The sequence below is a fragment of the Brevibacillus sp. AF8 genome (assembly GCF_021270385.1).
Lineage (GTDB): Bacteria > Bacillota > Bacilli > Brevibacillales > Brevibacillaceae > Brevibacillus.
Genome location: NZ_JAGQDN010000021.1, coordinates 1 through 57,671 on the forward strand (window position 1 = coordinate 1; position 57,671 = coordinate 57,671).

Genomic DNA, 57,671 nt, shown 5'->3' on the forward strand with positions numbered 1-57,671 from the left:
CGATCGCCGCGTAACTATGGGTTTTTAGGCAGTCTACTTGACAGGGTTATGACCACATATCAAGGGTTTTTCATATTTTATAAGCTCATTATAAAGTCGAAGATACCGCCACGACCACATATTGACCACATAAGTCTCGTATCAAACCTCTTTAGCAAATATCAATAGTCATTACCCAGTGATAAACTGAATAGTGAGTGGTCAATTTATTTGATCTTAGTCTAATAGGTTAGATAATGGTATATTTTCGAAGGAAAAAACCCCAGTTCTTTAAGAGGTGGGGTTTTAAAAAACGTGTAAAAATCCAATCAAAGATAGTTATTTGGCTGTCGATTTTTAGATATCTTTGTTATTTTCTGTAATCAACAGCGATGTTCTGCTAGAATAAAAGTGAATAATTAGGAGATATTTCCTACTTGGGGAGTGAGAACGAATGAACGTTGGTAAATTCCACTATGTAATTTACACCGTTGAGACAGAAATAAGAAAGAATAATCTCTTAGCGCTACTCGACCAATTCAGATCATCATTTTCAACATATCTATCACAACGTAGTACCGAATCAAATGAAGAATTCAAGAGTTCGCTAGAAAATTTTAAGACAGCTACAGATTCATGCCCTAGTAATAATTTTACTGTTTCTGAACAGAACATATTGCAGCAATTAAAACTGAATGAGATGCATGGTTCAGAACTTACTGGTAAGGGGCTGTACAACAAAGTTCTGAATGCACTAACGATTAATAATGTGACACTAGCCGATGCTCTGCAACAGATAAATGAAGTGTACAACAATCTTTCAACATTCTACTCAACAATTAAGCGTATTGATGATTCTTTTACAGAACTCCAGATCGAGTTTGACGATATGGAAAGAAATGAATGTGAGATCGGATATTTAATACCGAGAGACATAACAGATAATACCATGAAAGGTCTTATTCATGAGTTTAAAAGTATCGACGATTTTTTAACCACAATAAAAGAGATTGTTTCGGAAGAAGCTAGCAGTACCAAAATTCGAACCATAAGCAATAGTGAATTTCAAGTCTTCTTAGAATCAACTCCAGCCGTTATTGGGGCAGTTATGCTTTCAGTAGAGAGAGTTGTAGCATTAATTCGAAACATCATTGAAACGAAAAAACTTTACGAAGAAATGAAAAGTAAATCAATCCCAGCCGAAATTACAGACCCATTGAAAGCATATATTGATGCCTCAGTATCTGAAGGAATAAACAAGTTGGCTGATCAACTTGTAACTGAAAATTATAAGAAGGGAGATGCAGGTAGGGCAAATGAACTGCAAGTTTTGCTGAAAAGACATTTACTTTATCTTGCTGATCGCATAGACAAAGGAGCGACTGTTGAAGTTAGAACACATGTAGAGACTGAGGGAGAGCAATCAGAAGAGCAACAACAACTTACGTTGCAAGTGGAAAATTTCAGGAAATTGATTTCTGAAAGCTCTACCTCACCAAAGAATAGTCTTTTGTTAGTTGCATCAGAAGATGAAAAAAATTGAGCGATAGTCATTATAACCCCCACGAACCTAGCGTGGGGGTTTGTTTCGCAGAATTAAAATTCCACGCCACTATAGTGTAATCACTACAACTTTTTACACTAAATCACTATTTTTGAATCCAGTGAAGGGTTACATACTTATAGATTTTTAGTACCTATCCCTTGTGGTGGATCAAACTCCGTATCAAAGATCGTGACAGGACGGATTCGGGCTATTTCCTCATGTCCTAGGAATGTTAACTTACCGATTCTTGTACGGCGAATCCAGATACCATCAAATGCTTGCTTGGCCAACGACATAGGTAATCCATAGCGCTCCTTATAAAAATGAGCATTGGGTTCTGTTTCAACTCCGATTAGTCTATAGCCTTGAACTGTTTCATATACTTTTTCTTGCATTCCTTAATCCCCTTTCAACTTAGTAGTTCTATTCGAAATCGCACGCCCTATCTTTTTTAAAGTTCTTCCTGGTCAATTAGCCCTTCTTTTTCTGCCTCTAACATTACTTGCGAATTTATTGAATACTGAATAAATTTTTGGACAACCTCGATGTTTCTTTTTTCATCGAATGGTTCATTCAAAGCTATTACGCTTCCGATCGTATCCAGTATTGATAGCATATATTTATCGAATAGTTCGTAATCTCCATCTGCATCATGTTTTAAATCTATTGAACTTATCAAATGTTTTATAGCTGCTAACCTAAGATCCGATCTCCAATAGTTCTCTCTTTCCCCCTGTATAATCAACGAAAGCGTCAAACCATTCTCATTACCCGATCCAGTTATATCAAAAGGTTTGTTAATGTCAAAGCCCATTTCAGTTATCATAGAAACAAAGTTTGATTTATTCTTCATTGTCTACCCTCCTATAATTATGGAACACATATAATTTATCAGTCACAGCCCACGGCGTCGCTTAACGCCGCCATGGGCTTGGCCCTGTATTCCCCGAGAGCAAATACAAGGTACCCTTAATCTGTCCTGCTCAAATATCAGAACTCCAAGCATTAGAATACTCCCTACAGCAGCATTAACCTACTAGACACTATTACCTCATCATTCGTAATCTCTATACTCCCATTCTGCATCATCTAAATCGAGTTGTTCCAAAATCTTATTCCTTTCATCAAAAAAATTAACGTCCTTATACCAATAGTCCTGATATTTCATAATAACTGCCTTAGCTCTACGATGTACTTCAACATCACTAACAGAAGTTAAATCCGTTCCTGACATAAGTTCGAGATATGCAAAGATAAGAAACTCCGTGTAACCTTCAAAACCCACATCATCCATAGTTTCTAAAAAGATTGCTTGCTCTCTAGTCATCATTTGATCTTCCCTCCAATTTCAATGCTGTTTCAAACTTCCTTGCTGCCTCTTTTTGCATATCACTTGTCACATGACTATACACATTCATCGTCATGGCTGCGTTTGAATGTCCCAAACGTTCTGAAACAATCTTTACATGCTCCCCGAGCTTCAAGAGAATTGTTGCGTGAGTATGCCTGGTATCATGGAAACGGATTTTTGGTACACTCGCCTTCTGTATCATTCTCCTGAAATGTCCTGTCAAACTTCTCGGATTAATTGGTTGACCAATTTCATTTGCAGCTATCAAGTCGTAATTTTCGTATACACTTCCCATTTCTCTTTTGTGTAGCTCCTGTTCTAAACGATAAGACTTTAATACCTCGACCACACTGTCAGGTATCGACACCAATCGGTTTGAACGGCTCGTTTTAGGCTCTAAGAAATGAAATTGCTGGTTAGAGTAATACAACGTGTGACAGACGCTAATTTTCCCCTGATTAAGATCGCAATCCTTCCAACGTAGTGATAATATCTCTCCCCTTCTAAGCCCTGTATACAAAGCTAATAGATACACAATGTAGTAGGTCTGGTTTTCCTCTTTAGCAACTTCTAAAAAACGGACTGCTTCGTTAATTGACCACGTCCTTTGTTCTTTACGTCCGATCCTAGGTGGAACAGCAAGTGCGACTACATTTTTTGTAATGTTCTGTAATCTGACTTGATACGTAAAAAAACTCTTTAATATGGAATGGAGATACCGAATATATTCAGGAGACAGTCCTTCTTTTACCAACGTCAAATAGAAAGATTGAATTTGATCTACTTGAACGTCTTTTAGTTTCAAATTACCCAAAGCAGGGATTATTCGTTTCAGTATTGCCTTAGAGTAATTCTCATAGGTTGAGATACGCAAGGTTGACTGTAAAATAGTCTGTAGCCAAGCTTCCATAGCTTCCTGTATCGTCTTTTTACTCGGTTCCAGATAATCTCCCTTGGTTAGTTGCGTGATCAATTCAGCACACGCTTGTTCAGCCTCTCTCTTGGTTTTGAAACCGCCTTTCGTCTTCTGATTTCTTGAACCGTCCCCCTTTCTTCCAATGTCCACTGTAAAAGACCAAAGACTGCCGCGCTTACGAAAGTATCCCTTCATGTTTAACTCCCTCTAGATGTACTGCTCGTTTAACCACTTGAACAACGCTTCTCTAGTTACACGTTTGCACCGCCCAATGCGAATCAGTGGAAAATTCGAAAGCTCCATTATGTTGTATGCCACTCTTTTGGAAACACCGATGATTTCAGCGATGTGACTCGCTGTTAATACCAAGGGATAATCCTCTATTCTAGTGACCTTAATAGTCATTGATTTTTCCTCCAAATCTGTATATGCTAATCATTGAATAAGAATTTTTTTCTTCTACGCTCTTTCTCTTCTTGGAAAGACGTATTTTTTTTGTCTAAACCAATCTCAGTCCATGTTTGAAATAATCGAGTAGTCTCCTCAATAGAATCGTGATTCCCTATCGCTGCTATAGAGAGTAGTATCCCTCTCCCTTGATCTAATAACTGTTTCAAACTGCCTTGTTTCACAAGCTCTCTAGTTAAAGGTGAAGCTTCGTAGTCCATACCAGCTTTTTGAATTACATTCCATTTCCTCTTAATTTTCCAACGGGAAACGTTGTCTCGTGATGGTTGCCTTATTGTAAACCATTCATGTGTGAGATAGGCCCACAAGCCCTCCTCCTTTTCCAGCAAATCTTCTATAGTGTTGATTGAAAACTCTTTTAACACTTCACGGCGCAATTGAAACTCTACTCTCCAGACATCTTTATCTTCATTCCATCCATGTTCTCTCCAGATTTGTTTGAACCAGTCTTTCCCTGATTTTTGAATCTCCATCGTTTTATTGTAGATCCTCGCTAGTAACGGACCACCAATACCAACTCGGAAGCCGCTAAACCTTCTTCCATTCGTGTGCTCCCCACTAACAAAGCAATCTTCCTTTTTTCTCGCTCTAGTTATCACACCTTTGGTATCAATTTGTTTAAACACTACCGAATCACTATCGGCGCATATATCTACACGTGAGACTTGATTACGATAGTAGGAGTCTGTCAATGTTTCAAACCATCCTACAAAGTTTTTATAAGCACCAGCCAAACCGAATGACCATATGTAGCCTGATAAAAAATGAACAAAAACAGGAGAATTCGTTTTCAATTCCTTATCGGCGAAAAAAATGATAAAGTCATCACATGACAATCTGTAGGGATAGAATCGTTTACCAGTACGATGAACAGTCAATGCAACGTTGTTCAACAATATTGTCTTTTCTACCCCTGTCTCTTGTGCTTCATCCTTAAACTTTTTAAAAATGTCTAAATGCGGTCTGAGACTAGATTCGTAGTTTTCAACATTTAAACCAAATTCAAGAGTATCAAAACCTTTTAATATCAAGCTTTCTACCACCTTTTCATTGTAATTTGAGAGGCGCATGTTATAGGGGTTGCGCCCTATGCGAGTGGCTAACGCCTCAGTCTTGACATGGAGCCTCTACGAGTGTGCAGGACAAGGCTTAGCGGTCAAGCCAAGTGCGGGCTTGTCCGCTAAACCAGCCTGGCACATCTCGCATCTCCACCTCAAGACCGAAGCCACCATTCCGCTTCGCTCCATGATGGTATCGGCTGCGCTACCTCGTTTCTTGCCGGGCTTGCGCAATCTTTGCAAGAATCTTTTTTTCAAACTGAATTTGAATGGCTCTTGATTTCGCTAACATTTGTAGATAGTTCTCAATCTCACTGTAGAAAGTATCTGGATAAGAATTAGACTTGTTCTGTATACCAACCACCCCGTTTTTATAATATAAATTCAAGTGATGAGTTTTTATTACAACAAAAAGGTATAACAAACCAAGGTTACTGTCAATACTTTTATGTAATTACCATTCATGATGTGAGTTTTTATAACAAAATATCTAAATTAGAAGGTGTTCTTTATGAGTTATAGTGAAATGCTTAGTAAAATGATCGAGGAAAGTGGCTTAACGTTGAAAGTGATTGCGGAAAAATGCAATGAATTCGGTGTGAAAATTGACCAGTCATATATTAGTAAACTAAAAACCGGAAAATTACCTCCAGCTTCGGATGAAGTTAATGAAGCAATTGCAAAGGTTTGTGATTTTACAATGGTTGAGGAGCTTTTATACGAGGCTTATTTGGAGAAAGCACCAGATTATATTCGTACTTTTATCAAAAACCTGGTAAAAACAACTAAGGAAATAATAGTTACCAGCTATAGAAATAAGGTTAGCGAAAAAGAGTATGCAATGTTAGAAGTGTATTATAATCGGTTATCGGACTTAAAGTTTTCAAAGCACCTTAGTCAACACACCTATAATTCAGGTTTGAACATAGGGTTACCAAACGAAGTTGGGCTTAGTGAAGAACATGAAGATGATAGCTTTGCTCCTAACGAATATATCCTAGAAATGGAAGATGATTCGATGGAGCCAACGATTCCTAAGGGTTCTATTATTCGGTGTGACAAAAGTACTCATATCAAACCAGGAGATATTGTCGTTGCCGTGTCTAGATATGACAAATCGGAGGGCTTTATTAAAAGGTATTATCCAATGGACTACGAGCCTGGGTTTGACCCTGGGATTGATCAGGAAATAATTTTTACTAGTGATAATCCTAATTACAAACCCATTATAGAAAACATTACTGACATTGAAATTGTTAGTAAAGTTATTTCAATCACCTCTACCACAAATCTATAGTTATAGAGGGAACATTCATCTGTTCCGAAAGTACATTTGTAGATGTATTGTGTAGTATGTAGTATTATACAATTACAACATACTACAGGATTCAAGACGTTAAGAGGCGCGGGGCAAAGCCCTCGCGCCATCTTGTGCGTTACTCCATTTCAATACGTAAGGCATCCCTAAAATTGCCTGTTCCGATTAACTATCATCTCAAATCCACTCTAATATTAGATGTTTCAACAGGATGACATTGACCACATTTTTGACCACACACTTGCATTATTCAACGTGATCATTGATAAGCTGAGATAAGTTGCTGATGCAATTAGCTGCACTATAGAGCACCATAATAAAACATGTTCATCTAAAGTTACACCCATCCCGAAACGGCGCATGTGGAGTCAGTGACGCTCTTGACGTTGAAATAGGTGTTAAAGAAAAGGCTAAATTCCCTTGATGCAATGGGAGTTTAGCCTTTCTCATTTGAAATAGTAGGTTTCTTTTTTGTCGCTTTTCGGAGGTCTTGGAAATAATTTGGCGAAATAAGGTATTTTGAACTACTTAGCTACAAAATAGTTTCGTTTTCGCGAAATTAAAAAAGATAAAAAGGCTGAAATATTATTACGTAGCTATTAAACACTTCAAATAAACAATAGAAATTTAATAAAGTGTTATGGGAATTGAAAAAGAAAACTATGTCGGATAAAACAACTATACTAGCGCTAAGACTTTATGATAATGCCATTGACTTTATAAATAAGAGTATGGAGGTGTAATGCTCTCCGTTGTCAAGACACGATTTTTTGAGGAATAAGTTATGTCCTCCTTTTCGTAGTCCTAGTGTTTAAGATGCGATTTTTCGATAGTATGGGCGTAAAATTGATCGGGTTTTGCTTCATTTAGAGATTGATGAGGGCGCTCCTGGTTATAAAATTAGACATAACGAACTATCTCTCTGAACTCTTAACGAACTTTATCATCAATACACCATCTTGCAGTTCGGCAGAATAACAATTTTCGTTTAAATTTTCAGTCGAATATTGATATTCGAGAATTGCATCTGCCATTTCTTGAGTGAATCTCCCCTTAAAATACGGTATATTTAGCTTCGTTCCAACTTGAAAATCTTCATCACAACAATTAGTATCAATGTGTTCTATTATCGTTTTAACTGGATCGCTTAAATCAGCCCATTTTAAATTACATTGATTATTCACCATTTTCTTCCTCCTTAAAATTATCTTTTCATTACATCAGAAGTTAAGTCATAGGAGATGAACCCCCTACTTTGAGACAGTCTACAGAAGAACAAGGCAAGGACAATTACAGGAATCGTTTGCCCCTGCATGTCAAAATTCTCCTTTCTATCAAGCTTTATAAACAGGGTTTTTTATATAAAAAAGAAGTGGGGCTACACCACTAAAAAAAGATGGTGATAGCCCACGTACTTGCATAAAAAACTATCCAAATTATTTACCACGATGCTTAGCTTTAGCTTTTTGAAGTCTTAATTCTCTTTTTCGTTCCTTCATTTCGTCTCTTTGCTGACGAGTGTATACTTTTTTCTCTATTTTTCTCTTCTCATACTCCAATTTCAAAGCCTCTTGAGCATAAGAAGAGATTCCTTTCATGCTTAGCTCGCGAGCCACTTGTCTGGCTAAACGCTTTGGATTAACCCTTCGGTCACAAGAGGTATTAATATCCACCTCTTGTGATAATTTGTTTGTGACTTCATGAATATTTTTCTGGATGAACTCCAGAATTTCATTATCCTTTGGTTCAGAACCAAATAAATATCTGCCTGCTTTTAACTTACCGAAATCATTTTCCTCTACAACACCTACCCAAAATTGACCATCATAGTAGACAGTCAGCTTCATAAATATTCCCCCTCTAAAAATATTACGGGTAACGATGGACATCCCGAGGGGGGAAGGTTACTGACATGGACAAAATTATGACCATGCGTTCGGACTACCAACCGAACCGTGTTTTTTCGTTCCCGTTGCAATATTACTGGCTCATATTGTATCATTCATTCCCTGAAACTTCCACGAAAACGCCGCCCTAATACACGACTTAATATCGCCTTCATTCGTTAAACCCTTTCCTTTATTTTGGCAGGAAGGTATTTTTCTATCATCCACCATTTCTTAGATGTTTTGGAAACTGAAGATCATATATTACATTTCAGAATCCTACTTCACCTATTCTTCCTTTAAGTTAGTATGGAAAGGTATCTTCTATTATTGTTTTGGTATTGTTCTCCCAGTCTTCTCGTATCATTGCATACCCAACAGAATCGAATAATTGTCCGCCTTGTCTCCATGATCTACGGTTATAAGATTCTTTTACAAATCCGCTATGAAAGAACGTTTTTCTCATCGCAAAATTATCATATCTGGTATGACCTTCGATTCTAATAATATGAGTGTACTTATTGAATACATATGTACTTAACCAATTAAGGACATCCTTTGCTATTCCTTTGCCTCTAAACTTTTCTTTCAATCGCAAATCGAATAAACATATGGGATCTTCTAAATCAAACACTCTTATTAAACCAATTTTTGTATGATTATCCATGATCCAAAATGTTTGGTTCCCGTTTTCGTTATAATTTCCGTTGGCTACCTTTTCTCTTATAGACTCCTCGGTAGGATTCTCCTGTCCATGAAAACTCCATGTTTCTGATGTTAAAAATTCTACTAATTCATCAACCATTTTGTTTTCAAACTCTAAATATATGTACATCGTTCTCCCCCTTTGAAACATGATTCAAATAGTCCAAGTCCGATTTATAAAGACATCCAAGCATATAATCCTTACACAAATAAAGATAATTTATCAAGTTATGATATGATAGCAAAGTATTTTCATTTCAAAAAGCTTGTCGATACAATTAGAGCTGATAGCATAGACACATAGAAAGACAACATAAACTTTCAAGTGAGCAACGAGGTTTGTGGTGGTATGTTACTTTGTGCTACATACGGAACAATCTATGCCAATAATAAGCTAGAAGTTACGCATAATTGTTAATAAAAGAGTAACTGCCGCAAATACCGGTAGAAGACCTTGAGAACATAGGAGGATACATGTCCTGGAGCAAAGTGAAGAAACAACTGGAGAGCTTTCTCTGTCCTGCGCTAAATGGAAGGGTCGAATACCGTGCAACCGGTTACCGTTATTTACCTGATAAATCCGGAATTTGTTATATTTCCGTAGATAAAAAGAACGTACTTACTATGAGTGATATAACTGGCTCAATCCGATGGTATCAGACGGAGCAGGAAATTAAGAATGATTCAGATATCCAAATTCCTATCACCAATGAAGAAATGGAAGCAGTCAGAAATGAAACCAAGGGGAACGTTCCGGAGGATCGTCTAAAAGTCATTGCAAGAAATAGAAAAATATCCGAATATGCAAAGGAGCTTTTGTCAGCACAGGCAACATTAAGTAAATCAAATTTTATCGTTGTGGCTAATCAGTTTTTATCTATTTCTATAGAGGAAAGCATAGAGAGCAATGATATCCTATTGAATATTCTAGCCTTGGTGGACAGAAGAGTTGGGAAAAAGAGGATTTTGAATATGGCCGAGAAGATGAAGTTAAAGCATCCAATTGTGCAGTATTTCTATGAATTACGGCTTAGTACATTATGAAAAATAAATATGTCAGGAAATTCGTTGTCATTATTAAACCGAAGACCCTTTTCGATTCAGGTCTTCGGCTTTTCATTTGATGGGGGCATATCGTGTCTACCAAACCGCTAGGAGGGAAAGTAGCCCTTTTTAAATATTTCGTACCATTGATTCAATTCCTCGCCTTCCAAAACACCCAATCTCTCCAAAATATGCCTTGAAAACTCCAATGCACCGCTTCCATTCGCAGTGATGAGATTCTCGTCCCGGATTGACTGACCCTCTACATAATGTTGATCTCCTCTGTAGTTGGGAGCTCCTTCCTTCAAATAAGGTAACGTATTGCCTGTATGTTTATGATTGTCCAAAAATCCGTGATTCCCCAAAAAAGTCGTAGCATCACAGATGGCTGCGACAGGAATATTCTTGCTCACACAATAATCAACCACTACTTTTGCTATCTGATTCTTTTCTTCTCTCCATCCCGTTCCGCCAGGTATGATTAACATGGCGATGTCCTCAATCTGGTTAAATGCGTTTACGCTATAATCTGGAAGGACCGTTAAACCACCCATCGAAACTTTAGGTTCCTGATCAATGGCGATGGTCTTTACACGATATCCTGTTCCTGGCTTGTTCAACTCTGAACTGACGTAACTTGCCTCCCAATCAGCAAAACCATCCGTAATAAAAATGAGCACTTCCTTCAAAGTGATTCCCTCCCTGTAACTTCATGTACAAATGAATTGTAAAACAACTTCACTGACAGTTATGGTCAGGAAAGAAAACGGAAATCACATGAACATTTTGAAGCGATCAAGCTGGAAACAAAAAACGTAAAACCATCACGGCAATAATGCCTGCGAGTACAGTTACCAATAAGCTACGTGTTTTTATCGCAATGAAAAAGGTTGGTATGGCTGCTAGAAGTTCGACATTGTTTGTAGAAAAAGAAATATTTTCACCATGTTTAAATACCTCTTGCGCTACTAGAGCAGCCATAACAGATATGGGGACATAGCTTAACCACCGTGTTGCCCAATCTGGCAATTGAAAACGACTCAATACCATAAGAGGAAGGACTCTTGGGATGAATGTAACAATTGCTGTTCCTACAATCATCAAAAAAACATCCAATCTTACTTCCATTTTTCCATCACCATCCCTATCGTTGAAGCAAAAATTGTAGCAACAATAACTCCCATACTGCTAGACAATACCGAACTGGCTCCCACAGCAATAACAACTGCGATTATCGCGACAACCACATCACGTCTGATTTTCTTTCGACTTAACATCGAAAGTACCAGAAGTCCAATAAACATCGCTGTCAAAGCAAAATCCAAACCTAATGTTTCGGGATTTGAAATCCATTGTCCCAAGAATGCTCCCGCTATATTGGCTACGCACCAGTTTAGATAAGCAGTTACATTTAGACCGTGCATCCATTTTTCACTAATGTAATTCTTTTTTGCAGCTTCGTTGATCGCAACTCCAAACGACTCGTCGGTAAGTAGAGACCCTACTAGCATGTTTCTAAGCGGAGAAAGATGCCGAAAATATGGTGCCAGGGCTGCACTAAGTAAAAGATGCCGAAGATTAACAAAGAAAATGGTAATAATAATGGTGGTAATCGAACTGCTTGCTGCCATCATTCCGGCAGCGATAAATTGGGCTGAGCCAGCATAAAGAATTAAACACATCAGGGCTATTTCAGTTATACTCAGACCCGCTGTCCTTTCGATCACACCAGCAGCGAATCCAATACTTAAATAACCGAGTAGCGTAGGGACACAATCCTTTACACCTTGGCGAAAAGTATCGTTATCTCTTGAATCTGCCACCGTTTCGATTTGGTCATTTGCCAGTCCCATTTTATCCCTCCTTAGTCTTATTTACATTCAGGGAGTTATTGTGATAACTACTATGAAAAAGTGAAAGAAAATACGGTTCAAATTACTTGAACCGTTTTCCTGTAACCACGTGGAACAGGTCAGGATGGTTAATCCAGACAGCTTCGGCTTTCTCGGGTCCAACTTCCTTAACTAATTGCGCAAACATAATGTCGTGCCTGATGTACTCCACTGCTACTAATACAAGTGCTGGGTCTTGTGTTTTTATAGCCCAAGCAGCGGTATTTGGAGCGAAATTTGCTATTAATACTTCTTCATTGTCCCTGGAGACAATGGTTAAACGACCACTCATACGTTCCTCTGCTACTTTCGGAGACATGTAATCATGATGAGTGGTTGCCCCTAACTCGGTATCGGGTGCTCCAAACAACATAGAAAATACAGGAACACCTTCTTTTACCCGCTTATCTACGTCCTGTTTAATAAAAGAAATCTGTGGTTGCCAAATCGATAACCATAGTTCTTCTCGGGCTTTGTTTATCATATCGACCATTTCTGTGATAACCAGTTCATCAGTACTAATGCGTCGAACCACGTCTACTTGCTGTTCACTTTCTAAGGCAGATAGATTTTTTTCAAGATAATCAAATGATTGCTCGAAGGAATTGCGCAATCGCGTGATTAATTCTTTAGCGGGCAAAGGAGAGTAGGTCAGAGGTTCAGATGGTACCGTATAAACTGCTCCTTTATCTAACAATTTGCCCAATACTTCATAAATCATGGAACGCGGTACACCCGATCTTTTACTAATCTCATATCCAGTTATAGGAGACTGCTTCAAGAGTCCGATATAAGCTTTGCATTCATATTGTGAAAATCCCAATTTCTGAAGTTCTTTATAGATTTCATCCAAAGAAAACCAGCACCTTTTTAGTGATTATTGTTATAACCTCTAAGTTCTATGGTGGTTATTATAATAATCACTAATCATATCGTCAATCATTTTAATGATACTTTGCGTTTGATGGCCGAGAAAACAACGAAAGAAGGGATATACGATGGATTTAGAGATGGTCATGCAAGAGCTTGAAGCTCTCGGCAAGGAACGAACCAAGAAAATTTATCTATCCAATGGCGCTCACGAACCACTTTTTGGCGTGGCTACAGGCGCTATGAAGCCCATGGCGAGAAAAATCAAGATCAATCAGCCCTTGGCGGAGCAGCTTTACGCTACCGGGAACTACGACGCCATGTACTTTGCCGGTGTGATCGCAGATCCAAAAGCAATGACCAAGGCGGATTTTGATCGATGGATGGATTCCGCTTATTTTTATATGCTGTCCGATTATGTGGTGGCAGTCACCTTATCTGAAGCAGATATTGCCCAAGAAGTTGCCGATCAATGGATCACAAGCGGCGAAGAGCTCAGAATGTCTGCTGGCTGGAGTTGTTACTGCTGGCTTTTGGGGAATCGCCCCGATCGTGAATTTTCCGAAAGCAAAATTGCCAGTATGCTTGAAACTGTAAAAAATGCGATTCACGATTCTCCCGAACGAACGAAATACGCTATGAATCAATTTATTTACACCGTGGCAACCTCCTATTTGCCACTCCACGATAAGGCGGTCGAAATTGCAAAGGAAGTAGGACCTGTAGAAGTCCAAAAAGACAAAGCAAAAAGCAAGTTCCTAAACGCTCTCGATAATATTCAAAAGGCAGTAAGTAAAGGGCAGCTTGGCTTCAAACGGAAACATGTGAGGTGTTAACCCCGTCATGTTCAAACGGAGTATCCTTTTAGAGGTTGCTCCGTTTTTTTGCGAGCAAGTCGAATTCCTCCTATTGGTAATAGTAGACGAATTTACAGGCGATACTGGACGTGTAGCGATTTTTCTGACAAGCGCGAACAAACTCCTTCTGAAGACCGAGGTCAAAATACATCGACTGCGGGATGTAACTACTCTCTGTTGGTATATTATGGTACCTAAGCTTTCGAAAATAAGATACGAGGAGATGTAGTATGTGAAGACGTTAATTGAATTCAAAAAAGTAACGAAAGAATACAAAATCGGAGAAGTGCCAATCAAAGCGCTTAATGGTGTTGATTTTTCCATAGCAGAGGGAGAATTCGTCGTTATTTTGGGGGCGAGTGGGGCTGGTAAAAGTACGATTTTGAATGTGCTAGGCGGTATGGATACGGCTACCTCAGGTCAAGTATTTGTTGGTGATCAAGAAATCACCCGATTCAACGAAAAAAAATTAACACAATACCGCGGTGAGAAAGTCGGTTTTGTCTTTCAATTCTATAACTTAATTCCGAATTTAAACGCCCTGGAAAATGTTGAATTCGCCACGGAAGTATGCAAAAACCATCTGGATGCGAAAGAGATTTTACATAAAGTTGGATTACAAAATCGCATGAAAAACTTCCCTTCTCAGCTCTCTGGCGGCGAACAACAAAGAGTTGCCATCGCAAGAGCTGTTGCCAAAAATCCTTTGCTTTTACTTTGTGATGAACCAACCGGAGCTTTGGATTATGTGACAGGTAAATCCGTCTTAAAGCTTCTCCAGGACTTGAACAAAGAGACAAAAAAGTGCGTCGTATTGGTCACACATAATTCCGCCATTGCTCCTATGGCTGACAAAATCATTAAGGTGAAAAGCGGAATGATTGAAAGCGTTACCATTAATCGTGAAAAGCAAAGTGTGGAAGGGATTGAGTGGTGATGATGAAATTATTTTTAAAAGTAGTAAGGGATATCAAACAATCGATCGGGCAATTCATCGCCTTTGTTTTGGTTATCGCAGTAGGAGCCTTTTTCTATGGGGGGCTCGTAACTTATAGCAATAATCTTAGTGCTTATACAGAAGGCTATTTTCAAGAACATAACCTAAGCGACCTGTATGTATATTACGATCAAATTTCCCAAAATGATGTCGCTGTTTTAAGTAAAATAGAAGGCATTAAAAAAATAGAAGGACGCTATACTTTTGATGCCACACAAACCTTTGAAGGTGATAAAGCTTCTTTGAAAATTCATTCCATCCCTATCAAAAACGAAATTAACACGATTGCTATGATTGAGGGCAAAATCCCGACCAAAAAGAATGAGATATTATTGGATTCTCGTTATGCGAAAGAACATCTTTTTCAAGTCGGTGATGAAATCAGTATTCGTGCGAATGAAAAAAATTTTACATTTACCATTTGCGGCTTGGGTGAGAATGTCGAACATGCCAAAAAGAACGAAATACAAGACCATAAAACCTTCGGAGTCGCTTATATTGCCGAAGAGACCATTTCTGAAATCTTCGGTGACCTTTCCTATAATGAAATCATGATCGATGCTACAGAAGGCTACGATATTGACAAATTAGGTCAATCCATTGAAGCACAATCCAAACACCTTCCTTATGTAAATCAAGTAAGCAAAGAACGGACTTTCAGCTATTCGAAAATAAATGAAACGATCCAGAATAATAAATTGATGAGTATGGTCATCCCTTTCGTTCTCTTTTTGATTGTCGCTATTATCCTGTTTCTTACCATGTCGAGAATGATTGATTCTCAAAGAACTCAAGTAGGGATTATGAAGGCTTTAGGTATCAAAAACAGTTACATCATGCTTCATTACATGGGATACCCTGTGCTGGCAGGCCTCATAGGCTCCATCATCGGTTGTGCAATTGCCGCTCTTGTATTTGTCCCATTCGTAACGGCATCGAGTGCAAGAGCCTACTCTCTGCCTGGCATTACTTACTCCCTTTCTTTCTATTCTTTTATTCCTCCCATTATTTTCTCGAGTGCATTTGGAATCCTAGCGTGTTACGTAAGTGGTAGAACCATATTAAAAGAACGTGCGGCTCAGGCTATGCGTCCTAAACCGCCAAAGAAGATGAAAACGCTACTGATAGAAAGATTTCCGGGTATTTGGAGTCATATCTCCTATAGCTACAAACTCATTTTGAGAAATATTTTCCTCAATAAACAAAAAGCTTTAGCGAGCTCCACTGGTGTCGTTGTAAGCACGGTCCTATTGATCACCGCTTTTGGCACTCAATCCGCGTTGCAAAAAGTAGCTAGCCAAATTGAAGATGTCTATACGTATGATTTACGAGTCGATTATACACTGGGAACATCTATGGATATGATAAAACTCCCCTCTGGCATGAAAAATCATTATTATTTATCCACCTTTCCTGTTGAATTCATAAAAGGTGATGAAAAAAATAATGCCACTCTCGTTGTTACCGAAAAAGAAAACACGCTCATTCATTACTTTGACGAAAATGATAATCGGATCACTTTGGAAAACAACGGTGTGCTCGTACCAAAATCCTACGCAGACAAATATCACATTGCTGCAGGAGATACCATCCAAATAACGTTCGATACACCCGAGCATAAAAATAAAACTGTAGACATGAAGGTTTTCCATATCTCTACGCAGTATTCGAACCCTTCGTTTTATATCACACCAGACTATTTAAAGAGCTTTGGCATTGACTACAGTCCAACCTCACTTTTCGTTGAAGCAAATAGCTCTGCAGATCTTATAAGTGTTCGTAACTTCTTTGAGCAAGATTCTCATGTTGAAACCATTTCAGATAGCGATGATCTAAAGAAAACCGCTGAATATATTTTGAAACAAAACAATTTTGTATTTATCATGTTTATTGTTTGTGCCGTCATCCTCTCTTTTGGCGCGATATACTCGATCTCTTCCATCAACATTTATGAAAGGAGTCGCGAGCTTGCAACCCTTAAGGTATTAGGCTATCAAAAACATAAAATAAACCGACTCATCTTTTTTGAAAACCTGATACTCACTACATTTGCGATTCTTGTTGCTTTACCGATAAGTGGTTATGTTTATTCCATGATCGTCAAGGTGCTGTCCAGTACCCATCAACAAATCCCGGATCAATTAACGATTCCTAGCCTGTTGGTTTCTGTTGTTCTTGCCTACTTGCTTACGATTCTGTCCAACTTGCTACTTCAAAGAAAAGTATCCAACATCAATATGATTGAATCATTAAAGGGAGTGGACTAAAGCTATTGACCAACTGCTTTACACGCCTGTCTTATGTCTGATCTATGTTAAAGGATAAGCTGTGTGATTTATTCGAAAATATGGATTCATCTGTTTTAATTCCCTTTTATTTCTATTATATTATACGTATGTCCAATATTTTACATTTACTATCAAAGGAGGATTTCTATGATTAACAAAAAAGCCATGAGCGCAATGTTCCTAGCTACAATGGTAGCAACAGGAGTCGTAAGTTATACAGTACCTACAGCAGCAGCAAAGATAAGTGAATCTACAAGTCATTTAAATCTTTATCCACCAGGAGTATTTTCTTACACACCGACACCAGAGGAAGAAGCGCAATGGGGTTACCGCTGGGCCTTTTTGGATAAAGAACAGACTCTTAGAAAGTACGTTTATAAAGAACATGCATTGATGCAATACAATCAATATGGACCGGAATCTGATTGGAAAGGCTCAAACAAAGGAGTGTTTGCATACAAACCAACGCCAGAGGAAGATGCACAATGGGGCTATCGTTGGGCATTTATCGATAAAGAAGGCAAGGTTCGAAAGTTTGTAAAGAAAGAGAATGCTGATTTGATTTATAAGCAGATTTTTGGTTGAGCTATAAAATCTTATACTTTGGGTAATAGGCCGTCATCCGTTTCCATCCTGGACCTGTCTTCATACGATAAACAAAAACAGGGAGGAAATGAGGAATGCCCAAAAAAGTCTCGCTTTGTGAGCAGTTCTCCAGAATTATTAGGGGGCAATCCGGTTTTGCCGGCGGAAAATGTGTCTCAACCATCAATCGCAATCAAATAAAAGCGACTATTTTGGGGAAAAGATTTCGCGTAACTTCTTCTTTTTCATTTGAATCCTTGAATCCAAAAACGGGCAAAGCGCTTTGCTTAGGGAGAGCTGCCTTCTTGCAGAAAGAAGTCAATCCGTTCATTACAACCATTCGGAAGCAAGGCATAAAAGTCTCGTCTATCCATAATGAATGGTTATTCGATCGTCCCCGCTTGATTTATGTAAATATAGAAGCAGTCGATAGACCTCTGGCTTTCGCAAGAAAAGTAAGGCGAGCATTGGATGCCATTCCTTCATGAGAATAGAAAGAAACGAGTCCTCTCTGTCACCGCAGGGAGGATTTTTCGTCTATAGAACCTAACAGCTCCATCAGCTATAATGAAAAACAACCAAAAATAGGGATTTTAGTGAAAAATCAGTACTCACTCAAACCTCCTACTAGGAAGGATGGATTCTCTTGGATACACAGATCATCGATATAGGCGTAAACCTGATGCACCGCTCCTTTCACCAAGACCGCGATGAGGTCGTTGCGAGAGCAGAGAAACAAGGAATATACCCGTTAATTTTGACAGGGACAAGCTTGAGAAACAGTATAGATGCCTCACGATATGCGAGTCGCTCCAAAGGAAAGCTGTACACTACGGCAGGTATTCATCCTCACGATGCAAAAAGCTGTGATGAATCCACGATCAAAAAATTAAGAGAACTGGCAACTCTTCCCCATGTGGTAGCCATTGGAGAGTGCGGGCTGGATTATAACCGCGACTTCTCCCCGCGTGATATCCAAAGAAAGTGGTTCATCGAACAAATCTCCCTGGCCACAGAACTTCAACTGCCGGTGTTTTTACATGAACGCGATGCTCACCTTGATTTTGTCTCGATCCTCAAAGAGCATCGTCAAAATATCAATCGTGGGGTTGTACACTGCTTTACCGGAACCTCCAAGGAATTGGAAACCTATTTAGAGATGGACTTCCATATCGGGATTACGGGATGGATTTGTGATGAACGACGCGGGAAGCATCTTCGAGAGCTTGTCAGAAAAATTCCCTTGAATCGTTTGATGATTGAAACAGACGCGCCATTTTTAACCCCTCGTGATTTGAAAGAAAAGCCTGTGGATGGTCGGAATGAGCCAATGTATTTGAGACATATATTGCACGCGGTGGCACAATGCATGGGATTGAGCCCTGAAGAAGTGGCCAGCGCTACTACCAAGACTGCGAAAGAATTTTTTAACGTATAGGTAGTTTTCTAAAGAGGGCTAATGCCCTCTTTTTCATTTTGTGACAAGGCAGTGAATAGAGAGCATTTCACAAAAACGCCGCTTTACGATTGTTAAAAATAGATTTAAATTACAAATAATGGATATCAGAAAAGAGAGGTGGTTTGTTTATGCTTAAAAAAAGTATGGTTTCAAGTCTCGGTCTTTTATTCGTTGTGATGTCTTTCACACTTCCTACTCAGGCTGCAGAACCAACGCTTTTGAAATCGTCCGAACAAAATATTTCATCCCATGCATCACTAAAGCAATCCTTATCAGCGAGCTCTTCTTATGGAGCGAAAATGTGGATCAAGAACAATCAACTAGTCCCACAAGGCTGGGTAATTACCGACAGTACTAGTACCCAATTCGAAATTACATGCGTGATTGGGGCTACGTACCGAGCGACACTCTGGATCAAGTACAACCAACGGATTCCTGATGGATGGGCTGTAATAGATAGCAGTGGTACTTCTCTTCAAATGATTTATACACAAGGCGCAGGTTACGGTGATAAACTGTGGATGCGGAACAATCAAATCGTGCCGCAAGGATGGGTCATTACAGATAGTACGACGGATAAATTTGAAATTACGAGCATTCAAAGAGCGCCAAAGGGAGCGAAGCTATGGATCAGGTATAATCAACAGATTCCAGCAGGCTGGGTCGTTACCGATCGGTTTAACATGCGAATAGAAATCACATTTATGGGCTAGGACCACTATTGTAGTGGGACGCGAATTATCTGCGTTCCACTTTTTTATTTTGAAAGTGAAAGATTGTCAGCAGCTTTTCCGTCTATACAGTGACAAGGAGGTGGAACACCAGTGGAGGATCATACTGGCGCACGAATTGAGCAATGGTTTCACTCATACAGCCAAGATGTTTATCGTTTCCTGGTCTATTATACAGGACGAACAGACATCGACGATCTGGTGCAGGAGACCTTTATTCGTGCCCTCAAAGCTATGCAGGCAACAGAGGTTGAGAATCCCAAAACGTGGCTGTTTGCCATAGCACGAAACGTAGCCATTGATGAAAGACGCAAAACAAAGCTACTCAGGTGGTTGCCGGAAATCTTCTTGCAGCATCTCGTTTCGCACGACAAAACTCCGGAAGAGTCGCTGATGTTAAGTGAAAATAAGCGTTTGCTCTATGAAATGATCAATCAATTAAAGTCTTCTTATCGGGATGTGTTGATACTAAGAGGGATCAAAGGACTATCGAGCAAGGAGACTGCAGAGGTGTTGGGCTGGAGCGAATCCAAGGTCAATCTCACGATGCATAGAGCGATAAAGTCGATTCAAAACAAACGAAATGTTTCGATTGCGGAGGTGATGAACGATGCGATCATGTGAGGAGCAGATCATTCTGGAAGAATTGAATCAATTCCCGGAGCAAATCCTTTCCCGAGAACGAAGCCAAGCAATATTAGAAGGTGTGCGAGAAGAAGGAGGTAAACTTCAAAAAGTGAACAAACGAAAAATGTATTATGGATGGATGGCAAAAGGGCTGATCACCTGCGGCCTGTTACTCGGTTTTTTCTGGATGAAACCATTTTCTGCACCAGCAGAATCAACGAGCAGTGCAGCCTTGAATCCTGAAGAACAAACGTATTTTGCAGCTGCTCAAAAAGCCGTACAAGATGCGAGTGGCATTCAAAAGACCTTCTCATTTGGAGAGATTGAGAAAGACGCAGACTCCTATAGGGTACAGGCAAAGAATCAAGAAACCCGAGAAGCCATCGTCACTTTTAAGCCTGGTACCACAGAGGTTCTTACCGTCTTTGCGAGGTTTGCGATCAACGAATTACCGAAGTCCTATCATACATATGTAGAGACTGCACAAGAAGCATTTAAGGATACGAAGCAACAGGTTACCTTCCAAAATACCGGTTTTTTCAAAAGTGAGAAGGAAGCATATTTTTCCTTTTGGACAGATGACAAACAATATGTCACAGTCGATCTCCCAACAAATAAAGTGTCTGATTTCATATTATATTACAACCTAGAAGACGTCGATCAAAAGATCATCTCCATGGCGCAAACAGCTTTGACCCGTTTATCCAATGAAAAAAATCTTTCCTTTACCCAGGCCCAAAAACGTTCAGATGAACGTGAAGAGAAATGGTTGCTCATGAATAAACAAAAGAAATATGAAGTAATGATCGGGGCAAAAACAGGTCAAGTGTATGAAGTAAGCCATGGAGCAGAAAACTATAAAATCAAAGCACTAAATGAAGTCATCCCTGTAACCAAGCCACTTATTCAGGACATTTTTGGCGTAGATATTTCTGGATATACGGCTTACGGCGGTCGGGACTGGGGCGGCTATATTTTGAGAAGTCCGGGGAAACCAAGTTTCTCCATACAGCTTGGAAATTTGGATGTTGGTGATATTAATCGAATTGAAATCGAATAGGCGACTTGGCTCGGTCATAGCAGAGGAAAACGGGTTCTATATTACGTATATGGAACCCGTTTTCCTTTTCCATCGTACTTTTGTTAGTCGATGGACAGCTTCATTTTCAGCCCCTCATGCGTCGCTTTAAATCCTAAGCGTTCATAAAAGCGCAACGCATCTTCTCGTTGTTTATCTGTCGTTAGTTGACACAGATGGCAGCCCCTCTCTTTCGCCCGTTCAATCGCCCATTCAATTAACTCGCTCCCAACTCCTTGACCCCTTTCCGTAGATGCTATCCGAACCCCCTCAATCGTCGCTCTCCAGCTACCTTGAAGTGTCAGATAAGGAGTAAACGTAATCTGAAGGACACCAATAATTTCCTCATCCCGGCACGCCACAATCAATTCGTTATTGGGATCTGCGTCAATGGATTCAAACGCTTTTATGTAACTTTCTGGTAGCGGAGTTTCGTAACGCTCTCTCGTCTTGCCTAATTCATCATCCGCAAGCATTTGAACAATTCTATTCAGGTCTTTTGCTGTTGCGACTCGAAAATGAATCATCGTTTGCCTCCAACTGATTTTTGTGTGATTATTGTAACATCTTACAAAAAACCCCTTTAGTAAAAAGGGGTCGGGAATTCGTATATTTTTACTTGCACGTATTTCTTCTATTCGGATTCAAAATCAGCGCATCATCTTCCAGCTCAAACAATTTATCCAAAAGCGCATCCATGCCATGCTCCAATTTATATTCCATCTCTTCTTTATACAAAGGAATCAAGAAATAGGTATGAATCTTGTTCCCGTCCTTGGTGGGAATGACACTGATTTCCTCTGATAGCTGAAACAGAACGACTCCATTTAAACCCGTGCCATCCGCATACGGTTCATATTCCTGATAATTCGGTATCGTATGCCCGTATCCCAACCATGTATTGTACTGGTGAGGAAACCGTGCCAGCATTTTCATCAGTCTAATTGGCCAGTAGTTATTTTCATCCTCTAGCGACTCTTGTGTCAGTTCCCAGGAAGCCGGCAAAAATATCATCAGTTCTGCTCGCTCAATATTCTCTTCCATCTGCTCCTGTATTTCATCCGGGATCGTCATCGGCAGATCACTCATCCCATTCGTATACAGAACCCAAAATGGCTCTTCTTCTGTAGGGCTCATCACATTCACATCAATATGGATCGTATCGGAAATAATTTCGTGAAAAACATTGCTTTCTCTTCCGGCAAATACCTTTTCAAAGTGGGCAACGATTTCTTCTACATATTCCATGGGAGCCGGGGGTTCATAATCAGCTTGTTCGTTATATGTGTAAATCGTAGTGCCGTCTTTTGACTTTTCTCCGTTGTTTGTACCGCCGAATAGCTTCTTGAAAAAGTTCATCGCAGATCCTCACCTTCTTATCATTCAGACGCTTGGTCCTCTCTATTGTATCGGCTTAAGATACACCCATGTTTTACCTTATCTATGTATTTCTTGCAAGAGAATTCCGAATCAACTTGCATAAAAAAGAGGGAAGCCTCGCTAGCGCTCCCTCTTTTTCGTCTTTCTTATTTCCATTCTGTATAATACCTGATCTCTTCTTTATCTACTTTGAATCCAACCGATTTGTATAGAGACAAGGCTGATATATTCGTCGTTTCAACCATGAGATACGCGGATTTCAGCTCATGCGATTTTAGATACTCCAATGCTTGTGCCAGTAAAAACTTCGCAAATCCACGCTTCCGCCAAGGTTCTTGTACGAAAACATCCTCGATTACTCCATCTTCTTCCTCTCGCCATGCCATCAAGCCCGCAGCTATCGTATTGTTATAACGAATCACCATTGATGTCCAGAGCGCTTTACTCTTGTATTCAGACAATCGTTCATGTCCTAACGGAGCATCCGGCCAGATCGTGGCTTCCACATTCAAGTAATCTTTTTCTTCCTCTGAGCTCTCCATTTTCCAATATGAAAAATCAAAGTCTTCGTCCAGCGTTAACACAGGAATAGGCTCTAGTAAATCGCGTTTCATCTGATACAAGCTATTCAAATGCTTGTAGCCCATTTGAGTGAAAAATCGGTTGTTCTTTGTTTCAGATGAATCGTTTCCGACACATAGCATCGTTTGGTACGTAGCTGGCAACGTTTCTTTTAATTGCAGAGCTCTTTGCAGAAGATGTTGGTACACCTTTTCTAGCAATTCGGCGTCATCGTCTCGTTCCGGGAGCGTTTTTAGATTCACGTAGATTGAATGCTTGTTTTCTTCTGAACGTCCGGGAGGGATCGTATTTATGATACTGACTTGCCCCTTCGCGATCATTTTTCCATTTTCAAATGCACAATAGACATTACACCAATTTGCTTCTTCACCGACCCACCAAAACGTCGCGTTTTCTTTTGCAGTAACAGCTTGATATAGTTCGCCAAGTAACGGAAAGTCTTCCTTTTGAAAATTCCGAATAATAACGTCAGTTGAAAATTGCCTCACCTTTATACCCCTTTCAAAATTTTTCCCTTTGTTAGCATTTGCTCCATCACAATAAACGCCTCCTTTAACAGTTGTTGTCATATGGATTATACTGGGGTATGAAAACGATGGAAATACCTAGCGAGTTCAGCTAATCTTGATCTTCAAAAAGGAGCTTGCTTATGGACACGAGAATCCCGGAAAGCATTAGACCTTTCATACACGACTATACGCAACGACTTATGGCTGAACTGCCTACTGTCATCTACGGTGTGTATTTGTATGGCTCTATTGCTCTATCTGGTTTTGAGGAAGATAACAGCGATATTGATTTTGTAACACTTTTGCATAGAGGATTAACGAATGCTGAAATAGAAACGCTCAAGAACATTCATCAGGCTCTGCAAAACACCAATCCATTCGCTAAAAGAATGGACGGCATGTATATCCAGCTGGATGACGTCGGAAAAGCCAATCCATCCTTGGAGCCTTATCCTTACGTTGACAATGGGACATTCAAATCATCCGGCCACTATGATGTCAATCATGTGACGTGGTGGATCCTCAAGCAACAGGGCATTACCGTTATGGGGAAAAGCGTTGAAGCATTACACATCCCTACCCAATGGTTGGATGTCGGGGAAACGATGAAATACAATGTCCATGATTATTGGGCGCCGAAAGGAAAAAGCATGGTGAAATTCATGCTCGATGAGTGGGTAGAATTCGCCGTTTTCACCTTATGCCGAATCTATTACGCGCTCATCCATGAGAGCATTATTCCGAAAAAAAAAGCTGTAGAACAGGCTCTGCATGAGCTTCCCAGTGAATGGCATCCCTTGCTGAAAGAATCCTTGCGAATACGCTACCACCCAAATGAACCATCTTTATTTTCGAACAGATTCAAGCGGGCAAAGGAAACCCAGAGATTTATTCGCTATATCTGTGAATTGTCGCCTAGTCATACGGAATAAAGAAGGAGATTGGCTTATGAAGATCATGGAGCATTTGCAGCTTGAGCATTTTAAACAAATGGAACAACTCGAGCTTCAATACTACGATGCTGAATTTATTACACCGTACCAAGAGAGCTACAATTGGTATTTGTTTCGTCCCGATTCGGTCGTTGCGATCGAAGAGAATGGGCGCATCATTGCTTTTATGAACCTGCTTCCCGTCAAGCCGCATATTTACCTGCAAATTGCACAAGGGACATTTAAAGACAGCCTGATGACGACCGCGGATATCGAGGATTTAACGACTTCTCCCGAGCAAGTTTATTATTTTCTGTCCTGTGTCATTGTCGATCATTCTTATCGGAAAAGCCCTGCCTTGCGCATGATGCTACATCATTATCTCGATGTACTGGCTCATGTCGAGCAGAGTGGCTGCCGTATCCAATCGATCATCATGGATAATATCACAGAAGCAGGCAATCGGTTCGCTCAGCGCCTTTGCATGAAGCATGTATGTATAAGCGACCACGACTCTCATATACATGCCTCGGATTATGAAAGCTTCAAACAACATGTGCACGCGAGTTATCCCCTGCTGTCCCGCTAAAGGCTTCGCATCGACCGTTCTCGAACCAGTAAAGCAACTTACCTCCATGAAGCATCTTTTCTGGAGATAAGTTGCTTGCTTTTTAGTTGATGACCTTACCTGTCGAGGCTTCTATTGCCCATGGCTGTTCTGAATCCCGGCGGATTTGGTAAGCAAGTACTGGCTCTGCCCCTTTTTCCGCGGGCAAGTACACGAGTTCCAATGGAGCATGTTGCACAAATTGATCAAGTGCCTCTTCCTTGGAGAGCGTTTTTGCTGTCTGATCGGTTTGTACCCATGATAAATCCGAAAAATTGCCCGTAAGCTCGGTAACAAGCCCGCTAGCCAGCTCGACAGCCACTTTATAAGGATGATCCATGACGGGAATCCCGTTGACCTTCGGTGCAAAGGTAAACTGAATGGTGCTAGGTGACTCTTGCGACGCTTCCAATGACAGCTCACGAACATTGGCGGGGAGGAATTTCTCCAGGTGGGCTATCGCCATTGCTTGTGCCTGTTCGTAGGTCGTTTCTCGTTGGTACTTACGTTCATCTGTAGTCATCCGTGAATACCCGAGAAATGCTCCGTCATCTGTCGTCTCAACAGAAACGCCGTTGCCCTGCCCATCGTTCCAGGAATATGAAATACCGTGCGGATTTACACCGATGAATGCTTTTTGTTCCACCTTTATGCCCAACTTGCGCTCAAGCAGCTTTGCCACCTCACCAGAAGTTTTCAGCACGAGTGGTTTTCCTTGTCCTGAAACAGCAACGGACTTTTTCTCTGCTCCCGCTTGGCTGATCAGCTTGCCTGTTTTCGCTTGCACAAAAACATCTGATGCTACTACATATTGAAGCTCTGGTTGTTTCTTTCCTGCATAAACGAGGCGAAGCGTACTCCCCAGCTGTTGGGCAGCCTTCTTCTTGTCGATTGTCCCTTCACGATTGGCAGGCTGTGATGCTACGCCACTATCTTCGAGATCAGGGTAAAGAAGCAAGGTCATTTCCCCCGTTTTTGGGGAGATACGAACTGTCGCACTATTCTCCTGAAGAGGAATGCCATTGATGATTTTGCGAAAAGCCACTTCTCCCTGGGCCAAATTCGAGTGAACATAATCCACTTCAAACTGTTTGCTCTGTGCTCCCAGCTTCTTTTGCAAATAGGCCACTGCCTGATCTTCCAATGGTGATTTCTCACGTGTTGATGTGGGTTGACTCCTATCTGTTGGGTTCCTTGCAGGCTCCTCGGCTACGGACTGCGGCTGTAGAGTATCACGTGTAGCCGTTTGGTTTTGAACGATTTTGTTGCCTGCTTTTGGGATAGCTTCCTGCTCCTGCTGTGGCTTAGCCTTGCTTTCCACTGGAGGAGAAGGCGTAGCAAGCGGTGGCGTAGCTGTTATGACGGCTGGAGGTGAGATGGTTGTTTGCGTATCAACAGATGGCTTCTGCGCTGAATCATAGCTCAGCCAAACACCCATGAATACGGCTGCTGCAAGGGAACCAGCTCCCGCGACAACTCGCTTGATCTTCGCTGCTTGCTCCATTCGATACGCCTCACGAATGAGTCTCTCCTTGCCCATCTGCTTCCACACTTGACGAGGTGGGTTGCTCTCCTGCCTGACGTGATTCAGTAATTCAACTATGTGGTTTTCATCTGGCAAACTCATTAGCAATCCTCTCCTCGCAAACGTTGCCGAGTATTTTCTGCAACGCTTTTAGTCCCCTGTGACAGTCCACTCTCACTTTTGTCTCTGGAATCGCCAAAATCTCGGCTGTTTCCTTGACACTGTACTCCTTTATATAGCGAAAAATTACTATGATGCGCTGATCGGGCTTCAACTGTTGCAATGCCCGTTGAATACTATGCATCTCTTCTTTTGTCGCAAGCTCCTCTTCTGGAAGGCCCTCCGTAGACTTCATGAGGGCCAACCAGTTGTCTGAGAACAAACGCTGCCACTTTTGTTTGCGGTAATGATCAATCGCGACATGCTTGGCGATGGAAAATAGCCATGTCTTCATGGCGACCCGACCATCGTACCTCGGCAAAATTTTTAACAGTCGTGAAAATACTTCCTGCACCATGTCTTCTGCATCTTCTTGTCTGCCCGTAAAGTAGAGCAAAAAATAGTAGATGTCATCATAGTGAGCCTCGTAAATAACCCCAATTCGTTCCGCCAACTCCCCAGACAACAGGCTTCCCCCTTTCTTACTCGGTTTCTATCTCTTCTCCATAGGTGTAGAATTCGCCGGTTAGCGCATCGATTTCTTCGTTAGAAACGAGTGGAGAAATATAAACGAGCTCGGCCATGTTTTTATTTTCCTCATTTAAGGAGTAATACAGCTTCAGCGGATATTTTTTAAGAAACTTCTTGGCTGCTTCCTCTTTTGTCATAGCGTTCTTGATATCCGGGAGCTTGATCGTTTGAGAGACTCTCCAATCTAGTAAAGTTGCTTTTCCCGTAGCTGCATCTACGTGCGCCTGTCGAAGCATACCATCTACCGGATACCCCTGATGAAGCACGGTAAAGTCAAAGTTGTACAAATTTTGATCGGGTTCATATCGATTCGCAGTGACGGCCATTTCTTTATCGGTAAGAGGAAGGAACTCAGACATGGCTTCCACGGCAGCTTTTAGCGCCTGCTCTTCGTTCAGCTTTTTGTCTGCTTCACTTTTCCGCTTTGTATCCAATACTTGATAATTCGTGACCTTTCCTGTCTTGGTTTCGAAGAAAATATTGGCGATGACCTCCTCCTCCGTCATCCACAAATAGTTGGTGATTCCGGTTTTCGGATTGCTCTCTTCCTGAAAAGTTGCACGCCCTTTTGTAGGATTGTATCCTGTCTTAGCTGTCAAGAAAGCTACAGCCTCTTCTTTTGATTTGATGATTGTTTGCTTTGCTTTTGGTTGGAACTGAATGATTTTTTCATTTGGTTTGGCTGACCGTTCAGCTCCGGTGCTCGCATTGATTTCCTCGAAAGAAGGGGTGTATAAGAACCTGTAGCTTTGCCCATCTGCACTTTGTCCGTAGTAAGGCTTCATAGCAGATGCAAACATCGCTTCTACCTTTTCTTTTGGATGCACCTTATTGGGATCAGCGAATTGAATTTTGCTGATATCCTGTTCCATTTCCATTGGATCTGCATCCCCGTCGCCTTTGGCCAGATGCTGAATTTGCCCTTCGCTATTGATGGCGAAATTCAGTGTGTCATTGCGGAACGGAATCCCATTTACCATTTTGCGAAACAAAATCGAAGAATTACGATTAGAGGCTTCCTGATCCAACTGATAGTCCGCCATATCCTCGCCATACCATTGCTTCATGAACTCCGTTGCCTTTTTCTTCGCATCCTCTAGGGGGTAGGTGGAAGAGAAACCTTCTTTGCCTGTGATGTGGCTGAAAAATTTTACTTCACCTGAATTTTGATCGACATGCATTCTCACAAAGGGAGCTTTCTTTTCCTTCGTTTGATACTTTTTCACTTCAATCCGGGATGTTTCTGCGTTCATCTCAAATTCGGTGATCGGGTAGTTCCTTAGATAAGGCACAACTTGAACGAGTCTCTCAACAGACTTTTCGATCTTCCTGATCAGCTTCTCATCGATTGCACCATCACCTTTGCTCGCTCCCTGCACCGTTACGCTCGATTCTTTTGCCGCCATAGAACTGATGGGTGTCGTAACAGCCAGACTCGCTGTCATGATTGCCAATACGCTTTTCGTCCATTTATTCATGGTTCGTTCATTCCTCACTCTTTTTGGATAGTGATGCTGGGGCCCCAGCTATTTTTCGCTCTGTCCATTATTCGAATGAGTTCCCTTTTTGTTTCAGATGGAAAGAAAATTTTCCCAACGAAAATAGACTATAACGAGTTGTTAGGGCCCACCAAAGAAACGGAGCAGATAGTGAGACCTGAAAGGGGATTAAAATTATCCATTTAATAACAAATGATGAGTTATATGGAAATAGGCATGTTATACCGACAACTTTGGGCACCCAGGGCATATGATGACCAGTAGAAACAAGGCACAAGGCGACTACGGGAGGTAACTAATATGAACCTGACATTAAATCGACTCAGTCTGACGAATGTGGATGACTCTGCTGGTGGGTGGCAATATGAAGGTGGTAAAGTCTTTGAGGGAAATAACCATGTAGCCAATTACGCGAGTACGAAGCGAACCGTGCATCAGGGAACTGAAGCGCAGAATACGGCAATGCTCACATTGACACTTTTCTTTTTTGGTCTCGAGAATATTACTCTACAAGGAAGTCATGACTTCAGCTCTGGCAAGCAAATTGGAAGCGTTAGCGCTGCTTCATCCCTATTTGCTTCTAATATTGGTAAACAGTTCACAGTATTAGGAAATAATCTCGTTATTCAGTGATTTCAAGCGATGAGAAAAGCCGATTCCCCTTCATTTAAGGAGGATCGGCTTTTGAGATTTTGCTGTAAGGGTAGCACCAACAACATAACCAATTTACAGCATTAAGGGTCTAGCATTGAGTTATTCGTTTTGCGTCGCTTATATTTTGCAGGAGCCATCTGCGCAATTGTCGCCGGATTGCTCATCTTTTTTCTCGTCGTTCTGCACGAATTTCAGAGCAGGAGCTGCGCTTTCTTCTTCCCATACCTGGTTCAATGCTCCCAAAAAGACTTCACCTGGCTGCGCGCCAGAGACTGCATATTTGTTATTGATGACAAAGAACGGTACGCCCGTGACACCCAAATCGTTGCCTCTTTGTTTGTCCTCTTGTACTTCCTCTCTGTATTCGTCTCCTGCCAGCATGGCGAGCGTCGCTTCCTTGTCCAAGCCCACCTCAGAAGCAAGCTGTGCCAGCACCTCGTGGTCACCGAGATGAAGTGATTCGGTAAAGTACGCCTTGAGCAGTCGCTCCTTCATTTCCTTCATTTTTCCATGAGCGTGGGCAAAGTGCGTCAAGCGGTGCGCATCAAATGTATTGGTCGGGATCATCGTGTCAAAATGATAATCAAGACCCACACCTTTTGCCATTTGGGTAACCTGGTCATTCATCCCCTTCGCTTGTGCGAGTGGAATGCTATACTTGGCTGCCAGTACTTCATGCATGTCCATATCGGTATCGCGTTCCATCTGCGGGTCGAGCTGGAAGCTGCGATATACGACCTCTACTTGATCCTTATGCGGAAATTGAGACAGCGCTCCTTCCAGACGGCGCTTTCCGATATAGCAAAACGGGCAGGCAAAATCAGACCAAATTTCAATTTTCATGTTACATCCTCCTCTATTTGAACGGAGCTGACCAAAAGACAGCAAACCGCACACTGCAAATTTCGTCGTACGCACATTATACAACAACACACGGTACGACTATGCACTTTGGAGGCTGAAAGCTGCACTTTGCCCTTAGCGAGTCATGCGAATGATGCGATCACAAATCGTTTCCGCATCTGCTTTGTCATGTGTGACCAGGATCGACGTCATCTTGGCAGCCCGCAGCATTCGCTTCAAGTCATCGCGTATTTTCGTTTTGAGCTCGGCATCCAGATTACTGAATGGCTCATCCATCAGCAAGATCGCCGGCCTAGGCGCCAGTGCACGCGCAAATGCGACACGCTGCTGCTGTCCCCCGCTCAGCTCATGTGGATATCGCTTGCCGTAGCCTTCGAGCTGCACGAGTGCCAGCATCTCTTTCAAACGAACCAGACGCTCTGCTTTGGACAATCGATGCAGACCGAACAAGATGTTTTGCTCGACAGTCAAATGCGGAAACAGCGCATAGTCTTGAAAAATCATGCCGATCCCGCGTTGCTCTGGCTCCACAAACTGCCCCTGATCGACCAACACTTTTCCATCGATCTGGATGCGCCCGCTCTTCGGGGACTCCAGTCCGGCTATCAAGCGAAGCAATGTACTTTTTCCACAACCGCTATTTCCGAGTAGCCCAACAACTTCCCCTTGCTCCATCTGCAAGCAAAAATCCCGGATGACGCTGCCATTCCCGCTTGCATAACCAAACGTCAGGTTTTTCACTTCAAAAAAAGTCATTTTGCCTGTCTCTCTCCTAACCAGTGATAGAAAATAACGGAGACGATTCCCACCGCAATGATACAGAGCGAAGGAATCGCGGCCTGGTGAATTTGTTCGTCGCTCGCATATTGATACGCCTTTGTTGCCAGCGTCTCGAAGTTATAGGGACGAAGAAGCAAGGTAAGCGGCAATTCCTTCACGATTTCCATGAACACCAAGATAAAACCGGTGAGTACAGCCCCTTTGATTAAAGGCAAATCCACTTTAAAAAAGGTCCGTGTCATGCTCATCCCGAGCATACGTGCCGCTTCTGAATAGCGGTTTCCCGTCTTCTCAAACCCCGCTTCGACTGCATTGAATCCAACTGCAAGGAAGCGGATGATGTAGGCAAACGTCAGCATGAACAAAGACATGCTGAGTACCAGCTTGTTTGCGCCCAAGCCCAGCCAGCTATAGAAGGAACTCAGTTCTTTATCTACGGACATCATCACCGCCATTACTCCAATAGACAAGACTGCGCCCGGAATAGAATAGCCCATGGAAATCAAGCGCGTCAGTGCCACAGCAAATATCGAGCCTCGGGAGAATCGGATGACATTCGCAACGATTACCGCGAGCAGCATCAAGATGGTGATCGAGATACAAGAGATGAACAGCGTATTGCTCAAGAGCTTCCAGAAGGTCTCGTTCAACACTTCCCCATACGTCCACGTCGCCCAGACAATCAACTGCCCAACAGGGATCACAAACGAAAATGAAACAATAACCAATCCGAAGATTACGGCAGCGTACATCGTGATTCCGCGCAATTTTCTGCGTGTAAGCGGCGTGCTCCTGTTCGTAGGCGAGCTGTATTTTTTCCGCTTACGCACGAGTCGCTCAACGATAAAGATCCCGATAATCAAGGTCATGAGCCAGGCGGACAAACGAATGGCCGATTCTACGTCATACATGCCAAACCACGTCTTGAAAATCGCCGCTGTAAAAGACTGAATCCCAAAATGCTTCGTCACTCCAAAATCATTGAGCACTTCAAATGCCACCAGACTGGCTCCACCGACGATGGCTGCCTGCGACATAGGCAGGACGATGCGAAAAAAGATATGCGTTTGGTTTTTTCCGAGCAATCTGGCATTTTCAATGAACACAGCACTCTGTTTTTCAAGAAAGGTTTTCGTAATCAAATAGACGTACGGGAACAAAAACAACGTAAAAATAAAAATAGCGCCCTTCATCGACATGATGTCAAAGTAGCGTTGATCGAGCGTCAATCCGAATGCATCGCGCAAAAACGTCTGGATACTCCCCGTATAGCTGAGCATGGAGCCGTACGTGTATGCTGCGATGTACGGAGGAATCGCCAGCGGCAGCACGAAAGCAAATGAAAAAAAGCGACGCAATGGAAAATCGTAAGCAGCGACCAGCCAGGCCAAGGTCACACCTACGATGATCGTACAGGCTCCGGTACCGAGCACGAGCCATAACGATTGCAGCGCGTAATCCAGCAGCATGTACTCTTGGATATGCTGCCAGTTTTCATTCTGTTTTTGAAAGAGTCCAAAAAAAATATAAAGAGACGGGAGAAGGGCCAAAAAGGCCCCTATCACGCTCAGCGTTACCCACCCGTTCAGTTTTCGTCTCAGGCTTCTACGCAAAAGTGCTCCCGTCATGCTTATTTCCAACCTGCTTGATTCAGCAGTTCTACCGCTTTTTTGTTATACTCGCCAAGCTTAGCAAAGTCGAGCTTTTGCGTTTTGAATTCTCCCCACTCTTTCAAAAGAGCAGGCTTGTCAGCCTCTGCATTGACAGGGAACTCGTAGCTTCCGTTTGTCAGCATCGTTTGAGCCTCTTTACCTGTGACGAACTCAATCAACTTCACGGCATTGTCCTTGTTTTTCGCGTGCTTGGTCAAACCAATACCGCTGATGTTCAAGTGTGTGCCTGTCGTTTCTTGGTTCGGGAAGAAAACGCCGATGTTTTGCGCGACTTTTACTTCCTCTGCATCTTTGGAGTTGAGCATTTGCCCAACATAGTAGGTGTTCATGATCGCAACGTCACCGACTTTGGCAACGACAGCCTTTGCCTGATCGCGATCTCCACCTTCAGGCTTGCGCGCGAAATTGTTTACAAGACCTTTTGCCCAATCCAAAGCAGCCTGCTCGCCATTCAGCTCTATAAAAGAAGCAACGAGTGACTGGTTGTACAGGTTGGAAGAAGAGCGTACCAATACTTTGCCTTTCCATTTATCTGTAGCCAAATCTTCATACGTAGACAGCTGCTCTGGCTTCACGCGATCTTTCGCATAGACGATTACTCGCGCACGGGTAGCCATACCGATCCATTGGTTGTCAGGATCACGCAGCTCTTTCGGTACGTTTTTCTCTACTTCAGCAGATTGAATCGGTTGCAGAACGCCATTTTGCTTCGCGTAGTTCAGAACTCCACCGTCAACCGTGATGAACAAATCCGCTTCGGAGCTCTCCCCTTCACGCTTCAAGCGCTCAACCAGCTCTTCTGCTGTGCCCTTCACTTCATTTACCTTGATGCCTGTTTGCTTGGTAAATTCAGCGAACAATTTGCTATCAATATCATAATGACGCGCAGTAAATACGTTCACGACTTGCTCTGTGGCAGCCGGCTCCTGTGCCTTTGGCGCTTCTGTTTGCGGCTGGGCAGTATTCGCGCCGTTTCCGCATGCAGCAAGTAAAGGCATCGTCAGCATCGTACTCAGCATGACCGCCAGCATCGATTTTTTTCTCATTTTGATTCTCCCTCTCTATCGCACTGATTATTGATAATGAATATCATTGCCAATTGACAAGGCTTATTGTATCGAACAAAAATGAGAAAATGCTGTGAAAATAAAAAAACATCCTCAATTTTTTATTTGAGATGCGGATCGGTTGAAATTCGCTGAACGAAGCGGCACAAAAATAGACACAGTCGTCCCTTTCTGCTCCACACTCTGAATCGTTATGATACCGTTGTAACGCGTGAGCAATCGTTTGGCGATGGCAAGTCCGAGTCCATACCCGCTCTCCCCGCTGCTTCTTGCTTTGTCTACCCGATACAACCGGTCCAAGACATACGGCAAATCCTGCTCGGGTATGCCGATTCCTTCATCGATGATTTCCATACAGGCTACCGTTTCTTCCACCTTGGCCCTCACGCAGACTCTCCTGCTCTCCCCGGAATACTTGACCGCATTATCCAAAAGGATCAGTAGCACTTGCTCCAAGTGTTCTTCCGATATGGCCAGAATTTCTCCAGCCAAAGGCGCAAGTTCTTGCTCAATCGTAAATGTCGGCTGAATCATGGCGAATTTCTTGACGATGTGATAGACAGCTCGATCCGGCTCATGGAGCGCGACATCCTCTTCTACCTCCACATGCTCCGCTCTCGTCAAAGCGAGCAGCTCCTGCACCAGTCCTTTTAATCTGGCGAGCTCTTGAACCGATGTCTGCAAGGATTCCTCCAAAACAGCCGGATCATGTTTACCCCAGCGCCGGAGCATTCCCAGATGCCCTTCGATAATCGCAATCGGCGTCCGCAGCTCATGTGAGGCATCTTCGACGAATTGTCTCTGCTGCAAAAAGGAACGCTCCACCTGATCCATCATTTTATTGAACATTTTCATCAAGGTCGCAATCTCATCCTGATTATCGTGAAACTGCACACGTTCATGGAATCCTTTTTGCCGGACGTTGCTCATCGTTTCATTCATCGATTGCAGGGGTCGAAGTAACTGCCTCGCGAGCAATCTGCCACCCAGACCGCTTATAATCACAGCAGTGAAGCATCCAATAGCCATGACCTGAAAGAGCGCACCACTCAACTGCCCAAACTCTTTCATATTCTTCAGAATCATCACTGTCCCGTTAAATTGAAAGATCGTAAGCGGACTGCTCATGATCAATAGGTCACCACGCACTTCTTGGGTCTGGGTGCGAATCGACTGAACAGGCGGAAGCGGTGGCAGTGTGATATCTTGAAAATTTTCCGATACGACAACAATCGGATTACCCTCTTCGTCCAGAATACGAATCATCTGGTTTCGTTGATTGATTTTCTCCAGGAAGCTGCGCAGCTCTGTGAGGTCCTCGCCCTCAAAAGATTGCTCTTTTTCCAATGCGTAGTTAAGAAATTCTCGCATTGTCTGCTGCACAACCTGCTCTTCCTGATTAAACATCCACTTCTCTACAAAAAAGTATTGGAAGCCATTATAGCCAATGAATACAAGAAAAAGCAGAAGCGACGACCAGAGTGTCAGCTTCCATTTGATCGGGAGCTTTAAAAATCTCGATGGTCCTCTCATTTTCGCATCACGTAGCCAATCCCGCGTACAGTCGAGATATAGCTGTCCTCATTGGGGGAATCGATTTTATTGCGCAAATACCGAACATATACATCGACAACATTGGTCTCGACAGCCGCCTCGAAACCCCATACAGTATCGAGCAGCACCTCGCGAGGTAGGACTCGATTGATGTTTTTCATAAACGTCACGAGTAAATCGTACTCTCTTTTGGTCAGCTCGACAGGTTGATTATTTTTAGTGACGATACGTCCCTCCATATGGACTACCAACCCTCGATGCGCGAGCATGGTTCGAGGGACATTCTCCTGTTCTTCCTGACGGCGGAACACGACGCGTATGCGTGCCAACAGCTCCTCAATCGCGAATGGCTTCGGAATATAATCATCGGCCCCACTGTCCAAGCCTGAGACGCGGTCCGTAATACTGTCTCTGGCTGTCAGCATAATTATCGGCGTTTTTTTCACGCTGCGTATTTTTTGACAAACCGCAATACCATCAAGCCCCGGAAGCATGACGTCCAATAATATGACATCCCATTCTTCCTGCAAAGCGAGCTCGAGTCCTTTATGTCCATCATGCGCGACTGTAATCGCAAACGATTCGTAGCGCAGCTCCAGTTCAATAAATCGGGCCATATTGATCTCATCTTCTATCAGCAACACTCTTTTCACGTTTTGCCCACCCTTTTGCCCATGCCGGGGAATTCCACCTGATTGTAGATGAAAATAATTATCAACGTCAATGTTCTCCTACCCAGCCCAGTAACCATACGCCCATCACCTACATAAAATATGTCAAACTGGTTCATGAAGTAAGGTGGTGTATAACATGTATGGATATCAGCCTTATGAATACCCATATGAACATGACTTGCGAGCCGTGTCCTCCCAACATGGACGGAGAACAGGACAATCTTTTGCCGAAATTCAGGGTGGCCCACTGGCACCGAACCTGCACGGCTACGTTGTTTTTACCGATGTCCCCTACGGCACCGAAGTGTTCGTCGAAGTCAGCGGCCTCCCCGCTTTCCAGCCAGCCACTGGCAATCAGCAGCAAATCGGGCCATTTGGTTTTCATTTGCATGAGCATGGCGTCTGTACGGTAGGAAATCCGGAAGATCCTTTTACCGCAGCAGGCAGTCATTGGAACCCTACACAACAACCACATGGCAACCACGTCGGCGACTTTCCCGTGCTGTTTTCCAATGACGGCTATGCACGAATGACTTTTTTCACAAACAAAATCAGTGCAGCAGATGTCGTCGGCAGAAGCTTAATCATCCATCAAGGTCCGGATGACTTCCATTCACAGCCGGCAGGAAATAGCGGAAAACGCCTGGCATGTGGATTGATCTACGCTGGATAACGCTTCCCTCGAACAGGAAAAGGGGGCAACCCTGGTTAGCTGCCCCCTCGCATTATTGAATTAGCTAGCGCCGTAATGTCGACAAATCAAATGCTGGTACAAGCCCTTCCTCGGCTGCACGACCGAGCAACGCCTCGACAGCTGCATAACCATCGTTACCCAAATTTCTCGTAAATTCATTCACGTACAAGTTAATATGCGCTTGCGCTACCTCCAGGGATAACTCCTGGGCATGGGACATGACATATTCTTGTGACGCAGTCGGATTCGCCCACGCATATTCCACAGAGGAGCGCGTCCAATTGGTCAGAGCCTCGATGTCCATTGATTTTTTCGCAATAATGGCACCCAGTGGAATCGGCAGATTGGTATCAGACTCCCACCAGTTGCCCAAGTCAGTCATGAGAGACAGCCCGTAGTTTTGATACGTAAAACGAGCCTCGTGGATTACGAGTCCTGCATCGATCTTGCCGTCACGTACAGCAGGCATAATCTCATGAAACGGCATGACGACGATCTCCCCTACACCACCCGGGACATTTTGTGCAGCCCAGAGCCGGAACAGTAGATAAGCTGTGGAGCGCTCACTCGGAACCGCTACCCGTTTGTTGGACAGGCGTGCTGGATCATTCGCGCTCTGGCCAGAATTTCCTTGCGTCAAAACGAGTGGCCCGCATCCTCTGCCCAGTGCACCGCCGCATGGGAGCAACGAGTAGTTGTCCATCACCCATGGCAATGCCGCATAGGAGATTTTCATTACTTCTGGGCCTTCTCCCTGTGCAGCAAGCGTATTCGTAATATCGATATCTGCATACATAATATCGAGCTTTGGCGCTCCCGGAATCAAATCATGTGCCCAGGCATGAAAAACAAAAGTGTCATTCGGACATGGTGAAAATGCAATTTTCATGATAGTACCTCCCGTAGTACAGAGCTTCCCTTTTCCAGAGATTCCAACGCATCTTTTATCCGCCAAGCGGATTTATCCCGCGGTCCAATTGCATTCGATACCGTGCGAATTTCCAGAACAGGTCGTCCAGCAGACTCGGCAGCAGTCGCAACGCCGTACCCCTCCATTGCTTCAGCTAGTGCTTCTGGCATCCGCTGTGCCAAAGCCGTCGCAGTTTCCGCTGTTCCCGTCACGGTGGATAGTGTGAGGATGATGCCTTTTTTGGCGACCAAGCCTGCCTCTTTCATGGAATTGGCCAGCTGTTCGACCAACTCCTGATCAACACTTACCCGAGCTGATCCAAATCCGAGCTCGTCCACACTGCAAAAGCCCTCAGGCGTTTCTGCACCCAAATCGGCACAAATAATCTCAGTTGCGACAACCAGCGACCCAATCTCTGCTTGTCCCACGAATCCACCGCATATACCTGCACAAATGACGAGATCGTAGTCCGCGATTGCAAGTGCTCTGGCCGTACTCGCTGCGGCTGCTGCCGGCCCTACTCCCCCAGCGATAACAGTGAATCGCTCATCTCCTTGAAGGCCGCGCATCACTGCATCCCGTTCTGCGTCAACGGAGGTCACGACCAAAATGCTTCTATATTGTTGTGACAAAATCATTTGCCCTGGCTCCTTTCAACCGCTTTCCACCTTCCACGTTATCGCTACTTTTTGTCTATGTAAAGCCGTTTAAAAAGTTTGTCAAAAGACAGGGAAATACTTACAATGAATCCTGTTGTCCATTTCCTTTAGATGAGAGGTGACCGATCATGCTTCATCCACCGAATCCGAACACCCATCCCGACTGGCTTGCTCCCCACTCTTTGGCCTGGTACACACAGTTGGGCAAAATGACGGGTGAATACGTATACCCATGGCGCTCTACCATTACAGAACCGAATGGCGAGTCGCTTTTTATGGAAGAAATTAGTCGTATCGTTCCGAATCAATCCGTTCTTGACATCGGCTGCGGGCATGGCGCATTCACACTGCACTGGAGCCGTTCCGCCAAAGAGATCGTCGGCTTGGATGTGACAGAAAACTTTGTGCAAAAGACCCGTACGCAAACACCCGAAAACGTCTCCTTCGTTGTCACCAATACGAAATTTACCCTCCCCTTCCATGACGATACGTTCGATTGCGCCTACAATCGCAAGGGACCTACCTCCGCCTATCCAGATATAGCACGCGTCGTCAAAAGAGGAGGCTCATTTATTGGATTACATCCGGGCGATCAGTTGTCCGCCGAATTATTCGAATGGTTTCCTCATTTATTTGGTTCACGTACAGCAGACACCCCGATCTTGAAAAATCTGCAGGAGAGACTCAGACAAGCCGCTTTCCAGCGAGTGGATATTCAGACCGTGATTGCCACCGAGTATTTTCAGGCCCCGCTCGATGTCATTCGCATGCGTTGCTTTGGGCAAAGTCCGGCTATTCTCACGTCCGCCATCGAACAACACATGGAGAGTGTTATGCCGATTTTTGACCGCTATGCGACTTCTGACGGTCTGCCCACTACGCATATGTATTACCTCGTACGCGCGATTGTTTGATTCGTTCTGTTAAAAAACCTCCAGCCGCATTTGGCCCGAGGTCGTCACTTCGCTTATCCTTTTAGCAAATAGCTGTTGCCGTCTTCATCCTGAAAAGTCGCATAGGTCCCCGCCATTTTGGTAATCATAATATCCTCCTTACTAATTCGAACCTTCTCATCCCATTTTAACCGTAAAAAGTTTACTTATCGCTATTAGCAAACCCAGAAGTTGACAATAGTTGCACAGAAATTTATATTTAATTACGAAATGTAAGAAACAAAACATTGAATAAGCTTCTCCCTAATAATGCATCATGTTAGTGTAAAAACAAGTTGCAGGAGGAATGCAAAGTGGGTAAGGATTTTATTGCAGCCGTAAAAGACAGAAGAACGTACTATGGGATCAGCAAGGAAAATGTTGTCTCTGATGAACGCATTAAAGAAATCGTACAGGAAGCAGTAAAGTACACACCATCCGCATTCAACTCCCAAAGCGCTCGCGTTGTCGTCCTCTTGGGTGCAGAGCACGATAAGCTGTGGAACATTACCAAAGAAACGCTGCGTAAAATCGTTCCCGCTGAAAATTTCGGAGCCACGGAAGAAAAAATGAACTCCTTCGGTAGCGGCTACGGCACTGTTCTTTTCTTTGAAGACCAAAGCGTCGTCCAAAACCTCATGCAGCAATTCGAAGCGTACAAAGATAATTTCCCGATTTGGTCCGAGCAATCTTCCGGAATGCTTCAGTATGTTGTATGGACTGCTTTGGAAATCGAGGGCTTCGGTGCTTCCTTGCAGCATTACAATCCACTCATCGATGAAGAAGTCCAACAAACGTGGAAGCTCCCTAGCGAATGGAAGCTGAGAGCACAGATGCCTTTTGGCAAGCCAACCGCTCAACCAGGAGAAAAACAATTCCAATCGTTGGATGAGAGAGTGAAGTTCTTTTCCTAAGTAACATTTTGCTCCATGTTTGTAATGGACGGCTCAGAATTTCCTATTCGGGCCGTCCTTTCGTGTATTGAGCGATTGCTTTCCTCTGTCGTCTGTGATAGTATTAGCTTAAACAAAAGATTCTTATTTAAAGCGTTCACATATTGTAAAGGGTTTACACTTATGTTTGAACCTTTTACAATGTGTGAATTTTATTTTATATAAATAAAAGTTACATATTCATTTTATCTTGTTGGAGGTAACACCCATGCAAACAGGTACAGTTAAATGGTTCAACGCAGAAAAAGGTTATGGCTTCATCGCAGTTGAAGGCGGAAACGATGTATTCGTTCACTTCAGCGCAATCCAAGGCGACGGTTTCAAAACCCTCGAAGAAGGCCAACGCGTAGAATTCAACGTGGTTGAAGGCAACCGTGGTCCACAAGCTGAGAACGTAGTAAAACTGTAAATTACACATAAAGCTGCCCTTGCGAATAACAAGGGCGGCTTTTTTTTCCAGCACTTTTTCCTCACATAATTCGTTCTTTGTTCCTAAAGGGCAGTTGACATTAGCCATGCCTCCCCATATAATCTCTTTATAATGCAGAGTAAAGCAACGGCGCTTTCTAGCATAAAATATTCAGAATGTACACATATGGAATAAACGCGACATGTATTTTCCGTTTATTTTTAGCGAGCTATGAAAGCGGTTCCAGTTGGCTGTTATTACCATTACCTGTAAACAAGTTCATACAAGTAAGCAAAGGCGCTTAGGGTATATCTCATTTATTTAATGAGATCCTAAGTGCTTTTATTGTTTACATCCGCAAAAAGGTGGGATATCCATGGAGCACATTGGAAGCGTTATTATTTACATCATCATGTTATGTGCAGTAATTGGTGCCATTGCCGCGATCCGCAACAGCGATGAGGGTCTCGGTAAGGAGTTCATGGAAGGGATTCACTCAACAGGTTACATCTTCGTTCCTGCTGCCGGTATTATGGCATCCCTCCCGTACATCTCTTGGTTCGTTGAAAAAGCGGTATCACCCATCTTCAACAAAATTGGAGCAGATCCTGCGATTGCGGCAACTGCGATTCTCGCATCTGACATGGGTGGCTATCAGTTGGCAAACCTCCTGAAGACCTCCACGGAAGGTTGGATTATGGCGATGATCGTCGGTCTGATGGCCGGTGCTACGATCGTGTTCTCCATCCCAATGGGACTTGCTATGTTGGACAAGCGCGACCATAAATACATGGCGCTTGGCGTAATGTCCGGAATTTTGACAGTTCCGATCGGTGCTTTTATCTCCAGTGCCATTCTGGTTTTGACAAATGCAGAGGTTCGCAATGAAATCTCGACGAATGCTGAATCGACTTATGCTTTTGCCATTGGCTTCGGACAGGTACTTCTGAACCTTTCACCAATTTTGTTCTTCGTATTAGCAATTGCTGCTGGTCTGCGCTTCCTGCCAGACTTGATGATTAAAGGCTTCATGATTTTCGGAAAGACAATGGATGCAGCTATCAAGCTCGTACTCGTATTCTCGATCGTGCAACACTTTACTGGTATCTTTACAAAGATTTTCGGAGCATGGGGCTTCGATCCGATCATCGCCGATCCAACCGACCAATACCGTGCGTTGGAGACCGCTGGTTACATCGGTATCATGCTCGCAGGTGCGTTCCCAATGGTTTACATGCTGCGTAAATATGCAGCGAAGCCACTCGAAGTATTGGGTAATAAGCTAGGCATGAGCCCTTCTGGTAGTGCAGGCTTGCTCGCAACGAGCGCGAACATCCTGGCGATGTTCCGTCTCATTCGTTCCATGCCGCCAAAAGACAAGGTGATCAACATTTCCTTCGGGGTTTGTTCCGCTTTCTTGTTGGGTGATCACTTGTCCTTCTCGGCAAACTTCCAACCAAACATTATCTTGCCGGTCATGCTTGGTAAATTGGGTGCAGGTATTATCGGGATTGCTTTCGCTTACTGGCTCTCCGTACCGAAAGCCCTTGAACTGGAAAAACAAGATCGTGCTGCGGGAATTATCGGTCCAGATGAGTACTTGGATCATCACAGCGCTCAAGCTGAAGTTGCAGCAACCAAACAATAAAAGCAAAAGAGCGGTCCTTCGAGGGCCGCTCTTTCCTTTACTGAACTTTCTTGCTCATCTCCCAAATTTCCAATGCAGGTACCGGCTTTTTGGAGCACCCCTCCATTGTTAATTCACGAGCTTCCTTCGACCACAAAAAAGGATAGATTGCAAACATTTCATCGCCTTTTAGCTTGGAAACGTCCTTCTCCCAATCCTTCCAGAAAAATGTCTCATAAAACGTATGGATATCCCCGGTCATTGCCCATTGCAAAAAGTCGGTATAGCCAATTTCAAGATCCTCCCACGCAAGACTGTCCGGAGCGAAATACCATATACCGCCTATCGAATCCGGAAACATTCCACCATTGATCGCAAAGAACCCCCCTATGACATCGTCTGCTACCAGCAGCATCCCGTTCAAGGCACATTGCTGATTCCAAGAAGTGATGGAACGGGGTAAATAAGGATGGCCAGACCCTAGAATCCGTAGCCAGCCTTGGTGTATCAGAATCCCGCCTGTTTCAAAAGCAACAGCACCTAGAGTTGACCTCGTCGTCACTTGTAGATCAACAAGCTGTTTTTTCCCCTTCTCCTTTTCAGATGGAAGAAGGGTAATTTTCCGGTCTGATGCTGACTGCCATTTGTTTATTTCTTCCAACGCTGAATCCTTTTCGCAGTACAATTCCTCGAAGCTTTTCATTTCTGCCTCCACTCCCAAACTATTGGCGCGGCGCCCATAAGATGACGCTCACTCCGACCAAGCAGATGATAGCGCCCACCCAATCATACAAATCGGGTGTCTTTTTATCCACCAACCATCCCCAAAAAACCGCAAGAATGATAAAAACCCCTCCATAGGCGGCATATACCCGCCCGAAGGAAGGGAAGCTTTGAAGCGTAGGAATGATTCCGTACAAAACCAAGATCAGCGCACCAACGATACCGTACCAGTACGGCTTGGACTCCTTTAGCCACAGCCATACCAAATATCCCCCGCCGATTTCCGCCAATCCCGCCAAAATAAACAAGAGTATCGATGCTGTCATTCATGTCTCCTCTTTTCCTATCAAAACGAGTAAGCGCAAAGATCACGTCTATAGGCTCGCCATGACGGACAAATCCTCAAAATCTATCCTTGATGGGCAGCTTGTGGAAAGCAGCACAAATCTCCTTCGCCCGATTCAAGTGCAGATTTCAGGCTCCCCAGAACATGAGACCAAGCCATTTCGTGCCAACCCCGAGCCTTTTCCCACTCCTCTCCCTCTTTCCAACCGAAATGCTCGACCAATACTTGCGTTTTCCCCCCTGCTTCAGACAAAGTGACAAGCACATAAGTCAAAGCATCCTCGTGATTCATGGTATCTGCGAATTCATCCGGTCCCTTCCATGTAAAGCCGAGGCGCTCCTTCGGTTCAAAATGGGTAATGATGCAGCCTTTCGTCCCCATCTGGTCACGATTGGCTGGATGGAAGTACAATTCATACGCTCCGCCCAGGTACGGCTCAATCGTTGCATCAGGCGCAAACCACTGCACAAGCCGTTCCTTTCGTGTCCATGCCCACCAAACCAGCTCTATAGATGATGATACTTCTATCTCCGCTTTCAAGAAACCCATTATGCTTCCCCCCAACTATTTTCCTAACAGTTTGAAAATAGCAATTTCTGTATAGCCAGTCAATACAGAACACTCGCTACTTCCAACTTCACGTCCGAGCGAGATTTCAAGTGTAAAAATGAGTCTGAATAAGTCTGAATGGAATATTTTTTACTAAAAAGTGTAATTGTGCAGTAATCGCATAAGAATGAATGCTATAATAGCTAAGTAAGTAAAAAATTTCACAATGGGGAGAGGAACGATGGAACAACCACTTGCTAAATCGGCTCATCAGAAATTACCCATTGGAAAATTGCTCAAGAGGATCTTCGGTATCCTGATTGGTGCTTCCCTGTTTTCGGTAGCGCTCGAGATTTTTCTCGTACCGAACAATATTATTGACGGTGGAATCGTAGGTATCTCGATTATTACCTCGCATCTGTCTGGGTTGCCTCTTGGCGTTTTCCTGTTCGTGCTTAACTTGCCCTTCTTAATTATAGGGTATAAGCAAATCGGAAAAACGTTTGCACTCTCAACCCTCTTTGGGGTTACGATCATGTCAATTGGAACGACACTCCTTCACCCTGTCAAAGGGCTAACGGATGATCCCCTGCTTGCAGCTGTTTTTGGCGGCATACTTCTAGGGATTGGCGTAGGACTCGTTCTCCGCTATGGAGGCTCTCTGGACGGTACAGAGATCGTCGCTGTACTGCTTAACAAGAAATCTCCGTTCTCCGTTGGTGAGATCGTAATGTTTATGAACTTATTCATTTTGAGCAGTGCCGGATTTGTATTCGGTTGGGATCGCGCGATGTACTCGCTGATCGCCTATTACATTGCATTCAAAATGATCGATCTGACCATCGAAGGCTTCCAGGAGTCGAAAGCGGTATGGATTATTAGCGACAATCACAAGGATTTGGGAGATGCGATTGTTGCTCGTCTGGGTCGTGGCGTTACCTATTTGAATGGGGAAGGCGGCTATACCGGAGACGACAAGAAAGTGATTTTCTGCATTATTACGCGTTTGGAAGAAGCCAAGCTGAAGCTGATCGTGGAAGAAGTGGACCCGAATGCCTTCCTGGCTGTGGGCAATATTCACGATGTGCGCGGTGGGCAGTTTAAGAAGAACGCGATTCATTAAAAGGAAAAAAGTGTACCCTATAGAGTGGGCGTTGGGGAACGTCTGTCTATAGGGTATTTTTTTGTAATTACGAGTACAAATTTTCTTTGTAAGAATGCTTTTTACATGAATAAACCCCAAAGGACTCTCCACTCCCGGTTCATTCTACCTATTGCCTCTTCTAACGTAATATGAAATAGCTCGACCATATCATTAGCAATCAACTCTAAAAAATTCCTCAGAGCGCTCATCGGTTAGCATTTGAAATTTACTCATGGATTTTTCACCTCAACTTATACTACTGATACCCTGATCATTTGTTATTCTAAGTTAATTTCACCTGTCACTAAATTTAACGCATTGGGTATTTCCCTCTACTCATTCATCAGGCTCGTTGACATCATTTCTTTCTAAACAATTCTGTTCATATCTACTAGATATTTCGTTCCTGAAAAATACCATCTAGTACCTCAAAGCATATAAAAAGGCTACCATTTACACTAATTCCATTACATAGATCTTTTAAAACGGATATTTCCTCTATATCATCATCAGAAAAAATTGACCAAGTACCTCCACTTTACATCATCATCCTATTCTGTGATGTTTTTGTGAGTGATTTGTCAGTTGTCTCCCGGTCTTACATGTTCAATAGACTGTTATTGAAATAAGAATAATAATTCAAGCAAAAAAAGAAACCTTCACTCCTTCGCTTAGCTCCGCATTTTTCACCTTGACCGGTTCGCATGAATCCGATTCTAATAAGAAAATCTCAAAAAGGGTGATGTTACCTATTAGGGATAAAACGGTTCATTTGGGTCGGAGCTATTTTTCTCTTCCTCAAGAGCAAAATATCACAAAGAACCCCAGACAAGCATATGCTCGTCTGGGGTTTATAACATTAGTCTTTCTCTAATACATAGGTTTTTACAAGATTATCTTCTTCGTCAAATACGTATATTCTTTCACAATTGTTGCATCGCCAGACATCATTTTTTGGTGGAAATATATCTCTGATTGATGATAACCCAAGAATTTCTTCGTACTCTAGATCAGAATACACCCTTAGTTGAACTTCATTAGGAGAACTGGTGTTCGAAAGTATCTTTCCACATTTACATTGCATTCCAGCCATTTATTTTTCATCTCCTATGTCATATTTTCAGGATAACCATAATTAAATTTGTAAATCCCGTCTTTAGTCCAAATATGGACTTCCTTTCCCCATACTTGATCTTTCATTTTTCTAGCTGTGTCATAAATAACCTCATAAATATTGAAGACTGATGGATCACTTTTCAACTTTCTCATATCATAAATTACAACATGTGCTTGTTGTTTCAGTAGACCTTCACGTATCTTGTCACTTGCTGAATTAATGTTCAGTAGACCATTTTGAGGGTTTGCTGTTTTTAACTCTGTAGGGACACCATCAACATCAAAATCGTAAGTTTTTTGACCTTTTATCCTTGGAATAGGCTTTACATCATGCCCCATTTCCAACAAGTTCTCCACTACATTTTTCTCATCATTATCAAAGTCATTCAGGCTTCCAATTATGTCCCCTCGACTTCTATCATCCCCGCTTCTCCAGCCATAATGTTTAATACCTACACCTTTCAGAAATTCTGAGTCTGTAATATCTCCGTCGAACCAAGCATCTACGTACGTGCCATCGTGAATCCCATATTGATACGTAAAAAATGACCACGAAAAATCTATACCTCTTTTTCTATGTCCACTTGGATCAGTGTATCTCAATGGATTATTCTCCACATACGTATACCTGTTAAGCGTCAGCGGATTATCCACCGCACCCTTATACGCATCCTCCGAAATAAACCGCCCAACACTCGGATCATAGTACCTAGCACGTAGATAATACAGCCCTGTTTCCGAGTCGTAAATCTCGCCCGTATACATAAACGGATTTTCCATAGACTCCGACTTCGCAACAACGTTACCCCAAATATCGTATTCGTAGGTGTTGAGTACTTGTCCGTTTCTGTCTACGATCTTTTTGACATTGCCCAGACTGTCTCCGAGGTAATAGCCACCTTGCTGCCCGCCACTTTGGAGCTTGCGGAATAAAATGCCGTTGCCCCAGATGTTTCGGGCTTTCACATTTCCGTTTTGATCTAATTCTTCTATCACATACCCATTTACGTAAACATATTTCGTAGCATCCCCATTGGATTCCTTCACAGCACGTAATCCATCCGGATTGTACGCGAAAGAACCGCTGTCCCCATTCTGTTTCGAATAGGTTTTCAAGCGGTTCAATCCATCATAGGTAAATGTATAGCTGTCTCTTGTATGTGGCTCGGTGCCTTCCACATGTTCCCGATTGCCTCTTGTGTCGTAACGATAGGTGCGCTCGCCCTGCGGATTCGACTCCGTCGCGATTCGATCAATCTGATCGTACTCGTAGCGATAGGTCTTTCCGTTTTGCTGAATCTCTGTTTTGTTGCCAAATGCATCATAGCGTAACTGTTCCGACCACACGGAAGCACCATTTTGCGTATGCCCTGTTGTGACAGCTTCCCCAAAGGAATTGTATTCTTTCCGAGCCTCTACGCCATTCGGATAGCGAACCGTCTCCGTGTCACCAGAGGAGCTGCGTGTGTAATGATAGGTGATCAACCCGGAAAGTGTACTATCGACGCTCTTGATTCTGCCTTCATAGTCGTAAGAATAGTTGACTCTCGTACCATCTGGATATGTCAGGTAATCCATGGCACTATCGTCGTTTTCGTAGCCAATCGTGTAGCTACGGTTAAACGCTGTCTGGTTTTTCAAGCGACCATATGCATCGTAGCTGTATGCGATTTCTTGCCCATCGCTGTTTGACTGTCTGATGATCTGGCGAGTAATGGCATCATACTCATTTGTACTCGTATAAACAGTGGTGCCATCCGTTTTGCTTACACGTAACTCGGCTATTTCATAAAACGGCGTGTAGCTGTATTGATGAACATTTCCTGCCTTATCGGTGACAGAATCAATTTCACCGTTCAACTGATAGCGTATGCTTTCACTCTGATTTCCCTGTCCATCGGATTCTCCCAATTTCCAGGAGAGATTATTATAGGCATACTGTCTAGTCTCTGTGCCATTTTCCGTTACCTTGACGAGGTTACCTTGAGGATCATAATCATAACGATACTCTTGATTCAGTGGATCAATTAAATATACAAGGTTTCCTGAAACATCGTACAAATAGTTCCAATGACGGACTCCTCCATCGTAGCCATAGACTTCTTTCGCCGAGAGCCTGCCCCATCCGTCATAGTCATATTCGATCCGTCGTGTTTGACTGAGGTCCTGCTCCACTTGTACATAACCGAATTGGTCAAACAACTGAACAGTTTGCAAGCCATTCGGGTGCTGGGCAACAGCGGCTCCTTGTGGCAAATAGCTGTCCTCAGTTACTGCTGTGTTCGCATAGGAATGAGACGTTGTTTCTCCCTTTGAATTCGTAACAGACTTCAGGCTGCCATCCGTATAGTAGTCATATTCCAGCTTACGTTCTTCCATTCCATTCGGGGTAGTGGAACGAACATGTCTGCCGTCAAACAAGCTTCTGCTATACTCGTTGGCAACCAGCGATCTTGCACCGCTGTCACTCACTTCTTCCTGTAATTCCACATCACCATGAACGGTATAGTACGTAACCTGTTTCAATGCATAAGGGTCTGCTTCTCCATTCGTAAATACTTCTTTGGTCACTTTACGCGAAGCATCGTCGAAGGTATACGCAACTGTCTTTTTCTGTCCGTCGTGATCAAAAACTTCTTCGTTAAGACGATCCAGATTGTCATAGAAGTAGTGAACTGTACTGCCATCACTGAAAGTTTGTGTCTCTAACAAATCCAGACCATTCACATATTCATAGTGAAAAACAAGATCGGTAGTCTGATTGCCCAAATCAACTTCCTTGATAGCCTTTTCGATCACGTGTCCATAATTGTCGTACTGATCAAATGTTGTCACCAAATAGCTATCAGAAATCGCAGGATCAGTCGTAGAAGTGATCTCTTCTATTTTCGAAACCTGTTCGTCAGTGTTGTACTCCAGATTACGGATAACCGTATCTGTTCTTTCACCTGTACTGGTTGGGTAGGTTCGTTCTTCTGTTTCCTGATCAATCAGCCTATCGGCATTAAAGGTGAACGAATTAGTCTGTACCAACGTGTTGTCACTTGATTTTTTGGTAATCTTTTCAACAGGGCGATATGCTCGATCTTCTCCCCATACGGTAAAAAACTCATAGTTCCATTTCGTCACAATGCCACTGGCGTCAACATGCTCAGTGATATCTCCGAAGTCGTTATAGCGGAACTTTGAGATCTTTGCATAATTGGGTAAAATCTCTTCGGTCGCAGAATCAATTTGCAAAGAACCATCGGCATCTACTTGCGGGTCCATCAAGAACTCACGAACCGTTTCGTTGGGGACACCGTCCATAAAACTGAATTGATAGATTGGCTTTTTATTCTGATAGGCATAGGTTGTATATTGGATGGGGTTGTATTTGTAGGTTGTATTACCGTCGCTGATTTGCAAATCTGGATTGTTCCGCAGCGTTTTGGTTCGAATCCGCTTTACTAGATGGTTCCCGCTTTCATCAGTCTCAAAGGTCTTCTCAACTCCATGTAAAAAGGAATCATATTCAATCGTAGAAACAATATCGCCGAAACGCTCATCTGCGTCGATCAATCGATGGAACGACCAGCTTCTTGGCTTCTTCCAGATTTCCCACATTTTCCCTATGCTGTATTCCAAGCTGTACATGACTTCTTCTTCTGTCTTTCCGTACGGAATGTAACTGAAATCAACCATACTTACTGGATGATAGCTGACATAGGACAGAATATTGTCATCCTGGTAAAGTCGAACAACTCCACGGCTTTGTGCCACTTTATTTTCCTGATAGATGGAATAGTAATAGGTCATCGTTAACCCATTGATCGGATAATGAACCGATCGCAACAGCATGTAATCCAAATTTTTGTTGCGATTTTCGTTATCCTGATCCAAGTAATCGTACGACTCAAAAGCAAAGGAATCATCACGACTGAAGGTATAATCGCTAATAAGGTTAAATTCTGCCTCCCTCATTTCATACTCATAGGTAGCAACGACTTCATTGTTTTGTTCAACGGAAACCAACTCAGCAGATGTGCTGCGTTCAGGATTCGTATTGTTGCTGTACACGACATCATAGTCAACCGTTTTGATTGGCTCATCCTGATCTTTATCTGTTTCATCTCTGTACAGCTTCAGGTTTTTAATTCCGCCTGCCGTATCACGCTCCATCACTACAAAGCGTCCATAGGTATCCTCGATTTCGACGACAGAGTCATTTTGTTCATCCATTCGATATCGGATCGTATCGCCAAATGGGTTGCGTTTTGTGACCAACAGCTCACTGCCAGATCGCTCAAACGTATAACGAAATCCATTGACAATTAATTCAACATCTCGTCCCTCTGCTTGTTCGGTAAAGGAGATTCCTTCATAGGGATAATTCACCCACTTATTCCCTTCCCGGATGAGAGTCGTACCGTCTTCCAGATGAAAAACATAGCGCGATACGCTTCTGCCCGCTTCGTCCTCCCGAACAGCTAAACGATATTGCGTTTTCTCCTCCCCATTTTCCGTAAAGAGACTGACTTCTTCTGTTGTAATCTCGTCATAATATTCAAACATCGGAATATTGAAGGTCCACCCTGTTGCAAAGGGAATGAACTCGTTTTTAAACAACTTAGTTTCCCTGCGATTTTCCCACGTTTCATTTCTACTATCGTATTTCAATACAGGTTCTCTCGTTTTGCTATCCAACTGGTTGTACATCCGTTGAATGACCAGATCCATTCCGTTCTTCCCTGACAAAGCCAAGTCTGTCTCAACCAGATTCGCAGCACGATAAAACTCGTCTACGGGTTTGCCCGAGTACGTTTTCGTGTAATACTGCGCCATTTGTCCTACTGAGTATTGGACGTCTTCAGCTGCAAGTGCGAGCCCCATTGTCTGCTTGCTCCATTCAGCTACTTCCTGTTTTTTCTCAAACGTAAAAATGTCAGGAACGTGGGTCATTAATTGTTCCCGTTGACTAGTCGTTACACTTTTCAGCAAATCTTGGACCACTTTATCGTTCCATGTATTTTGCTCTACCTTTTCCTTGCTGCTCAACAGCTTTCGCAGCTTCGGATAGAAGTAAGAGGCGATCTGCATCGATTTGCGATCAAATGTTTTCGTCATTTCGGTCACTGTCTCAACTGAGAGCGGGTCCCATGACAGTTCCTTCAGCTCCGCTTGTGTCAACACTGGCACTTGAGCAGCGTCTGTTTCCTGAGGGCTTTTAGATGGGACGTTATTGATTTTCTCAATGACCCATTCTTTCGTATCCTTCTTTACAGACTTATTGGTTGGTGTCGCATAGGCCATACTTGGAAAAATCGCGGTCGTGACCAAAGCGGCTGTTACAAATGACGTTAGCCATTTTTGTAAGTTCATGATGGTTATCCCTCCTTTAATTCACTCTTGTTTTTGTTAACACGTTCCCGTTTTCATCGTAGGTGATCTCGATAATTAGAGTCCCGTTCTCATAAATTTGAGTCAATTGATTCCGGTTATTGTAAACATATTGGAATGAACCTCCGCTGACAGTGTCGATGAAATCAAAACGAAACGGATTACTCGTAAGATTGGTAGAGGCACCGACTACTTTTGCGGGATCAATAGATACAGTTGCGTTCGATACGTCATTTACGTTCGCATGATTCATTGCCTTGCCCGTAAATGCAATAAATATTTGTGTGTCACTTACCCTTGTAACCTGAAGACCTAAGCCTGCGGGTAAGTTATTCACAGTGACTCCGGAAGACATGTCATGAACAAATGTTCCATTGGCAAGTGTAACAACCTGTGTAGCCGTAATGGTTCCGTCATTGAGCAAGTTTTCCTGGATAACCGCAGATCCTACTGAAATCGTAGGGCTCGCTGAAGGATCAGCACTCGTATTCAGCCTCACAAAAGAGAAATCATCACTATATGCCCAAAGCACAACATAGATAGTCTCACCGGATGTTACATACATCTGAATCTCTGAAAACAGCGATTCTCCATTGTCATCGTTCGTGGCAATTTGATTCGTCAGATTTTCGTCAGAATAGAGTTCGAGTACAGTATCCACAACCATATCCCCTTCGCCAAAAGGACTTGTGGAAAATTTTACATATCCCGAAGCATCAGGCGTAAATTTGTATACATTTCTTGATACGCCTTCCAGCGTGACGTCCAGAGGATTGTTCGTCTTCAGTTCTGGATACGATTGCGGGTCGAGCTCTGCCCGAATTCGCGTGTGAAGATTTCCGCTGAGAGCACTTAGTTTGACAAAATACGGTTGACCTCCAACCAAATGTGACGTTACCTCTGAGAAGCGTGTTAGGTCGGAAACATCATCGTTGTCTGCGAGCAAATCTGTCAGACTCGAATTGGAATACAACTCAATCATCGTGTCATTTTCCGGGCCAACGTCACCATATGGTCCTGTATAAATCCGAAAGACTCCATCGGTTGTCGGTGTTAATTGAAAAACCTGATCGACTCCTTCAGGGAGACTGACATCGTATGGCTGAAAGACATATAACTGATCTTCTGCCAGCCGTAGTTGATACGGTTCGTCGGTAGAAAAATCAAACCCATACACAACTGGATAATACTTGCTTCCGGCCGTTGCCTGGAACGAAGCCATTTCTTCTTCACCTGTACCATTGGCACTGCTTGCTACTACCTCCCCAAGCTCATCAAGGACATAGACGTCATAATCCATGGCAGAAGGAACTTGCAGGCTGACTGTTATCGGAGCATTTTTCTTGGCCTCGAACCAATAAAAGTCCTGATCGCCTGAGTACGACAGGTAACTTTCGATTGAATTCCCAATGCTGACCGGAGAAGCCTGTGAAACCTCATCATTCGGCTCGTATAGATCGACAGAAGCTACAGAAATTGCTTTTGCAGCAGCAAAAGACCTCACAGGCGGACTCGTTAATTGCATCCGTGCCGTTTTCAATTCAGCTTGGTATTTCTCAAGTGAACCTCCTGTTCTCTTGTCTTTCCATTTTGCGAGAAGTTCGTTTCTTTCCCGATTCAATTTTTTTGCCAGTTCGAGATCCTTGTTTTTGACGGAAAGCTTCATGAGCAGCTCCCATTCATTTTGATAATGGACCCACTCACGATCTATTTGCTGGATAGACCGATCTGTCGCCTCCATTGGCAAAGCCTTTTTGGAAGGATTGTCTCTTTCTTTTGCAATAATCGATGCGGGTTGCAACATGAGACAACAAACCAAGAAAAAAATAAGATGCTTCCTTTTCATGTGATTCCTGTACCCCTTTCTTTTGGTTTTGTTAAACGATGAAACCAACCACCAAACGCAAACAGCCACCCGGCTGATCACCGGATGGCTGCTATCTTGCTTCGTATTGATTTCTTTCGTTTGACTCTAGTATAGCCTGACTGGAACTATCTCGGGCAAAATGAACGCTTGTGTGAGCTTCTGTAAAGAAGTGTCTACCATATGTTTCCACAACGTAAAAAATAGAGTACGATACTCCTATATCTCATGGAAAAAGGAGGTTTTCTCAGTGAATCAAGCATTCTCGATAGAGCGCGTCCCTTTTGAACAGAAGCACGCTCTCAAGCAACTGTTGGAGCTGTATACGTACGACTTCACTGAGTTTGAGCCTTTCGAAGTAGATGACGACGGCTTGTTTGGCTATGACTACTTTGAGAAGTATTGGGTCGAACCAGAACGCCATCCCTTTTTTATCAAGGTTAATGGAAAGCTGGCCGGGTTTGTCCTCGTCCGCATGCTCACAAGCTCTGATCCGGATTTGCCATCCATCCACTCCATTGCCGAATTTTTCATCATGAAACGCTACCGTCGGCAAGGGATCGGAAAAGCGGCCTCTCATCAAATCTTCAAATTGTTCCCGGGTGCCTGGGAAGTCTTTCAATTGGAAAACAACGTGCCTGCCATCGGCTTTTGGCGTGCCAGCATCCGCGATTACACAGCCAATCACTATCAAGAGCGTCAAGTGGATGGCAAAGTCATACAAACGTTCCTTTCGAAACCATAGCAGAAAAAAGCCAAGGGACAGCGCAAATCCCTTGGCTTTTATTTAAAAAACAACTAGCTGATAACCGCAGGAAAGGTCATCACGACAACCGTTCCGCCACCTAGCTTGCTGTCCACGGTAATCTCTCCCCCGTGAGCCAAAATGAGCTGCTTGGCTATCGCCATACCCAGCCCCGTTCCACTGGTATCCTCCCCTGTATGCCCGCCTCGGTAGTATCTTTCGAACAGATTGGCCAGTGTAGTCTCATCCATGCCTGGACCATTGTCCGCAATTTTGACCACAAACTGATCGGCTGCAATCGACTGGACCTCTACGAGCACGTGTGTACCTGCTGGCGTATACTTGATCGCGTTTGTCAAAATGTTGACGATGATGCGGCGAAACCAGATTGGATCGACCTCGGCCGTTATCGATTGGACATTCGTCGAAAATTCGATGTCATGCAAAGACGAGCTCGGATCGTTCACCATATCCACCACAATTCTGCGAATGGTTTCCACGATCGGGACAGGTTGTTTGACCATCGGCAAAGCTTGGTTCTTGAGTCGATAGGTCAAATTCAAATCCTCAATCAGCCCGTTCATGTAGTCAGACTTTTCCCGAATCGTTTTCCCAAATTCACTGACTTCCTTTCTATCCCACTCATATTGTTCCGACTCCAAAAAGGTAGCATAACCGTAAATCGAGCTCAGCGGTGTCTTGAGATCATGGGAGAGCCCGGTAATCCATTCCTCTCGCGTCTGCTCGATCTCTCGCTGAAGCTTTTCGTTGGAGCGCAAGGTTTCACTCAGATGCCGGAGAGCGTCAAACACATCCTTGAAAACACGAAATGACTTCTTTTCCTTCCCTCGCCAATTCCTTCCGATTGGTTTCCCCTTTTTTCCGATGGGCTCCTCATAGCGGCCCTGTGCCAGTCTTTCCAGCCAATTCACCATGTGCAAGAGCGGCTTGCCTACCCGCCACGCATACCAGCTGCCTGCGAATAGAACGACCAGGATCAAAAGAATACCGATCTGAAGGAACGTTTCCTTGACCATGGCATCCTCAGATGTTTCTTGGACACCAGACTGATAGGTTGGATTCGGAGTGCCCACTATGTACGTCAATTCGCTCTTTGTGTCATATCGACTCGTGATACGGACAGGAACATTATTTGCTGTCTCGCCGTTCTGAAGAGCTTCCGTCATGTCTAACTGGGCAGAAGCGTTCGGATGATTCCATTGATGGATGAGTTTCCCCTTACGATCGTACACCAAGTACCATGCCTTTTCTTGGGAAAAGCTTTTGTTCAACTCGTCCCATGTCTCCTTGCTTGTTCCTGTTTTTGCTGCGATCAGGCGCTGCATCATTTCTTTTTCTGGAGCGGGTGTTCCATAGAGGATGATTATATTTTCGTCAGCTTGGTTTATAACCCAGTGCGTTACGTGATAGCGTGAAGCATCACGGTCTTCAACATAACTAATCCACTCTCCTGGCCCAAATTGACTGGGAACGTCAGCAGGTGTCCGATAGTTGTACAGAATTTTGCCGTGCTTGTCGATGATCTGCAACCAGCCTTGATGTCTCGCCACACTTTTCTCGATTTCCGGATTGACGTGAATACGCTCCGCCTCATAATCAATCTTCAACGTCAAATCAGATGCATTCAGTCTGGACAAATCGGTGGACAACTGCTCGTTCATAATGCGCCAGCCTAACCCGAGCATCGCGATAATCAGAAATAGCAGCAAGACGAGGAGAAACCCAAACAGTTGTCGGACATATTGAAAAATCAGCTTGTTCCGCAAATTCATGACTGTCTTGCCGGACTAACCAGCTTGTAACCCAGCCCTCTTACTGTGAGCAGAAGCGTTGGCTGTCCCGGATTTTCTTCTATGCGCTGACGCAGCTTGTGAATGTGCACCATGACCGTATTTTCATCAAACATCCCGTACTCGTCTTTCCATACATGATCGTAAATTTGTTCTTTCGTAAATACCCGGTTCGGATTCTGGCAGAAAAAGACGAGCAATGAAAATACTTGCGCCGGGCAATCCACTCGCTCTCCGTTCACGAACAACTCGGCTGCCTCCACATTTACTTGAAAACGTCCAAAATCAAAGCGCTTTTCTTCCTGCGATGGAGCAGATCCCCCCAAGGTTCTGCGCAGATGAGCCTTCATCCGGGCAACGACCTCTAGTGGATGAAATGGCTTCGTTATGTAATCATCCGCTCCATAAGCAAATCCGCTTAATTTATCAAAATCTGTGCCCTTCGCTGTCAGAAAAAAGATCGGTGCCTTCGTTCTCTGGCGCACTGCTCCGCACAGCTCAAATCCATTTTTATCAGGCAACATGACATCCAGTATTAACAAGTCGTATGTCTTCTCCTCCACGAGACGAATCGCCTCTCTTGCTGTCGTACATGTATCGATCTGGACAAAGCCTTCCTTTTTCAGCACTGTTTGGAGCATCTGCAAAATTGCTTCTTCATCATCTACCAGCAAGATTCTTGCTTCTTTCTCCATGGCCGTTCCCTCCCTTGCTGTCATTCATTCTACCATGAGAAATGACGCCAACAAAAAAAGATAAGGAAATGGTAAGGTAGCGTTTTAGTAGGGGAAAGGTCTGGCTATTATGATGAAGGAGAAAGGAGCGGATTCACCTATGTGGGCTATTTGCCAGCACGAATTTTTTCGGTTGTTTAAAAGCATTAAATCGTTAATTACCGTTGCCTTTATCGTAGGCATCTCGTACTTGGTTTCTGACCTCGTCAATCAGGCAGCAAGCTTTTTCCCACAAAATGAGCTGGCGCAGGGACATGCGCTTGGTATCTTTGTACTCATCATGCTGTTCGGGCCCTTATTTGTATTCAGCCTGTCTCATGATGTCATAAATCGTGAGCTAGCGGGCAGGACGATTCGCTTTCTCGTCACCCGGACTTCACGCAATCAGATTATTTTGGGGAAATTTCTCGGAGTCGCGTTCTTCTGGCTAA

The 57,671-nt window shown here is 43.3% G+C and carries 59 protein-coding genes and 1 pseudogene (1 of these 60 running past the window's edge); 25 read left to right on the forward strand and 35 right to left on the reverse strand.

The annotated features are described in order from the left end of the window. Window positions 1-433 precede the first annotated feature (433 nt). On the forward strand, window positions 434-1,522 hold the full coding sequence (locus tag KB186_RS22370) for a hypothetical protein (RefSeq protein WP_173611371.1): 1,089 nt from the start codon (window positions 434-436) through the stop codon (window positions 1,520-1,522). Between the two features lie 137 nt (window positions 1,523-1,659). Here the strand turns inward: KB186_RS22370 and KB186_RS22375 are convergent, their stop codons facing one another. The 6 genes from KB186_RS22375 to KB186_RS22400 all read right to left on the reverse strand — a co-directional run bounded on the left by KB186_RS22375 (window position 1,660) and on the right by KB186_RS22400 (window position 5,291). Then, window positions 1,660-1,920: a hypothetical protein gene (locus KB186_RS22375; protein WP_173611370.1), complete on the reverse strand. Its 261-nt coding sequence runs from the start codon at window positions 1,918-1,920 to the stop codon at window positions 1,660-1,662. Between the two features lie 56 nt (window positions 1,921-1,976). After that, on the reverse strand, window positions 1,977-2,378 hold the full coding sequence (locus tag KB186_RS22380; RefSeq protein WP_173611369.1) for a hypothetical protein: 402 nt from the start codon (window positions 2,376-2,378) through the stop codon (window positions 1,977-1,979). Window positions 2,379-2,579: 201 nt separating this feature from the next. Beyond that, window positions 2,580-2,855: a hypothetical protein gene (locus KB186_RS22385; RefSeq protein WP_173611368.1), complete on the reverse strand. Its 276-nt coding sequence runs from the start codon at window positions 2,853-2,855 to the stop codon at window positions 2,580-2,582. Next, window positions 2,845-3,987 carry a site-specific integrase gene (locus KB186_RS22390; RefSeq protein ID WP_173611367.1) on the reverse strand — a complete coding sequence of 381 codons (1,143 nt, stop codon included), beginning with the start codon at window positions 3,985-3,987 and terminating at the stop codon, window positions 2,845-2,847. Before KB186_RS22390 ends, KB186_RS22385 begins: the two co-directional genes overlap by 11 nt. Window positions 3,988-3,999: 12 nt before the next feature. Continuing rightward, window positions 4,000-4,197, reverse strand: coding sequence for a helix-turn-helix domain-containing protein (locus tag KB186_RS22395; protein ID WP_173611366.1), 198 nt, complete (start codon window positions 4,195-4,197; stop codon window positions 4,000-4,002). Between the two features lie 26 nt (window positions 4,198-4,223). Next, the gene (locus tag KB186_RS22400) at window positions 4,224-5,291 is read right to left on the reverse strand and encodes a replication initiation factor (protein WP_173611365.1); all 1,068 of its coding nucleotides are present in this window, start codon (window positions 5,289-5,291) and stop codon (window positions 4,224-4,226) included. A 58-nt stretch (window positions 5,292-5,349) separates the two neighbouring features. On the opposite strand from KB186_RS22400, the gene KB186_RS22405 reads away from it, so the two are divergent. Together KB186_RS22405 and KB186_RS22410 are read left to right on the forward strand one after the other, a co-directional pair. Then, window positions 5,350-5,598, forward strand: coding sequence for a hypothetical protein (locus KB186_RS22405; protein ID WP_173611364.1), 249 nt, complete (start codon window positions 5,350-5,352; stop codon window positions 5,596-5,598). 231 nt (window positions 5,599-5,829) lie between these two features. Next, a complete protein-coding gene (locus tag KB186_RS22410) occupies window positions 5,830-6,615 on the forward strand; it encodes a LexA family transcriptional regulator (RefSeq protein ID WP_173611363.1) in 786 nt (261 codons plus the stop codon). 935 nt (window positions 6,616-7,550) lie between these two features. On the opposite strand, the gene KB186_RS22415 is transcribed toward KB186_RS22410, so the two are convergent. The 3 genes from KB186_RS22415 to KB186_RS22425 form a co-directional block, all read right to left on the reverse strand. Next, window positions 7,551-7,823 (reverse strand): hypothetical protein, encoded by a 273-nt coding sequence (locus KB186_RS22415; protein ID WP_232774389.1) that lies wholly within the window; start codon window positions 7,821-7,823, stop codon window positions 7,551-7,553. Between the two features lie 249 nt (window positions 7,824-8,072). Further along, window positions 8,073-8,483 (reverse strand): YjdF family protein, encoded by a 411-nt coding sequence (locus tag KB186_RS22420; protein WP_173611361.1) that lies wholly within the window; start codon window positions 8,481-8,483, stop codon window positions 8,073-8,075. A 343-nt stretch (window positions 8,484-8,826) separates the two neighbouring features. Further along, a complete protein-coding gene (locus KB186_RS22425) occupies window positions 8,827-9,357 on the reverse strand; it encodes a GNAT family N-acetyltransferase (RefSeq protein WP_221868766.1) in 531 nt (176 codons plus the stop codon). Between the two features lie 12 nt (window positions 9,358-9,369). Between KB186_RS22425 and KB186_RS22430 the strand changes: the two are divergent. Together KB186_RS22430 and KB186_RS22435 are read left to right on the forward strand one after the other, a co-directional pair. Then, a pseudogene (locus KB186_RS22430) lies at window positions 9,370-9,645 on the forward strand (hypothetical protein); the annotation flags it as partial. Between the two features lie 56 nt (window positions 9,646-9,701). Continuing rightward, the gene (locus KB186_RS22435; protein WP_173611359.1) at window positions 9,702-10,271 is read left to right on the forward strand and encodes an SF0329 family protein; all 570 of its coding nucleotides are present in this window, start codon (window positions 9,702-9,704) and stop codon (window positions 10,269-10,271) included. 107 nt (window positions 10,272-10,378) lie between these two features. Here KB186_RS22435 and KB186_RS22440 read toward each other — a convergent pair whose 3' ends face one another. From KB186_RS22440 to KB186_RS22455, 4 genes are all read right to left on the reverse strand, one after another. Beyond that, window positions 10,379-10,960 carry a type 1 glutamine amidotransferase family protein gene (locus tag KB186_RS22440; protein WP_232774390.1) on the reverse strand — a complete coding sequence of 194 codons (582 nt, stop codon included), beginning with the start codon at window positions 10,958-10,960 and terminating at the stop codon, window positions 10,379-10,381. A gap of 106 nt (window positions 10,961-11,066) precedes the next feature. After that, a complete protein-coding gene (locus KB186_RS22445; RefSeq protein ID WP_173611357.1) occupies window positions 11,067-11,399 on the reverse strand; it encodes an AzlD domain-containing protein in 333 nt (110 codons plus the stop codon). Next, complete coding sequence (locus KB186_RS22450) at window positions 11,390-12,124, reverse strand: AzlC family ABC transporter permease (RefSeq protein WP_173611356.1); 735 nt, start codon at window positions 12,122-12,124, stop codon at window positions 11,390-11,392. The genes KB186_RS22445 and KB186_RS22450 overlap by 10 nt, the downstream gene beginning before the upstream one ends. 82 nt (window positions 12,125-12,206) lie before the next feature. Next, on the reverse strand, window positions 12,207-13,016 hold the full coding sequence (locus KB186_RS22455) for a TrmB family transcriptional regulator (protein ID WP_012684714.1): 810 nt from the start codon (window positions 13,014-13,016) through the stop codon (window positions 12,207-12,209). 145 nt (window positions 13,017-13,161) lie between these two features. Here KB186_RS22455 and KB186_RS22460 point away from each other — a divergent pair, with 145 nt between their 5' ends. The 9 genes from KB186_RS22460 to KB186_RS22500 all read left to right on the forward strand — a co-directional run bounded on the left by KB186_RS22460 (window position 13,162) and on the right by KB186_RS22500 (window position 21,637). Next, window positions 13,162-13,869, forward strand: coding sequence for a DNA alkylation repair protein (locus KB186_RS22460; protein WP_173611355.1), 708 nt, complete (start codon window positions 13,162-13,164; stop codon window positions 13,867-13,869). 253 nt (window positions 13,870-14,122) lie between these two features. Continuing rightward, entirely contained in the window at window positions 14,123-14,827 is a 705-nt protein-coding gene (locus KB186_RS22465) for an ABC transporter ATP-binding protein (protein ID WP_173611354.1), read from the forward strand. A 2-nt stretch (window positions 14,828-14,829) separates the two neighbouring features. Next, window positions 14,830-17,154: an ABC transporter permease gene (locus tag KB186_RS22470; protein ID WP_232774430.1), complete on the forward strand. Its 2,325-nt coding sequence runs from the start codon at window positions 14,830-14,832 to the stop codon at window positions 17,152-17,154. Between the two features lie 168 nt (window positions 17,155-17,322). Beyond that, on the forward strand, window positions 17,323-17,760 hold the full coding sequence (locus KB186_RS22475) for a hypothetical protein (RefSeq protein ID WP_173611353.1): 438 nt from the start codon (window positions 17,323-17,325) through the stop codon (window positions 17,758-17,760). A gap of 95 nt (window positions 17,761-17,855) precedes the next feature. After that, complete coding sequence (locus KB186_RS22480; RefSeq protein WP_221868769.1) at window positions 17,856-18,248, forward strand: DUF1259 domain-containing protein; 393 nt, start codon at window positions 17,856-17,858, stop codon at window positions 18,246-18,248. A 158-nt stretch (window positions 18,249-18,406) separates the two neighbouring features. Continuing rightward, the gene (locus tag KB186_RS22485) at window positions 18,407-19,198 is read left to right on the forward strand and encodes a TatD family hydrolase (RefSeq protein WP_221868770.1); all 792 of its coding nucleotides are present in this window, start codon (window positions 18,407-18,409) and stop codon (window positions 19,196-19,198) included. A gap of 149 nt (window positions 19,199-19,347) precedes the next feature. Next, complete coding sequence (locus KB186_RS22490) at window positions 19,348-19,932, forward strand: hypothetical protein (protein WP_173611350.1); 585 nt, start codon at window positions 19,348-19,350, stop codon at window positions 19,930-19,932. A gap of 111 nt (window positions 19,933-20,043) precedes the next feature. Beyond that, window positions 20,044-20,574, forward strand: a complete 531-nt coding sequence (locus tag KB186_RS22495; RefSeq protein WP_173611349.1) for an RNA polymerase sigma factor — start codon at window positions 20,044-20,046, stop codon at window positions 20,572-20,574. Beyond that, the gene (locus KB186_RS22500; RefSeq protein ID WP_173611348.1) at window positions 20,561-21,637 is read left to right on the forward strand and encodes a hypothetical protein; all 1,077 of its coding nucleotides are present in this window, start codon (window positions 20,561-20,563) and stop codon (window positions 21,635-21,637) included. The genes KB186_RS22495 and KB186_RS22500 overlap by 14 nt, the downstream gene beginning before the upstream one ends. Window positions 21,638-21,720: 83 nt before the next feature. Here the strand turns inward: KB186_RS22500 and KB186_RS22505 are convergent, their stop codons facing one another. The 3 genes from KB186_RS22505 to KB186_RS22515 all read right to left on the reverse strand — a co-directional run bounded on the left by KB186_RS22505 (window position 21,721) and on the right by KB186_RS22515 (window position 24,105). Continuing rightward, window positions 21,721-22,182 carry a GNAT family N-acetyltransferase gene (locus KB186_RS22505; protein WP_173611347.1) on the reverse strand — a complete coding sequence of 154 codons (462 nt, stop codon included), beginning with the start codon at window positions 22,180-22,182 and terminating at the stop codon, window positions 21,721-21,723. Window positions 22,183-22,270: 88 nt separating this feature from the next. Continuing rightward, complete coding sequence (locus KB186_RS22510) at window positions 22,271-23,014, reverse strand: suppressor of fused domain protein (RefSeq protein ID WP_173611346.1); 744 nt, start codon at window positions 23,012-23,014, stop codon at window positions 22,271-22,273. Between the two features lie 167 nt (window positions 23,015-23,181). Beyond that, window positions 23,182-24,105, reverse strand: coding sequence for a GNAT family N-acetyltransferase (locus KB186_RS22515; RefSeq protein ID WP_221868771.1), 924 nt, complete (start codon window positions 24,103-24,105; stop codon window positions 23,182-23,184). A 161-nt stretch (window positions 24,106-24,266) separates the two neighbouring features. Between KB186_RS22515 and KB186_RS22520 the strand changes: the two genes are divergently transcribed. Next, on the forward strand, window positions 24,267-25,058 hold the full coding sequence (locus tag KB186_RS22520; RefSeq protein WP_232774391.1) for an aminoglycoside adenylyltransferase domain-containing protein: 792 nt from the start codon (window positions 24,267-24,269) through the stop codon (window positions 25,056-25,058). Between the two features lie 16 nt (window positions 25,059-25,074). Beyond that, the gene (locus KB186_RS22525) at window positions 25,075-25,647 is read left to right on the forward strand and encodes a hypothetical protein (RefSeq protein WP_232774392.1); all 573 of its coding nucleotides are present in this window, start codon (window positions 25,075-25,077) and stop codon (window positions 25,645-25,647) included. A gap of 82 nt (window positions 25,648-25,729) precedes the next feature. Here the strand turns inward: KB186_RS22525 and KB186_RS22530 are convergent, their stop codons facing one another. The 3 genes from KB186_RS22530 to KB186_RS22540 are packed head-to-tail and all read right to left on the reverse strand — an operon-like array spanning window position 25,730 to window position 29,358. Then, window positions 25,730-27,292, reverse strand: a complete 1,563-nt coding sequence (locus tag KB186_RS22530; protein ID WP_232774393.1) for a YcdB/YcdC domain-containing protein — start codon at window positions 27,290-27,292, stop codon at window positions 25,730-25,732. Beyond that, the gene (locus KB186_RS22535; protein WP_173611341.1) at window positions 27,276-27,815 is read right to left on the reverse strand and encodes an RNA polymerase sigma factor; all 540 of its coding nucleotides are present in this window, start codon (window positions 27,813-27,815) and stop codon (window positions 27,276-27,278) included. The genes KB186_RS22530 and KB186_RS22535 overlap by 17 nt, the downstream gene beginning before the upstream one ends. A 16-nt stretch (window positions 27,816-27,831) precedes the next feature. Next, a complete protein-coding gene (locus tag KB186_RS22540) occupies window positions 27,832-29,358 on the reverse strand; it encodes a YcdB/YcdC domain-containing protein (protein ID WP_232774394.1) in 1,527 nt (508 codons plus the stop codon). Window positions 29,359-29,679: 321 nt separating this feature from the next. On the opposite strand from KB186_RS22540, the gene KB186_RS22545 reads away from it, so the two are divergent. Next, window positions 29,680-30,012, forward strand: a complete 333-nt coding sequence (locus KB186_RS22545) for a hypothetical protein (protein ID WP_064203004.1) — start codon at window positions 29,680-29,682, stop codon at window positions 30,010-30,012. A 138-nt stretch (window positions 30,013-30,150) separates the two neighbouring features. Here KB186_RS22545 and KB186_RS22550 read toward each other — a convergent pair whose 3' ends face one another. The 6 genes from KB186_RS22550 to KB186_RS22575 form a co-directional block, all read right to left on the reverse strand. Continuing rightward, window positions 30,151-30,876 carry a DsbA family oxidoreductase gene (locus KB186_RS22550; RefSeq protein ID WP_173611339.1) on the reverse strand — a complete coding sequence of 242 codons (726 nt, stop codon included), beginning with the start codon at window positions 30,874-30,876 and terminating at the stop codon, window positions 30,151-30,153. Between the two features lie 135 nt (window positions 30,877-31,011). Then, entirely contained in the window at window positions 31,012-31,653 is a 642-nt protein-coding gene (locus tag KB186_RS22555) for an ABC transporter ATP-binding protein (RefSeq protein WP_173611338.1), read from the reverse strand. Beyond that, window positions 31,650-33,305, reverse strand: a complete 1,656-nt coding sequence (locus KB186_RS22560; protein WP_232774395.1) for an ABC transporter permease — start codon at window positions 33,303-33,305, stop codon at window positions 31,650-31,652. The genes KB186_RS22555 and KB186_RS22560 overlap by 4 nt, the downstream gene beginning before the upstream one ends. A 2-nt stretch (window positions 33,306-33,307) precedes the next feature. Continuing rightward, the gene (locus tag KB186_RS22565) at window positions 33,308-34,396 is read right to left on the reverse strand and encodes a Fe(3+) ABC transporter substrate-binding protein (protein WP_173611336.1); all 1,089 of its coding nucleotides are present in this window, start codon (window positions 34,394-34,396) and stop codon (window positions 33,308-33,310) included. Between the two features lie 114 nt (window positions 34,397-34,510). After that, window positions 34,511-35,950 (reverse strand): sensor histidine kinase, encoded by a 1,440-nt coding sequence (locus KB186_RS22570; RefSeq protein WP_173611335.1) that lies wholly within the window; start codon window positions 35,948-35,950, stop codon window positions 34,511-34,513. Next, the gene (locus tag KB186_RS22575) at window positions 35,947-36,624 is read right to left on the reverse strand and encodes a response regulator transcription factor (protein WP_173611334.1); all 678 of its coding nucleotides are present in this window, start codon (window positions 36,622-36,624) and stop codon (window positions 35,947-35,949) included. The genes KB186_RS22570 and KB186_RS22575 overlap by 4 nt, the downstream gene beginning before the upstream one ends. Before the next feature lie 157 nt (window positions 36,625-36,781). Here KB186_RS22575 and KB186_RS22580 point away from each other — a divergent pair, with 157 nt between their 5' ends. Beyond that, complete coding sequence (locus KB186_RS22580; protein ID WP_173611333.1) at window positions 36,782-37,318, forward strand: superoxide dismutase family protein; 537 nt, start codon at window positions 36,782-36,784, stop codon at window positions 37,316-37,318. Window positions 37,319-37,382: 64 nt separating this feature from the next. Here KB186_RS22580 and KB186_RS22585 read toward each other — a convergent pair whose 3' ends face one another. Both KB186_RS22585 and KB186_RS22590 read right to left on the reverse strand, forming a co-directional pair. Further along, entirely contained in the window at window positions 37,383-38,228 is an 846-nt protein-coding gene (locus KB186_RS22585; RefSeq protein WP_173611332.1) for a 1,4-dihydroxy-6-naphtoate synthase, read from the reverse strand. Then, window positions 38,225-38,887 carry a futalosine hydrolase gene (locus KB186_RS22590; protein WP_232774396.1) on the reverse strand — a complete coding sequence of 221 codons (663 nt, stop codon included), beginning with the start codon at window positions 38,885-38,887 and terminating at the stop codon, window positions 38,225-38,227. Before KB186_RS22590 ends, KB186_RS22585 begins: the two co-directional genes overlap by 4 nt. A gap of 149 nt (window positions 38,888-39,036) precedes the next feature. Between KB186_RS22590 and KB186_RS22595 the strand changes: the two genes are divergently transcribed. The 4 genes from KB186_RS22595 (at window position 39,037) to eutH (ending at window position 42,850) form a co-directional block, all read left to right on the forward strand. Further along, entirely contained in the window at window positions 39,037-39,822 is a 786-nt protein-coding gene (locus KB186_RS22595) for a class I SAM-dependent methyltransferase (protein WP_232774397.1), read from the forward strand. Between the two features lie 332 nt (window positions 39,823-40,154). Beyond that, on the forward strand, window positions 40,155-40,754 hold the full coding sequence (locus KB186_RS22600) for a nitroreductase family protein (protein WP_173611329.1): 600 nt from the start codon (window positions 40,155-40,157) through the stop codon (window positions 40,752-40,754). A gap of 247 nt (window positions 40,755-41,001) precedes the next feature. Next, window positions 41,002-41,202, forward strand: coding sequence for a cold-shock protein (locus KB186_RS22605; protein ID WP_048031362.1), 201 nt, complete (start codon window positions 41,002-41,004; stop codon window positions 41,200-41,202). A 376-nt stretch (window positions 41,203-41,578) separates the two neighbouring features. Continuing rightward, window positions 41,579-42,850, forward strand: coding sequence for an ethanolamine utilization protein EutH (gene eutH / locus KB186_RS22610; protein WP_173611328.1), 1,272 nt, complete (start codon window positions 41,579-41,581; stop codon window positions 42,848-42,850). 37 nt (window positions 42,851-42,887) lie between these two features. On the opposite strand, the gene KB186_RS22615 is transcribed toward eutH, so the two are convergent. The 3 genes from KB186_RS22615 to KB186_RS22625 all read right to left on the reverse strand — a co-directional run bounded on the left by KB186_RS22615 (window position 42,888) and on the right by KB186_RS22625 (window position 44,447). Next, on the reverse strand, window positions 42,888-43,532 hold the full coding sequence (locus KB186_RS22615; protein WP_232774398.1) for a DUF2625 domain-containing protein: 645 nt from the start codon (window positions 43,530-43,532) through the stop codon (window positions 42,888-42,890). Between the two features lie 19 nt (window positions 43,533-43,551). Continuing rightward, window positions 43,552-43,878, reverse strand: coding sequence for a YnfA family protein (locus KB186_RS22620; protein WP_047073594.1), 327 nt, complete (start codon window positions 43,876-43,878; stop codon window positions 43,552-43,554). 83 nt (window positions 43,879-43,961) lie between these two features. Continuing rightward, a complete protein-coding gene (locus KB186_RS22625) occupies window positions 43,962-44,447 on the reverse strand; it encodes an SRPBCC family protein (protein WP_221868779.1) in 486 nt (161 codons plus the stop codon). 241 nt (window positions 44,448-44,688) lie between these two features. On the opposite strand from KB186_RS22625, the gene KB186_RS22630 reads away from it, so the two are divergent. Beyond that, window positions 44,689-45,570 (forward strand): YitT family protein, encoded by an 882-nt coding sequence (locus KB186_RS22630; protein WP_173611324.1) that lies wholly within the window; start codon window positions 44,689-44,691, stop codon window positions 45,568-45,570. An 880-nt stretch (window positions 45,571-46,450) separates the two neighbouring features. Here KB186_RS22630 and KB186_RS22635 read toward each other — a convergent pair. From KB186_RS22635 to KB186_RS22645, 3 genes are read right to left on the reverse strand one after another with little or no spacing between them, the layout of a single operon-like run. Beyond that, window positions 46,451-46,684 carry a hypothetical protein gene (locus KB186_RS22635; RefSeq protein ID WP_173611323.1) on the reverse strand — a complete coding sequence of 78 codons (234 nt, stop codon included), beginning with the start codon at window positions 46,682-46,684 and terminating at the stop codon, window positions 46,451-46,453. Between the two features lie 14 nt (window positions 46,685-46,698). Beyond that, on the reverse strand, window positions 46,699-52,068 hold the full coding sequence (locus KB186_RS22640; RefSeq protein ID WP_173611322.1) for an RHS repeat domain-containing protein: 5,370 nt from the start codon (window positions 52,066-52,068) through the stop codon (window positions 46,699-46,701). Window positions 52,069-52,084: 16 nt separating this feature from the next. Continuing rightward, window positions 52,085-53,890, reverse strand: a complete 1,806-nt coding sequence (locus KB186_RS22645; RefSeq protein ID WP_232774399.1) for a hypothetical protein — start codon at window positions 53,888-53,890, stop codon at window positions 52,085-52,087. A 310-nt stretch (window positions 53,891-54,200) separates the two neighbouring features. Between KB186_RS22645 and KB186_RS22650 the strand changes: the two genes are divergently transcribed. After that, on the forward strand, window positions 54,201-54,695 hold the full coding sequence (locus KB186_RS22650) for a GNAT family N-acetyltransferase (RefSeq protein ID WP_173611320.1): 495 nt from the start codon (window positions 54,201-54,203) through the stop codon (window positions 54,693-54,695). Between the two features lie 53 nt (window positions 54,696-54,748). On the opposite strand, the gene KB186_RS22655 is transcribed toward KB186_RS22650, so the two are convergent. Both KB186_RS22655 and KB186_RS22660 read right to left on the reverse strand, forming a co-directional pair. Then, window positions 54,749-56,488 carry a sensor histidine kinase gene (locus KB186_RS22655; RefSeq protein WP_173611319.1) on the reverse strand — a complete coding sequence of 580 codons (1,740 nt, stop codon included), beginning with the start codon at window positions 56,486-56,488 and terminating at the stop codon, window positions 54,749-54,751. After that, on the reverse strand, window positions 56,485-57,201 hold the full coding sequence (locus KB186_RS22660; RefSeq protein WP_173611318.1) for a response regulator transcription factor: 717 nt from the start codon (window positions 57,199-57,201) through the stop codon (window positions 56,485-56,487). The genes KB186_RS22655 and KB186_RS22660 overlap by 4 nt, the downstream gene beginning before the upstream one ends. Before the next feature lie 109 nt (window positions 57,202-57,310). On the opposite strand from KB186_RS22660, the gene KB186_RS22665 reads away from it, so the two are divergent. Beyond that, window positions 57,311-57,671, forward strand: partial view of an ABC transporter permease gene (locus KB186_RS22665; protein ID WP_173611317.1) — the 5' portion only. The gene runs 353 nt beyond the window's last position; the window shows 361 of its 714 coding nt (coding positions 1-361); it begins with the start codon at window positions 57,311-57,313; its stop codon lies off the right edge, out of view.

Coding starts and splice junctions, on each gene's coding strand:
- KB186_RS22370 (WP_173611371.1), top strand. CDS start 434: ATGAACGTTGGTAAATTCCACTATGTAATTTACACCGTTGAGACAGAA.
- KB186_RS22375 (WP_173611370.1), bottom strand. CDS start 1,920: ATGCAAGAAAAAGTATATGAAACAGTTCAAGGCTATAGACTAATCGGA.
- KB186_RS22380 (WP_173611369.1), bottom strand. CDS start 2,378: ATGAAGAATAAATCAAACTTTGTTTCTATGATAACTGAAATGGGCTTT.
- KB186_RS22385 (WP_173611368.1), bottom strand. CDS start 2,855: ATGATGACTAGAGAGCAAGCAATCTTTTTAGAAACTATGGATGATGTG.
- KB186_RS22390 (WP_173611367.1), bottom strand. CDS start 3,987: ATGAAGGGATACTTTCGTAAGCGCGGCAGTCTTTGGTCTTTTACAGTG.
- KB186_RS22395 (WP_173611366.1), bottom strand. CDS start 4,197: ATGACTATTAAGGTCACTAGAATAGAGGATTATCCCTTGGTATTAACA.
- KB186_RS22405 (WP_173611364.1), top strand. CDS start 5,350: ATGCGAGTGGCTAACGCCTCAGTCTTGACATGGAGCCTCTACGAGTGT.
- KB186_RS22410 (WP_173611363.1), top strand. CDS start 5,830: ATGAGTTATAGTGAAATGCTTAGTAAAATGATCGAGGAAAGTGGCTTA.
- KB186_RS22415 (WP_232774389.1), bottom strand. CDS start 7,823: ATGGTGAATAATCAATGTAATTTAAAATGGGCTGATTTAAGCGATCCA.
- KB186_RS22420 (WP_173611361.1), bottom strand. CDS start 8,483: ATGAAGCTGACTGTCTACTATGATGGTCAATTTTGGGTAGGTGTTGTA.
- KB186_RS22425 (WP_221868766.1), bottom strand. CDS start 9,357: ATGTACATATATTTAGAGTTTGAAAACAAAATGGTTGATGAATTAGTA.
- KB186_RS22435 (WP_173611359.1), top strand. CDS start 9,702: ATGTCCTGGAGCAAAGTGAAGAAACAACTGGAGAGCTTTCTCTGTCCT.
- KB186_RS22445 (WP_173611357.1), bottom strand. CDS start 11,399: ATGGAAGTAAGATTGGATGTTTTTTTGATGATTGTAGGAACAGCAATT.
- KB186_RS22450 (WP_173611356.1), bottom strand. CDS start 12,124: ATGGGACTGGCAAATGACCAAATCGAAACGGTGGCAGATTCAAGAGAT.
- KB186_RS22460 (WP_173611355.1), top strand. CDS start 13,162: ATGGATTTAGAGATGGTCATGCAAGAGCTTGAAGCTCTCGGCAAGGAA.
- KB186_RS22470 (WP_232774430.1), top strand. CDS start 14,830: ATGAAATTATTTTTAAAAGTAGTAAGGGATATCAAACAATCGATCGGG.
- KB186_RS22475 (WP_173611353.1), top strand. CDS start 17,323: ATGATTAACAAAAAAGCCATGAGCGCAATGTTCCTAGCTACAATGGTA.
- KB186_RS22480 (WP_221868769.1), top strand. CDS start 17,856: ATGCCCAAAAAAGTCTCGCTTTGTGAGCAGTTCTCCAGAATTATTAGG.
- KB186_RS22490 (WP_173611350.1), top strand. CDS start 19,348: ATGCTTAAAAAAAGTATGGTTTCAAGTCTCGGTCTTTTATTCGTTGTG.
- KB186_RS22500 (WP_173611348.1), top strand. CDS start 20,561: ATGCGATCATGTGAGGAGCAGATCATTCTGGAAGAATTGAATCAATTC.
- KB186_RS22505 (WP_173611347.1), bottom strand. CDS start 22,182: ATGATTCATTTTCGAGTCGCAACAGCAAAAGACCTGAATAGAATTGTT.
- KB186_RS22510 (WP_173611346.1), bottom strand. CDS start 23,014: ATGAACTTTTTCAAGAAGCTATTCGGCGGTACAAACAACGGAGAAAAG.
- KB186_RS22520 (WP_232774391.1), top strand. CDS start 24,267: ATGGACACGAGAATCCCGGAAAGCATTAGACCTTTCATACACGACTAT.
- KB186_RS22525 (WP_232774392.1), top strand. CDS start 25,075: ATGAAGATCATGGAGCATTTGCAGCTTGAGCATTTTAAACAAATGGAA.
- KB186_RS22530 (WP_232774393.1), bottom strand. CDS start 27,292: ATGAGTTTGCCAGATGAAAACCACATAGTTGAATTACTGAATCACGTC.
- KB186_RS22540 (WP_232774394.1), bottom strand. CDS start 29,358: ATGAATAAATGGACGAAAAGCGTATTGGCAATCATGACAGCGAGTCTG.
- KB186_RS22545 (WP_064203004.1), top strand. CDS start 29,680: ATGAACCTGACATTAAATCGACTCAGTCTGACGAATGTGGATGACTCT.
- KB186_RS22550 (WP_173611339.1), bottom strand. CDS start 30,876: ATGAAAATTGAAATTTGGTCTGATTTTGCCTGCCCGTTTTGCTATATC.
- KB186_RS22555 (WP_173611338.1), bottom strand. CDS start 31,653: ATGACTTTTTTTGAAGTGAAAAACCTGACGTTTGGTTATGCAAGCGGG.
- KB186_RS22560 (WP_232774395.1), bottom strand. CDS start 33,305: ATGACGGGAGCACTTTTGCGTAGAAGCCTGAGACGAAAACTGAACGGG.
- KB186_RS22565 (WP_173611336.1), bottom strand. CDS start 34,396: ATGAGAAAAAAATCGATGCTGGCGGTCATGCTGAGTACGATGCTGACG.
- KB186_RS22570 (WP_173611335.1), bottom strand. CDS start 35,950: ATGAGAGGACCATCGAGATTTTTAAAGCTCCCGATCAAATGGAAGCTG.
- KB186_RS22580 (WP_173611333.1), top strand. CDS start 36,782: ATGTATGGATATCAGCCTTATGAATACCCATATGAACATGACTTGCGA.
- KB186_RS22585 (WP_173611332.1), bottom strand. CDS start 38,228: ATGAAAATTGCATTTTCACCATGTCCGAATGACACTTTTGTTTTTCAT.
- KB186_RS22590 (WP_232774396.1), bottom strand. CDS start 38,887: ATGATTTTGTCACAACAATATAGAAGCATTTTGGTCGTGACCTCCGTT.
- KB186_RS22595 (WP_232774397.1), top strand. CDS start 39,037: ATGCTTCATCCACCGAATCCGAACACCCATCCCGACTGGCTTGCTCCC.
- KB186_RS22605 (WP_048031362.1), top strand. CDS start 41,002: ATGCAAACAGGTACAGTTAAATGGTTCAACGCAGAAAAAGGTTATGGC.
- eutH (WP_173611328.1), top strand. CDS start 41,579: ATGGAGCACATTGGAAGCGTTATTATTTACATCATCATGTTATGTGCA.
- KB186_RS22615 (WP_232774398.1), bottom strand. CDS start 43,532: ATGAAAAGCTTCGAGGAATTGTACTGCGAAAAGGATTCAGCGTTGGAA.
- KB186_RS22620 (WP_047073594.1), bottom strand. CDS start 43,878: ATGACAGCATCGATACTCTTGTTTATTTTGGCGGGATTGGCGGAAATC.
- KB186_RS22625 (WP_221868779.1), bottom strand. CDS start 44,447: ATGGGTTTCTTGAAAGCGGAGATAGAAGTATCATCATCTATAGAGCTG.
- KB186_RS22630 (WP_173611324.1), top strand. CDS start 44,689: ATGGAACAACCACTTGCTAAATCGGCTCATCAGAAATTACCCATTGGA.
- KB186_RS22635 (WP_173611323.1), bottom strand. CDS start 46,684: ATGGCTGGAATGCAATGTAAATGTGGAAAGATACTTTCGAACACCAGT.
- KB186_RS22640 (WP_173611322.1), bottom strand. CDS start 52,068: ATGAACTTACAAAAATGGCTAACGTCATTTGTAACAGCCGCTTTGGTC.
- KB186_RS22645 (WP_232774399.1), bottom strand. CDS start 53,890: ATGTTGCAACCCGCATCGATTATTGCAAAAGAAAGAGACAATCCTTCC.
- KB186_RS22655 (WP_173611319.1), bottom strand. CDS start 56,488: ATGAATTTGCGGAACAAGCTGATTTTTCAATATGTCCGACAACTGTTT.
- KB186_RS22660 (WP_173611318.1), bottom strand. CDS start 57,201: ATGGAGAAAGAAGCAAGAATCTTGCTGGTAGATGATGAAGAAGCAATT.